The 56,529-nt window shown below is 68.1% G+C and carries 52 protein-coding genes, 3 tRNA genes, 1 pseudogene and 1 CRISPR repeat array (2 of these 57 cut by a window edge); of the genes and pseudogenes, 18 read left to right on the top strand and 38 right to left on the bottom strand.

All coding sequences use genetic code 11. From position 1 onward, the window contains the following. The 3 genes in view from D0Z08_RS17370 to D0Z08_RS17375 are tightly spaced (at most 49 nt apart) and all read right to left on the bottom strand, a layout consistent with a single transcriptional unit that may run on beyond the window. A protein-coding gene (locus D0Z08_RS17370) for an ATP-binding cassette domain-containing protein (protein WP_182481362.1) crosses the window boundary here: on the bottom strand, positions 1 to 715 show its 5' portion. Its footprint begins 14 nt before the window's first position; 715 of the gene's 729 nt are visible here — the first part of the coding sequence; the start codon lies at positions 713 to 715; the stop codon falls past the left edge of the window. Next, positions 712 to 1,200, bottom strand: a complete 489-nt coding sequence (locus D0Z08_RS32210; protein ID WP_182481363.1) for a hypothetical protein — start codon at positions 1,198 to 1,200, stop codon at positions 712 to 714. The genes D0Z08_RS17370 and D0Z08_RS32210 overlap by 4 nt, the downstream gene beginning before the upstream one ends. 49 nt (positions 1,201 to 1,249) lie before the next feature. Then, on the bottom strand, positions 1,250 to 1,534 hold the full coding sequence (locus D0Z08_RS17375; protein ID WP_182481364.1) for a helix-turn-helix domain-containing protein: 285 nt from the start codon (positions 1,532 to 1,534) through the stop codon (positions 1,250 to 1,252). Between the two features lie 79 nt (positions 1,535 to 1,613). On the opposite strand from D0Z08_RS17375, the gene D0Z08_RS17380 reads away from it, so the two are divergent. The 5 genes from D0Z08_RS17380 (at position 1,614) to D0Z08_RS17400 (ending at position 3,209) form a co-directional block, all read left to right on the top strand. After that, positions 1,614 to 1,991: a helix-turn-helix domain-containing protein gene (locus tag D0Z08_RS17380; RefSeq protein ID WP_182481365.1), complete on the top strand. Its 378-nt coding sequence runs from the start codon at positions 1,614 to 1,616 to the stop codon at positions 1,989 to 1,991. A gap of 29 nt (positions 1,992 to 2,020) precedes the next feature. Continuing rightward, positions 2,021 to 2,440 carry a hypothetical protein gene (locus D0Z08_RS17385; RefSeq protein ID WP_118926518.1) on the top strand — a complete coding sequence of 140 codons (420 nt, stop codon included), beginning with the start codon at positions 2,021 to 2,023 and terminating at the stop codon, positions 2,438 to 2,440. A gap of 52 nt (positions 2,441 to 2,492) precedes the next feature. Next, a tRNA-Ser gene (locus D0Z08_RS17390) sits at positions 2,493 to 2,577 on the top strand. 40 nt (positions 2,578 to 2,617) lie between these two features. Next, entirely contained in the window at positions 2,618 to 3,037 is a 420-nt protein-coding gene (locus tag D0Z08_RS17395; RefSeq protein WP_147381451.1) for a hypothetical protein, read from the top strand. Positions 3,038 to 3,118: 81 nt separating this feature from the next. Then, positions 3,119 to 3,209 (top strand) — tRNA-Ser (locus D0Z08_RS17400). 400 nt (positions 3,210 to 3,609) lie between these two features. On the opposite strand, the gene D0Z08_RS17405 is transcribed toward D0Z08_RS17400, so the two are convergent. After that, positions 3,610 to 4,635: a phospholipase D-like domain-containing protein gene (locus tag D0Z08_RS17405; RefSeq protein ID WP_245994080.1), complete on the bottom strand. Its 1,026-nt coding sequence runs from the start codon at positions 4,633 to 4,635 to the stop codon at positions 3,610 to 3,612. A gap of 136 nt (positions 4,636 to 4,771) precedes the next feature. On the opposite strand from D0Z08_RS17405, the gene D0Z08_RS17410 reads away from it, so the two are divergent. Then, positions 4,772 to 4,844, top strand: a tRNA-Arg gene (locus D0Z08_RS17410). 124 nt (positions 4,845 to 4,968) lie between these two features. On the opposite strand, the gene D0Z08_RS17415 is transcribed toward D0Z08_RS17410, so the two are convergent. From D0Z08_RS17415 to D0Z08_RS17445, 7 genes are all read right to left on the bottom strand, one after another. Then, complete coding sequence (locus tag D0Z08_RS17415) at positions 4,969 to 6,111, bottom strand: tyrosine-type recombinase/integrase (RefSeq protein WP_118926520.1); 1,143 nt, start codon at positions 6,109 to 6,111, stop codon at positions 4,969 to 4,971. Then, positions 6,108 to 6,305, bottom strand: coding sequence for a helix-turn-helix domain-containing protein (locus D0Z08_RS17420; protein ID WP_118926592.1), 198 nt, complete (start codon positions 6,303 to 6,305; stop codon positions 6,108 to 6,110). The genes D0Z08_RS17415 and D0Z08_RS17420 overlap by 4 nt, the downstream gene beginning before the upstream one ends. A 268-nt stretch (positions 6,306 to 6,573) precedes the next feature. Further along, positions 6,574 to 8,103: a replication initiator gene (locus tag D0Z08_RS17425; protein WP_342772360.1), complete on the bottom strand. Its 1,530-nt coding sequence runs from the start codon at positions 8,101 to 8,103 to the stop codon at positions 6,574 to 6,576. Between the two features lie 232 nt (positions 8,104 to 8,335). Then, positions 8,336 to 9,667: an FtsK/SpoIIIE domain-containing protein gene (locus D0Z08_RS17430; protein ID WP_182481366.1), complete on the bottom strand. Its 1,332-nt coding sequence runs from the start codon at positions 9,665 to 9,667 to the stop codon at positions 8,336 to 8,338. A gap of 30 nt (positions 9,668 to 9,697) precedes the next feature. Next, positions 9,698 to 9,964: a hypothetical protein gene (locus tag D0Z08_RS17435; protein ID WP_118926522.1), complete on the bottom strand. Its 267-nt coding sequence runs from the start codon at positions 9,962 to 9,964 to the stop codon at positions 9,698 to 9,700. Further along, a complete protein-coding gene (locus tag D0Z08_RS17440; RefSeq protein ID WP_118926523.1) occupies positions 9,961 to 10,281 on the bottom strand; it encodes a hypothetical protein in 321 nt (106 codons plus the stop codon). The genes D0Z08_RS17435 and D0Z08_RS17440 overlap by 4 nt, the downstream gene beginning before the upstream one ends. After that, positions 10,281 to 10,715, bottom strand: coding sequence for a plasmid replication, integration and excision activator (locus D0Z08_RS17445; RefSeq protein ID WP_118926524.1), 435 nt, complete (start codon positions 10,713 to 10,715; stop codon positions 10,281 to 10,283). Before D0Z08_RS17445 ends, D0Z08_RS17440 begins: the two co-directional genes overlap by 1 nt. 177 nt (positions 10,716 to 10,892) lie before the next feature. Between D0Z08_RS17445 and D0Z08_RS17450 the strand changes: the two genes are divergently transcribed. Together D0Z08_RS17450 and D0Z08_RS31690 are read left to right on the top strand one after the other, a co-directional pair. Continuing rightward, on the top strand, positions 10,893 to 11,615 hold the full coding sequence (locus D0Z08_RS17450; RefSeq protein WP_220454233.1) for an XRE family transcriptional regulator: 723 nt from the start codon (positions 10,893 to 10,895) through the stop codon (positions 11,613 to 11,615). A 281-nt stretch (positions 11,616 to 11,896) separates the two neighbouring features. Further along, positions 11,897 to 13,648, top strand: coding sequence for a hypothetical protein (locus D0Z08_RS31690; protein ID WP_147381452.1), 1,752 nt, complete (start codon positions 11,897 to 11,899; stop codon positions 13,646 to 13,648). A gap of 135 nt (positions 13,649 to 13,783) precedes the next feature. On the opposite strand, the gene D0Z08_RS17460 is transcribed toward D0Z08_RS31690, so the two are convergent. Then, positions 13,784 to 14,125, bottom strand: coding sequence for a hypothetical protein (locus D0Z08_RS17460; protein WP_118926527.1), 342 nt, complete (start codon positions 14,123 to 14,125; stop codon positions 13,784 to 13,786). Positions 14,126 to 14,454: 329 nt separating this feature from the next. Here D0Z08_RS17460 and D0Z08_RS17465 point away from each other — a divergent pair, with 329 nt between their 5' ends. Further along, positions 14,455 to 14,928, top strand: a complete 474-nt coding sequence (locus D0Z08_RS17465) for an NUDIX hydrolase (protein ID WP_118926528.1) — start codon at positions 14,455 to 14,457, stop codon at positions 14,926 to 14,928. On the opposite strand, the gene D0Z08_RS17470 is transcribed toward D0Z08_RS17465, so the two are convergent. From D0Z08_RS17470 to D0Z08_RS17515, 10 genes are all read right to left on the bottom strand, one after another. After that, positions 14,916 to 15,455 (bottom strand): HD domain-containing protein, encoded by a 540-nt coding sequence (locus D0Z08_RS17470; RefSeq protein WP_118926594.1) that lies wholly within the window; start codon positions 15,453 to 15,455, stop codon positions 14,916 to 14,918. The two genes, D0Z08_RS17465 and D0Z08_RS17470, sit on opposite strands and share 13 nt — an antisense overlap. Before the next feature lie 137 nt (positions 15,456 to 15,592). Beyond that, a CRISPR array of direct repeats spans positions 15,593 to 16,596; the repeat unit is 28 nt; unit sequence GGCTCATCCCCGCGCGAGCGGGGAGCAC. Positions 16,597 to 16,640: 44 nt separating this feature from the next. Then, entirely contained in the window at positions 16,641 to 16,991 is a 351-nt protein-coding gene (cas2e, locus tag D0Z08_RS17475) for a type I-E CRISPR-associated endoribonuclease Cas2e (RefSeq protein ID WP_118926529.1), read from the bottom strand. Then, entirely contained in the window at positions 16,985 to 17,929 is a 945-nt protein-coding gene (cas1e, locus tag D0Z08_RS17480; RefSeq protein ID WP_118926530.1) for a type I-E CRISPR-associated endonuclease Cas1e, read from the bottom strand. The genes cas2e and cas1e overlap by 7 nt, the downstream gene beginning before the upstream one ends. Continuing rightward, the gene (gene cas6e, locus D0Z08_RS17485) at positions 17,926 to 18,624 is read right to left on the bottom strand and encodes a type I-E CRISPR-associated protein Cas6/Cse3/CasE (RefSeq protein ID WP_118926531.1); all 699 of its coding nucleotides are present in this window, start codon (positions 18,622 to 18,624) and stop codon (positions 17,926 to 17,928) included. The genes cas1e and cas6e overlap by 4 nt, the downstream gene beginning before the upstream one ends. Further along, on the bottom strand, positions 18,624 to 19,325 hold the full coding sequence (gene cas5e / locus D0Z08_RS17490) for a type I-E CRISPR-associated protein Cas5/CasD (RefSeq protein ID WP_118926532.1): 702 nt from the start codon (positions 19,323 to 19,325) through the stop codon (positions 18,624 to 18,626). The genes cas6e and cas5e overlap by 1 nt, the downstream gene beginning before the upstream one ends. Continuing rightward, positions 19,322 to 20,473 (bottom strand): type I-E CRISPR-associated protein Cas7/Cse4/CasC, encoded by a 1,152-nt coding sequence (cas7e, locus tag D0Z08_RS17495; RefSeq protein ID WP_118926533.1) that lies wholly within the window; start codon positions 20,471 to 20,473, stop codon positions 19,322 to 19,324. The genes cas5e and cas7e overlap by 4 nt, the downstream gene beginning before the upstream one ends. Beyond that, positions 20,470 to 21,114 (bottom strand): type I-E CRISPR-associated protein Cse2/CasB, encoded by a 645-nt coding sequence (gene casB, locus D0Z08_RS17500; RefSeq protein WP_118926534.1) that lies wholly within the window; start codon positions 21,112 to 21,114, stop codon positions 20,470 to 20,472. The genes cas7e and casB overlap by 4 nt, the downstream gene beginning before the upstream one ends. Continuing rightward, positions 21,111 to 22,733, bottom strand: a complete 1,623-nt coding sequence (casA, locus tag D0Z08_RS17505; protein ID WP_118926535.1) for a type I-E CRISPR-associated protein Cse1/CasA — start codon at positions 22,731 to 22,733, stop codon at positions 21,111 to 21,113. The genes casB and casA overlap by 4 nt, the downstream gene beginning before the upstream one ends. Next, on the bottom strand, positions 22,730 to 25,522 hold the full coding sequence (gene cas3, locus D0Z08_RS17510) for a CRISPR-associated helicase Cas3' (protein WP_118926536.1): 2,793 nt from the start codon (positions 25,520 to 25,522) through the stop codon (positions 22,730 to 22,732). Before cas3 ends, casA begins: the two co-directional genes overlap by 4 nt. A 667-nt stretch (positions 25,523 to 26,189) precedes the next feature. Further along, positions 26,190 to 28,115 (bottom strand): recombinase family protein, encoded by a 1,926-nt coding sequence (locus D0Z08_RS17515; protein WP_118926537.1) that lies wholly within the window; start codon positions 28,113 to 28,115, stop codon positions 26,190 to 26,192. An 858-nt stretch (positions 28,116 to 28,973) separates the two neighbouring features. Here D0Z08_RS17515 and D0Z08_RS17520 point away from each other — a divergent pair. The 3 genes from D0Z08_RS17520 to D0Z08_RS17530 all read left to right on the top strand — a co-directional run bounded on the left by D0Z08_RS17520 (position 28,974) and on the right by D0Z08_RS17530 (position 30,409). Further along, the gene (locus D0Z08_RS17520) at positions 28,974 to 29,408 is read left to right on the top strand and encodes a hypothetical protein (protein WP_118926538.1); all 435 of its coding nucleotides are present in this window, start codon (positions 28,974 to 28,976) and stop codon (positions 29,406 to 29,408) included. 7 nt (positions 29,409 to 29,415) lie between these two features. Further along, positions 29,416 to 29,985 carry a hypothetical protein gene (locus D0Z08_RS17525; protein ID WP_147381453.1) on the top strand — a complete coding sequence of 190 codons (570 nt, stop codon included), beginning with the start codon at positions 29,416 to 29,418 and terminating at the stop codon, positions 29,983 to 29,985. Between the two features lie 73 nt (positions 29,986 to 30,058). Then, entirely contained in the window at positions 30,059 to 30,409 is a 351-nt protein-coding gene (locus D0Z08_RS17530; protein WP_118926540.1) for a hypothetical protein, read from the top strand. A 181-nt stretch (positions 30,410 to 30,590) separates the two neighbouring features. Here the strand turns inward: D0Z08_RS17530 and D0Z08_RS33065 are convergent. From D0Z08_RS33065 to D0Z08_RS17545, 3 genes and pseudogenes are all read right to left on the bottom strand, one after another. Beyond that, positions 30,591 to 30,839: pseudogene (locus tag D0Z08_RS33065) on the bottom strand (hypothetical protein); the annotation flags it as partial. A gap of 26 nt (positions 30,840 to 30,865) precedes the next feature. Next, entirely contained in the window at positions 30,866 to 31,141 is a 276-nt protein-coding gene (locus tag D0Z08_RS17540; protein WP_118926542.1) for a hypothetical protein, read from the bottom strand. Beyond that, positions 31,138 to 33,033, bottom strand: a complete 1,896-nt coding sequence (locus D0Z08_RS17545; RefSeq protein ID WP_118926543.1) for a peptidoglycan DD-metalloendopeptidase family protein — start codon at positions 33,031 to 33,033, stop codon at positions 31,138 to 31,140. Before D0Z08_RS17545 ends, D0Z08_RS17540 begins: the two co-directional genes overlap by 4 nt. A 604-nt stretch (positions 33,034 to 33,637) precedes the next feature. Here D0Z08_RS17545 and D0Z08_RS31695 point away from each other — a divergent pair. Next, a complete protein-coding gene (locus D0Z08_RS31695; RefSeq protein WP_147381454.1) occupies positions 33,638 to 33,958 on the top strand; it encodes a hypothetical protein in 321 nt (106 codons plus the stop codon). 83 nt (positions 33,959 to 34,041) lie between these two features. Here the strand turns inward: D0Z08_RS31695 and D0Z08_RS17555 are convergent, their stop codons facing one another. From D0Z08_RS17555 to D0Z08_RS17570, 4 genes are read right to left on the bottom strand one after another with little or no spacing between them, the layout of a single operon-like run. Continuing rightward, a complete protein-coding gene (locus D0Z08_RS17555) occupies positions 34,042 to 35,067 on the bottom strand; it encodes a hypothetical protein (protein ID WP_147381455.1) in 1,026 nt (341 codons plus the stop codon). Then, positions 35,064 to 37,592 carry an ATP-binding protein gene (locus D0Z08_RS17560; RefSeq protein ID WP_118926546.1) on the bottom strand — a complete coding sequence of 843 codons (2,529 nt, stop codon included), beginning with the start codon at positions 37,590 to 37,592 and terminating at the stop codon, positions 35,064 to 35,066. Before D0Z08_RS17560 ends, D0Z08_RS17555 begins: the two co-directional genes overlap by 4 nt. After that, positions 37,582 to 37,944 (bottom strand): hypothetical protein, encoded by a 363-nt coding sequence (locus D0Z08_RS17565; protein ID WP_118926547.1) that lies wholly within the window; start codon positions 37,942 to 37,944, stop codon positions 37,582 to 37,584. The genes D0Z08_RS17560 and D0Z08_RS17565 overlap by 11 nt, the downstream gene beginning before the upstream one ends. A 3-nt stretch (positions 37,945 to 37,947) precedes the next feature. Beyond that, entirely contained in the window at positions 37,948 to 38,214 is a 267-nt protein-coding gene (locus tag D0Z08_RS17570) for a hypothetical protein (RefSeq protein WP_118926548.1), read from the bottom strand. Between the two features lie 676 nt (positions 38,215 to 38,890). Between D0Z08_RS17570 and D0Z08_RS17575 the strand changes: the two genes are divergently transcribed. The 5 genes from D0Z08_RS17575 to D0Z08_RS17590 all read left to right on the top strand — a co-directional run bounded on the left by D0Z08_RS17575 (position 38,891) and on the right by D0Z08_RS17590 (position 44,873). Further along, entirely contained in the window at positions 38,891 to 39,610 is a 720-nt protein-coding gene (locus D0Z08_RS17575; protein WP_118926549.1) for an excisionase family DNA-binding protein, read from the top strand. Beyond that, complete coding sequence (locus D0Z08_RS17580; protein ID WP_118926550.1) at positions 39,603 to 40,232, top strand: hypothetical protein; 630 nt, start codon at positions 39,603 to 39,605, stop codon at positions 40,230 to 40,232. The genes D0Z08_RS17575 and D0Z08_RS17580 overlap by 8 nt, the downstream gene beginning before the upstream one ends. Continuing rightward, complete coding sequence (locus D0Z08_RS17585) at positions 40,211 to 40,660, top strand: hypothetical protein (protein WP_118926551.1); 450 nt, start codon at positions 40,211 to 40,213, stop codon at positions 40,658 to 40,660. Before D0Z08_RS17580 ends, D0Z08_RS17585 begins: the two co-directional genes overlap by 22 nt. A 578-nt stretch (positions 40,661 to 41,238) precedes the next feature. Further along, entirely contained in the window at positions 41,239 to 41,853 is a 615-nt protein-coding gene (locus D0Z08_RS33425; RefSeq protein WP_182481367.1) for a hypothetical protein, read from the top strand. After that, complete coding sequence (locus tag D0Z08_RS17590; protein WP_182481368.1) at positions 41,850 to 44,873, top strand: IPT/TIG domain-containing protein; 3,024 nt, start codon at positions 41,850 to 41,852, stop codon at positions 44,871 to 44,873. Before D0Z08_RS33425 ends, D0Z08_RS17590 begins: the two co-directional genes overlap by 4 nt. Here the strand turns inward: D0Z08_RS17590 and D0Z08_RS17595 are convergent. From D0Z08_RS17595 to betA, 9 genes are all read right to left on the bottom strand, one after another. Further along, positions 44,852 to 45,079, bottom strand: coding sequence for a hypothetical protein (locus tag D0Z08_RS17595; protein WP_220454234.1), 228 nt, complete (start codon positions 45,077 to 45,079; stop codon positions 44,852 to 44,854). The two genes, D0Z08_RS17590 and D0Z08_RS17595, sit on opposite strands and share 22 nt — an antisense overlap. A 104-nt stretch (positions 45,080 to 45,183) precedes the next feature. Beyond that, positions 45,184 to 48,603, bottom strand: a complete 3,420-nt coding sequence (locus D0Z08_RS17600) for a pyruvate carboxylase (RefSeq protein ID WP_118926553.1) — start codon at positions 48,601 to 48,603, stop codon at positions 45,184 to 45,186. A gap of 100 nt (positions 48,604 to 48,703) precedes the next feature. After that, positions 48,704 to 49,333: an MBL fold metallo-hydrolase gene (locus D0Z08_RS17605; RefSeq protein WP_118926554.1), complete on the bottom strand. Its 630-nt coding sequence runs from the start codon at positions 49,331 to 49,333 to the stop codon at positions 48,704 to 48,706. Then, positions 49,330 to 50,415 carry an S-(hydroxymethyl)mycothiol dehydrogenase gene (locus tag D0Z08_RS17610; RefSeq protein WP_118926555.1) on the bottom strand — a complete coding sequence of 362 codons (1,086 nt, stop codon included), beginning with the start codon at positions 50,413 to 50,415 and terminating at the stop codon, positions 49,330 to 49,332. The genes D0Z08_RS17605 and D0Z08_RS17610 overlap by 4 nt, the downstream gene beginning before the upstream one ends. A gap of 39 nt (positions 50,416 to 50,454) precedes the next feature. Next, positions 50,455 to 51,318 (bottom strand): formyltetrahydrofolate deformylase, encoded by an 864-nt coding sequence (gene purU / locus D0Z08_RS17615; protein WP_118926556.1) that lies wholly within the window; start codon positions 51,316 to 51,318, stop codon positions 50,455 to 50,457. 449 nt (positions 51,319 to 51,767) lie between these two features. Beyond that, complete coding sequence (locus D0Z08_RS17620; RefSeq protein ID WP_220454235.1) at positions 51,768 to 52,727, bottom strand: ABC transporter substrate-binding protein; 960 nt, start codon at positions 52,725 to 52,727, stop codon at positions 51,768 to 51,770. 68 nt (positions 52,728 to 52,795) lie between these two features. After that, positions 52,796 to 54,796, bottom strand: a complete 2,001-nt coding sequence (locus D0Z08_RS17625; protein ID WP_118926558.1) for an ABC transporter permease — start codon at positions 54,794 to 54,796, stop codon at positions 52,796 to 52,798. Further along, positions 54,793 to 55,869, bottom strand: a complete 1,077-nt coding sequence (locus tag D0Z08_RS17630) for a quaternary amine ABC transporter ATP-binding protein (protein WP_118926559.1) — start codon at positions 55,867 to 55,869, stop codon at positions 54,793 to 54,795. The genes D0Z08_RS17625 and D0Z08_RS17630 overlap by 4 nt, the downstream gene beginning before the upstream one ends. Then, on the bottom strand, positions 55,866 to 56,529 hold the 3' end of the coding sequence (gene betA, locus D0Z08_RS17635) for a choline dehydrogenase (protein WP_118926560.1). 1,037 nt of this gene lie beyond the right edge of the window; 664 of the gene's 1,701 nt are visible here — the last part of the coding sequence; its start codon lies off the right edge, out of view — the gene reads right to left on this strand; the stop codon is at positions 55,866 to 55,868. The genes D0Z08_RS17630 and betA overlap by 4 nt, the downstream gene beginning before the upstream one ends.

Consider the following 56,529-nt stretch of genomic DNA (forward strand, 5'->3'; position numbering starts at 1 on the left):
TCGTGGTGAGGAAGGCCAGCTCGGCCGACCGGTTCGGCCCCCCGTGCGCGGCCACGAACGACGACGTCGCGCCGTGGTAGCGCACGACCCCCTCGTGGAGGACGACGATGCTCGACGTCACGCTCGCGATGTCCTCCATCACGTGGCTGCTCATCAGGACCAGGCAGCGGGAGTCCAGGTTCGCGATGATCTCGCGGACGCCGGCCCGTTGCTCGGGGTCGAGCCCTGTCGTCGGCTCGTCGAGCAGCAGCACGCGCGGCTCGTTCACGAGTGCCGCGGCGAGTGCCAGGCGGCGCCGCATGCCGCCTGACAGCCGGCGGGTCTGCTGATGGGCGCGGTCGGCGAGTCCGACCGCCTCCACCGCTTCCGCCGACTGTGCCTTCGCCGTGCGCGAGGGGACGCGTCGCAGCCAGCACAGGTAGCCGAGCACCTGGGTGACGGTGAGCTCGCCCGGAAACTGGATCTCCTGAGGCATGTAGCCGATCGTCTGGACGACGCGCCGGCGACGCGGTCCGTACAGGTCGTCGCCGTCGACGGTAACGGTTCCGTCCTGCGGAGTGCGAGCGCCGGCGAGGGTGCGGAGCAGGGTGGTCTTGCCTGCCCCGTTGACGCCCACCAGGCCGACCGGACCGGCCGTCAGCTCGAGCTCGTCGATGGTGACGACCGGCCGGTCGAGACGGTAGGAGCACCGCACACCCGAGAGTGCGACCGTCACAGGCTGAAGGTGATGAACGGGTTGATGCTGCAGGCGTCCGGGCTCCACTCCTGGTCCTCGCAGACCTTGTAGTAGACGCGTCCCTTCTCGACACCGTCGATGTCCGCGTAGTAGTAGGCGTCGTACTGATCGACCCAGTCACCGCTGCGATCGCGTGCGCTCTGGTCGGTGCAGCACTTGCCCTGCCAGTGGTACTGGCCCTGGAAGTTCGGCCAGTAGACGTCGTAGTCGGACTGCGTGTAGACGTAGTCGCCGCCCGGCCGCGGATCCTTGTAGTTGGTGTGGTTCTTCAGACTGCCATCCTTGGTGTACGCCGTCCCGTAGGCCAGCGCCTGCTTGACGCCGCCGTCCCAGGCGACCAGGGGGTCACTCCGGGAGTTCCAGTCGTCGGATGCTGCCATGGCCGCTGGACCCGACGCCAAGAAGATCGCCGCGCCGAGCGTGCCGACAGCGAGCGGTAGGTGCTTCCTGATGGTGTGGTGCATGTCGTGCCTTTCCTCGAGGGCGGGCCGAGGGCGCCGATTTCTTGATGTGTCACTCGTTCGGAGTCCCTGAGTCGTCGCTGGTGCCGTCGCTTGCTGCGTCGATCGCCGCGGCGACCAGGCCGGCCGCTGGGAGGTCGAGCGCGATCGCCAGCTGGACCAGCTCGGCGACGGTCAGGTCGCCGTTGTCGTTGAGGCGGTGGTGCAGCGTCGACCGCGGAATGCCGGAGATCGAGCTCAGCTCGGTGAGCTTGATCTGTCTTTCCGTGACGACGCGACGGAGCTCTTGAGCGGCGGCCCGGCGGACCCGGCTCCCGAGATGTTCCGGTTGGGACACAATCGAAAGATAGTTCAGAATGAAACGGCGCGCAAGGGGGGCCTTTCACAGCCTGTTCAAATTGGGATACCGTCTGGGCATGGGACAGAAGGAGCACGCCTCCGCGCCGATCAACGTGGACACGCTCCGGTTGATCCGCGCCGGGTTCGCCGAGGCGGGCATGACGCAGGTCGAGCTGGCGCGAGAGAGCGGCATCCCGCGCAGCACCCTCGCCAACATCTTGTCGCCGACGGCCGAACCCCGGCTCATCCATGTCGAGCAGCTGGTCAAGATCGCGGTGGCCGTGGGCGCTGACGCCCGCACGTGGATGGCGGAGCTCGAGACCCGCGAGCGCGCACGCCGCGGAGACAGAGGGGACGAGCTCGCCGGTCGTCGGAGCCGGGAGCGTCCCGCACCGCCGGTCCAGAAGCGAGCCGCTCGAGGCAGGTCGGGCAAGCCGAGGGACGACAAGGGCTAAGTGCCGGTCGTCCCGCCTATCGTCTGCGCGTGATCCATCCCTGGCGCCGCCTCCGTGCCCTCGGGGACTGGGAGCTGCGCTGGCACCACCCGGACGACAGCCAGGATCGCGGTTTCACGCTGTTCGACGAGAAGGTCATCAGCCTCCGCACGAACCTGACCTGGGAGGAGCGGCGGTGCACGGTCCTCCACGAGTGCCTCCATGCCGAGCGCGGGCCGACGCTCGTCGGCGTACTGGCGGCCCGGGAGGAGCTGCGCGTACGGCGCGAGACCGCCCGGCTGCTCCTGCCGTCGATCGACGAGGTCGGCGAGGCGCTGGCGTGGGCTCTCTCTCCCGAGGAGGCCGCAGCCGAGCTGCTCGTCGATGAGGACGTGCTGCGCGACCGGCTCCGTTGGCTCGACCCGGCCGAACAGCGCATCCTGCGGTCGCGGGCGACTCTCGCGGCGTGACCGTGGGGCTCTAGAATCGTCCGCCGGGGGCTCGGTAGCTGCGAGTCCCCGAGGAGGGGTGCCGGAGTGGCCGATCGGAGTCGCCTTGAAAGCGACCGTAGGGAGACCTACCGCGGGTTCGAATCCCGCCCCCTCTGCGTGGTCAGTGCCGAAGCCTCCGATCCTGTCGACTACCGGATGTCACCGTTGGTGGTGGCCAGGTTCGTCGGCGCCTACCTGATCCTGTTCGCCGTGCTGGTCCTCGTCGGGACCCTGGTGGTCGCAGCGGCGGGCCTGGGGCCGGACCTGCTCGTCGTGCTGCTCGCGGTCGGGCTGCTCGGGCTGCTCGGGCTCGCGTGGTGGCTGCGGACGCAGGTGAGCGTCGTACGGCTGACCGAGACCGGCTACCGGGTCCGGATGGTGCGCGGCGCCGGCGTGACCGAAGCCCGGTGGAGCGAGGTCGAGGACGCCGTGGCGACCCAGCCGCAGGCGGTCGCGTGCGTCGTGTTCCGTCTCAAGGACGGTCGCTCCACCATCATCCCCGTCGACCTGCTGGCCGCTGACAAGGACGACTTCGCGCGCGACGTCCGCGACCACCTGAGCCGCGCGGCTCGCTGACGGTCCGATTCGCTGGTCGATTCGGCCGGTCCCGCTGCTGCCTTGTAACCTGTCTCCGCTGACCGGCGCGCCGGCCAGCAGGGAGGCGTCGCCTAGTCCGGTCTATGGCGCCCGCCTGCTAAGCGGGTTTGGGGCTACAACCCCATCGAGGGTTCAAATCCCTCCGCCTCCGCGTCGAACCCCCGGTGAGCTCGCTCGCCGGGGGTTCTCGCATCTGAGCCCCGTTGGCGGAGGCCCTCGCGAGCGAAGCCGGTTGGACAAGAAGATGTTGGGGGATTGCGGTAGGGCACTTGCAGTGTTTGGGTATGAGGCGAACGACTTATCGTCTGGGGGCTCGTGCGACCCCGAGACACCAATCGGAGGGCAGAGGCATGAGGGAGTTCGGACGCAGAGCCGCGCTGGTAGTGGTAGCGACAGTGGCGATGGTGGGTCTCAGCGCAGTCGTCGCGCCGTCCGCGCAGGCGCTGGACAGCGCATGGGGATGCGGAGGCGCGTGCCGGGTGGCTCCGGGCCACGGCCGCTGATCTGAGCATTCTGTACGTCGACCGCCGGGCACTGCCCGGCGGTCGTCGTCATGTTGTGCCCTGCTCGGCCTGGGACTCCGCGGCCTCGTTGCCCGTGATCCCTCTGCTCCCCATCCGATAGCCGAGCTGGAACCGGGTGTCGGCGTCGTACTCGGTCTTGAGGTCGGCGACGTAGCCGGCGTAGGTCCGTGGGCTGACGCCGAGCCGCTTGGCGCTCACGGCGTCGGAGTGCCCGGCGATGAGCATCCGGATCGTCATCGCGCGCTGTTCGTCCGCGATCTCTCGGACGGTGGTCTGCTCGGCGTTGACGAACGGCCGGCCGCGAGCCCAGGCGCGCTCGAACACGTCGAGCAGGTAGGCGACGACGGCAGGCTCGCGTACGACGACCGCCGTGGCCAGCGTGTCGGCCGCCGGGATCACGGCGACCCGGCGGTCGACCACGATCATCCGGTTGAAGAACTCGTCGAGCGTCCGCACCTGCGCCCCGCGGGCGGTGACCGCGGCGACGTACTTCTGGGTGACCGCACTCCGCCGCGCGCTGTGCTGGTAGAGCGTGCGCATCGACAGGCCCCGCTCGAGCGCCTCGGTGTCGCGCAGCGCGGCGGTCGCGATCGTCGGCGCGTCGCGGCCCGTCTGCGGTTGGGCGGTGAGCAGGTCCTCCTCCGCGTCTCCGATCAGCGCCGTCAGGTAGGGGTTGATCGCCTCGTTGTGGAGATACGTGAACGGGCCCGAGCTCTGGGCGACCGGTGACCGGCGCCAGCTGTGGTTGAGCGACTGGAACGCCTTGGCCCAGCGCGCCGACTCCTCGAGCAGCCGGGCGCCCTCGTTGCTCAACGGGGTGACCACGCGGGACTGGACGTTCGCCGGCTCCAGGGCCCGCCAGATGCCGTCGCGCTGGTCGAGCTGGACCAGGTTGAGCTCCGCGAGCAGGTCGAGCGCCGCCTTGGCGTCGCTCCCTTCGGCCACCCGGGCGTCGTCGGCTGCGACCCCGCCCTCCTGCACGACCAGCTCGTAGAGCTCCGTCGCCGCGCGCTCGAACAGCTCGCGGTCCTCGGGCTCGTAGCCGGACAACACGACCCTCCTGCTCTCGCGCGCTCCCGGACTGCCCCCCGGGGCATCGTGTGCTGCACATATTTGCAGACCCGGGGCGATTCGGCATCCGCACAGCGGCTCGGCTATTCTCGTCCGGTCGCGTCGCTTGAGGCGGCATGCGCCCGTAGCTCAACGGATAGAGCATCTGACTACGGATCAGAAGGTTTGGGGTTCGAATCCCTACGGGCGCGCAGATCCGAACCGCAGGCAACACACCCGTTGACCTGCGGGTTCGCATTTTTCGGCATGTCGCCTCGGTAGTCCTCGAAGGGTCCTCAGGCCCAGCGGTAGCAACGCCGGTAGCAACGCGCCTGCTCACGACCCCTCCTCGAAGAGTTCGCCCAGCTGGTCGAGCGCCGACTTCTTGTCATCGAGTGAGACGTGGCCGTAGACGTTCATCGTCATCTCAAGGCTCGCGTGCCCGACGATCTCCATCACCGTGCGAGGCGGAACACGCAGCTCCAGAAGAACCGACACACACCCGTGTCGGAAGTCGTGCATCCGGACATCGCGAACCCCGGCGGTCTTGAGGGCGCGTTTCACGAACTTCGTCGTGTTGTCGGGATCCAGTGGCGTCCCGATCGACGTCGTGAAGACATGACCCGATCCGTGCCACCCAGCTCCGATGGCGACGCACTCGTCCTCCTGCCGCGCCAGATGCTCCCGCAGGATCGACACGACGAAAGCTGGCAGCGGGACGGTCCGCCTCGATCTGGCCGTCTTGGTCTCCATCGTGACCAGCTGCCCCGACACCCGGTGAAGACCACGGCGAACTCGCAGCACGCCCTGATCGAGATCGACGTCCTCCCAACGAAGGCCGAGCGCCTCACTTCGACGCAGACCGAGCAGGGCAATCACGACCAGGAGCGCGTAGAGGCGATCGTCTCGATTCGCCTTCAGGAACGCCCGGGTCTCGTCGACCGAAAGCGGGTGATGTTCCTTCTTCGGCACAGTGGGGGCGCGCACGAGCTTCGCCACGTTCTTCTCGATCAGTTCCTCGCGGACCGCGTCCTCCAGGGCCGCACGAAGCGTTGCGTGCACGTAGCGGATCGTCCGAGCGCCGATGCCTCGCTGCTTCAGTCGCTCGAGATACCTCCGAACTTCGCGTGCCGTCAGCTTCCCCAGCCGAACCTTGCCCAAGTCAGGTTCCAAGAAGTGCTCGATCCGGTGCCGGTAGGCAGTCAAGGTGCTCGGCCTGACCCGGGCCGCGGCCACCTCATCCAGCCACTCGCGAAGGTAGGCACCGACGGTGAGCTGGCTCGGAGCGATCGGCACACCGGACTCGCTCTTCCGTCGCAGGTCTGCCAGCCATTCTTCGACCTCCCGGCGCGTCCTTGCGTGGAACACGTGCCGCCGACGGTCTCCGTCCGCCTCGTCCACGTAGAGACCGCCGGCCCAGGTCCCGTTCGATCGCTTCCAGATCGACCCCGATCCGTTCGGTGCCTTCCCGGCCGTCACGACACGTCCTCGAGCTCAAGGTCAGCGACGTAGTCGCTCAGGGCGCGGGCCGAGATCCGGCGGCACGCCCCGACCTTGACCGACCGCAGCAATCGCTGACGCATCAAGTCGTAGACCTTCTGCCTCCCAACGCCGAGCAGCCGAGCAACCTCCTCAGGCGTGAACAACAGGGGCGGCAGCTCATCGGAGCTCATCAGCCAGACGTTCGGCCGGAGCCCGACCGCTTCGTCAGGCCGTTCATCAAGATTGTGCAGGTATTCCATGGGAACTCCCGAGGCTCATGGCTGGTGGCCCGCGGCCTCCCGCCGTCTGATGGTCGGTCTCCGGCCTGCCCGTCAAGGGCACTACGTGTCACTTCGTGATTCGCTTCGCTCACCCCTGACAGCCAGGCCGGAGACCTGGTATTGGCTGGCTATCGGGAGGCCGCGGGTGTGTGGTTGCCGAACGGCCGTCCACAGGGGGTCAAGATGCGGGACCAGCGCGCGCCACCTCCTTGGCTCGTTCGTACTGCTCACGCCAATCACGCCGCTGCCGCAGTGAGGCGGCGATGGTCGCGCCATAGCTGCGTTCCTCGACCGGGACGTCTTCCCACACGAACCGGGGCTGACCATCGGAATGGAGTACGTCGGCGGCGAGCCGTCGGGCCTCGGGGGCGTCGATCCCGGCTTCCTCAAGGACCGCGCGGACCACAGCGGCCCGGTCCGCCCTGTGCTCGGTCAGCGTCTTGCCGGTCCAGTGCCGCGAGACTAGGACCCGCCGGCCGCCCAGTCCGAGGCATTCACGGTCGTGGGCCTTGGATGGGCACATCCCCGGGACCATCCCCGACCCCGGGTCCTTTGGGGTGACCCCGAACCGCAGCCAGTTGGAGCAGGACTCCGAACAGGGCAACCACCGGACCTCCGCATGCAGACGGTCGATGTGCGCCTCGTATGCAGGGTTCGGGTGGTCGGGGTCCGTGTAGGTCTCGGCGACCGCCTTGGTGAGGTACTTGCACAGGTAGGCCACCGCGCGGTGAGTCTCCTCGGTGCCGCCGAGGATGCCCTTGATGTCGACCTGGTCCCCGAATCGCAGGACGTGCATCGGCTCGGCGAACTCGTCCCCATCGATGTCGTCGAGCGCCTGGTCCCACGACGGCAACAGCGCGCCGGTGGTGGGGTCGTAATAGCCCTGGGCCACCGGATCCCACGCCGGGAGCTCGTCGCCGCGGTCCGCGTCGTACCGGACGGTGTCGACATCGGGCCACCACAGGGCGCAGTAGGTCCCCGCGGTGACGCCCCGCAACGTGGCGCGCGGGATGGAGCCGCGCAGTGCGGTGTGCAGGTGCGGTGCGAGGCGTCGCTGGGCCTCGACGGAGGCGAAGTACTGCACCTTGTAGCCCGCGCACCGGCGCAGGTTCTGCCACCACCGGTCCACCAGCCGAGGGAAGTGCAGCGCGTCCAGCGCCGCGTGCCGGTAGTCGTAGTAGGACGGGTCAGCCGGCACCCCGGTGCCCGGTGCGATGCGGCCGTAGGACGGCAGAGTCAGAGTGACGAACATCGAGGGCCGGAACGTCGCTCCCGTCCGAGGATCGGTGAACGTCCGCCCGATCGAGACATGCTCGACTGGCACCTTCGGCAGATCCGGGAACCCCGGGAGCCGGCGGGTCGAACGCACCCGACGATCCGCCCCGTCGTCACCGTCGTCATCCCTGGACTCGTCCGGGTCGTCCTCAGTGTCTTCGTCGTTCGAGGGCGGGAGTGGGTCGTCGACGAGGTGCCAGCCTTCTCGGCACTGGTGCATCCTCACTCTCCGAGCCCGATCCGCGCATGCGGGGCAGACAGTGGCCCGGGTGGAGCCGCATGGGATCGGGACCGAGGCGACCTGCCCGGTTGCCCGGTCGGTGACTTTCCGCAGCAACGGACGCCGGCAGACGCCTGTCGTGTCCGCGGCCGCCTGGACCAACGTGGTCGTGATCGGAGCCGAAGCGGTCAAGGAAACCGACTGCCTAGTCATGCGGCACCACCTGCCGCCGAAGCGTCAGTTGCAGGCGTGCGGTCCCGACCTGCCCAGAATCCACTCACGATCCCGGCCCGCTGGACGTACGCCTCGCACTCCGCCCGTACTCGGCAGGCATCGCAGACGATGCACATCGCCTTACCGGCCGCCGGTGACAGATCTCGAGGATCCGCGATCCACGGCAGGGTCCGAAAGTGTGCGCAGAGCGCCCTCATCCTCCAGGTCTCACTCATGACGCCACCTCGCTCGAGCGCGTCCGCCGAGGGCGGTCCTGCGGGTCGGGGTCCGGCACAACAATCGGGACCGCCGCGGATGTAGCGAATCGATCAGCGACCTCCCGGATGGCGCGATCGGAAGCGAAGCCGGCTCTGACGCGGATGGGATGACCGCCTTCCTCGGGTAGCACGTAGCCGGTACCGGGCATGTCCCGAGGGATCCGATGGCAGTGCGCCCCGCTGAGCACAGCTGTCTCGCCGAGCACCATCGACGTCTCGGACAGGTCCTTGAGGCGCAGTCCGACCATCTGAGTGAACAGTCCGCGGGCGGGGATGACCTCCTTGCGGGGGTCCTGCAGGCAGGCGAAGACCATGAAGCCCGGTGCTCGACCCTGGGAGCACAGCAGGTTGATCGCTGTCTCGGCCCGCCGCTGCAGATCGCGCTCAGGGCAGTACGCAGTCAGCGCGGCCAGCTCGTCAATCATCACCACGTGCAGCGGCTCATCGACGCTCGGAACGTGCGACCGCACCTGGCCGGCGTACCGCTGGGCTCGCTCGCGCATCCAGCCGACCAACAACTCGAGCACGGCGACCGCCTCCGCAGCGTTGGTGGCTGTCGTCGTGAAAAGGGTTCTGCCCATCAGGACCTCCATTCCGCCTTTGAGGTCGATGCCGTGCAGCTGGACCCGGCCGGAGTGGACCGCGGGGGCGAGTCCAAAGGCCAACGACCAGAAGACCGATCCCTTGCCCGAGCCCGACGACCCGGCGACGAGGGTGTGGGGGCCGATCGCCAGCCGCCACTCCAGACCGTCCTCGCGCCGGCCCATGGGAACCGCGTCCAGCTGCTCCAGCGCAGCGGCCGGCCGGGCGTCGAAGGACAGCCGCAGCGGATCGCCGACGGTGAAGGTCAACAGGACGTCGCGTGTGCCGCATGCCTCGACTCGGACCCGGGATGCTCCGACACCGCTGCGAACTGCCTCGGCTGCGCCCTCGAAGTCACTGATCGTCTGGCCAAGCGCCGGGCGGACTTGCAACTCGACGTGAGGGAAGGCGACGCGGCTCCGTCGTACTGCCGGCACCTCAATCTCCGCGAGACCGCAACGCGCACAGACCGTCTCCCAGTCGCGCACGATGGCCCTCCGCCAGATCCATCCGCGAAGGCAACCGCTCGCACGGCCGAAGGATGCCGGGTGCCACCAGGACCAAATGAGCGCGCCGGTGGCCATAAGAGTGACGGCCGCCGTCGGGGCGAGGCTCCACGGCCAGGCCAGCCACGCCGCACCCAGCAGGACGCACGCGTAGCCGGCGCAGCGGCCGATGAATTCCAGTGCCCCAGGGAGAGTCACGGCTCGGTCCACGGTGTCGACCGTCATGGTTCAGGCCGCATCGGGGTTGTCGAGACGGATGCGAGTGATCACGCTGCTCAACAGCCCAATCGCTTCGTACGTCGCGGCACGGGCGACCCGCAGGATCTCTTCCACGTCGCACGACGGTGAGCCGCTGAGGGTGTAAAGGACCCCCGTCACCTCGTCACTGGCGTCGTCGAGCCGCTGGACCATCCGCGTGAGCTCACTGATCGCGTCCACCGCGTCGCGCGCATCGAGAAAATGAATCCACTCGCCAGCGGTTCCGGCGCCGATCACGATGACCTCCCCTGTGCGTGCGCGACGAACAGTCGAAGGCCCGGAACCTCGGCGATCCAGCAGTTGTCCGTCGGCCGCCCGAAGAACTGAACCGGGTACTCACCTTGGGTGAGGTCTCGTCTGATCGAGAGCAGCCCGAGCTCACTTGGGACCACCACACGTATCTCGGGCACTTCCTCGGGCCGCGAAGGTGGCGAGACAACTACACGCTCAATATCGGTGGCGTTGCCGAGTACGTCACAGGCGCGGCGAAGGATGTCCGCGAGGTCACCGAGCACCCAGCCGCCCCATGCCCAGTCCGGGGGCGCGTCCACCATCAGGCGCTCGCCTTCTCGATGGCCGCCTTCTCGGTCGCCGGCTTCGTCGACCGGGACGGCGCTCGGACATCGGCAGCACGCAGCGACCACGCGATCTTGGAGAAGTCTCCGTTCTCCTCGATGTACGCCGTGGCGGTCATCTTGTCGAACTCGACCGGGGTGAACGGCAGGCCGGACAGGGCTTCGGGCAGCACCGGCTGCACCGTGGCCGTGATCTTGACCGACATAGTGCGTGTGGACTTCTTGGCCTCTGGGTCACCGTCCACCACGTCGACGGACCAGAGCAGCAGCCCCGTGTCCGGGTCGACCGCTTGGATGATCCGCTCACGGGTGGACTTGTCGTAGTCCCGGACCGGCTGGACCTCGCCCACGGCGTACGCGCCGTACGGGAAGGCCACGCCGAACTCGACCGGAAGCTTGCGGGGCATCGCCATGACGTCTTCTCCTTGGTCTTGGTGAGCGATTGCCTCCAACCTCATCGCTATCCACAGGACGGCAGCACCCCCTGGAGCGGATGGTTCGGGACGTCTAGCGTGGTAGCCAAACGTCCCAAAACGTCCTCGGGGAAGCGATGGGAAACGAGCCTACGCAGCCAGATGCACCAAGCCGGCGTGACCGTCGGGGAGCTCGCGACGGGGGTCGAGGTCGATCCCAAGACAGTCGAGAGATGGCTCCAAAATGGCCGAGTCCCGCATAAGCGACACCGGCAACGAGTCGCCAGCCTGCTCGAGAGCGACGAGATCTTCCTGTGGCCGCAGCTGCTCGATGACGAACAGGTGCATGCGACCAGCAAGGCCGAGTTGATGGGGTTCTACCCGAACCGAGGCGCCGTGCCGGCCGACCTCTGGCGCCGACTGGTCGACGGAGCCACCGAGCGGGTCGAGATCCTCGTGTACGCCGGCTTGTTCTTGGTCGACAGCCATCCCGATCTGCCGGCCAAACTGGTGGAGCGGGCTGCTGATGGCCTCAAGGTGCGTCTTCTCTATGGCGATCCCGACTCGGCCACGGTGGCCTGGCGAGGCGACGAGGAGGGCATAGGCGCCAACCTCGCAGCGCGCATCCGGCTGAGCCTCACCTACATGCAGCCAGTCCTAGGTATCCCAGGCGTCGAGGTCAGGCAACACGACAGCGTGCTCTACAACTCGATCTACCGCTTCGACGATCAGATGCTCGTTAACACTCACGTCGTCGGATCACCGGCACCTCAGAATCCCGTCCTCCACATTCGGAAGCTGGCTGATGGCCAACTCTTCGAGCATTACCTGAAGTCGTTCGACCGAGTCTGGGACGCCGCACAGGCTTTGGACGCCGACTCGCTCGCACAACCTTTCTAGTCCCGAGCACGGAGTGCCGAACCGAACGCGCGCGAGCCGCCGGGGAAGAGGAGGATGTCGGCGGGTCAAGCGGATCACCCGTGGTTCAAGGTCCTCTTCAACCCGACCCACGCCTCCTGGATGAACCTGGCCTCGAGGTTTGGTTCGACATCGTCGAACGCCAGGCCATCCGCCGCGACGTGTTCAAAGGACCCAACTCAGCTCTGATCTGGGCCGTGAGGCGCCGGTAAAGAATGCCGTGAATGGCCGCGGGCCGGGAGACAACGCTGCATCCTGTCCACATGGGGGAACTCGCCGGACGCCTGGTAGGCACCACTACCTGGTTCTCCGTCGTCGCGGTCATGTTGACATTGCCAACGGTGGCCGCGGCTCACTCGCCCATGTCGAGCGGATCGGCTTCGGAAGCGCCAGTTGCCGCGGATCCCGATCTGAAGCTGTACCGCGGCTGGGTCGCCACCGAGTACACCTACCCCGACGATTGGTTCGGCGGGAACCCGGGCAAGCATTACAGCCGCGAATGGCATGCCGATGTGTCTACAACCTCGTTGTCCGCGACGTCGTGGGGCGAGGTCTACTACTACTTCGTCAATTCTCCGCCGTCTCAGTGTCAGAAGAGCGAGCACGCGGGCGTTGGCGGAGGCCAAGCCGACTTCGCCGTGTTCCCTTCGGAGGCAAACTCCCTCTACGGCCTCCACGATCTGCCCGAAGGCACGTCGATGACCGCGTTCCAACCACACTCGGATCTCAGAGTCGGGATGCCGGGAGTGTCCTATCTCTGCGACGATCACGGCCCCTACTACGACAGCCTCGAAGAAACCGTCACGAACACCCCGGCGACGGTGCCGTGGCCGAACAACGGGACGTACCCGACAACCGCAGGGCGCGACTACCGGTGGACCACCGACCCCTACGGGCACCTGGTCCACTCAGTCGTCTGCATGACGACGAGCAGCATCGACACGGACTCAGACGGCCTCCCCGATTCAGTCGATCTCGACCCACTTGCTGCTGGAGAGCCGGAGGACCTCGGTAGTCCGGACGGCGTCGATGGCCAGTACGAAGAGCCAAGGCTGGAAGGCGGGCCTGGCCACCACGAAGGCATCCCAACCTGTCCAACCCTGGATGAACGCTGCATAGACGCACCGCCGGGGACCAGCACCGACTCCGACGGCGACCGGCTCCCAGACGTCTATGAGATCGAAGTGTCTGGGACCGATCCGGACTCCGCCGACACAGATGGGGATTGCGTGCCCGATGCCATCGAAGTCGCAAGCGGAAGCGCCCCATGGGACCCCTCGGAGGTGCCGGACACCCTGCCGGCCGGCGGTCCACCGCGCAGGGTCGCCGGTCGCGGAGATGCCGGGATCACGTGCGGGATCACCGAGTTCAGATGGGTCACGCCCGCACTTCGAAGTCTCCGCATCCCAGCAGGGCGACGTGGCTGCATCCTGCTGCTGTCGAACAAAACAGCCAACGCCATAATTGACTTCGCGCTCGCCCACGAAAAGGAGACGCTGACCAGCGCGCTGGTCAAATTCACCGGTGACCACCTTGGTGAGGTCTACGGCGAGGAGACGGTCGACTGGCAGGAGGAATACCAGGTCGACAAGACGTTGAGCCGTGCGAAACGGCAGGCGAAGAAGGCCCTCTTCCGAGCGCTCAACCTCACCCGCCTCAACGGGTTCTACAGGGCTAGCGAGATCGCCGCACTCAGCGGCGTCGCTCTCGGCGCGGTGTGGGCGCTCAACCAGATCCGCAACCGCGACGCCTGCATTCAGGTCCGGGTGGGGCACGGTAAGGACGGCAAACCCCGGCTCTCGTGGAGCTTGGTCTACAGCAAGGACCAGCTGACCGCAGCGGGGATCAAGGACGGCCTGCACAAAGCGGGTGTGTGGAAGAAGAAGGCGCGCACTCTCAAGGTCGACATCGCGGTCCGGAAGCACATCAATCTTGCATGCAACCGCGGAGATGTCGTCGCCTCCGGCGGCGACGCGGACCGCGTGTTCACCCGCGCTATCTCGTTCGTCTTCTGATGTGGGCAAGGGGCATGCGAGGCATCCGTCCTACCGATTGGGCACAGGCGCCTCTGGCTTTGCCGGTTCCGCGCCCCTGGCCCGCGCTGGGCGAGCAGCTCGGGAAACGTGGGGGAACTCCTCGACGATCGCCCGTTAGATGAAATTGCACCGCGTTAAGGTGCCGAGCTTTTCGGCGAACCTCACCGCGACAGCCTGTCTCTCCGACACTGCCACGGTCAGCAGGACTGAACCATCGAAACACCCGGAAGCAAGAACCATCGTGCTCGGCCGCTCGATCACCACTGCGAGCGGCGAGTCCTTGCCTCCCTCGAGGTGCAGAGGATCGGCAGCCCGCTGTTCAGGGCCAAAGAGCAGGTCGAGTGCCTCCTCCGCACGCACCTCGCCGACGACGAGGCTGTCGCCGGCCTGAGTGGCCGGTTGTGGACCTGTGGGCCAGTTACCGAGCAGATGGCGATCGTGGTCACGAGTCCGCATCACCTCCGTGTCCCAGCGGCCTGCGTGCCGCCGCTGACCAGGTTATTGAGACCGGCACGAACGGAGGACTCGAGGAACAGCTCGGCCAACGACGTGAGGCTCAGGGTCGACCAGCTCGCACAGGCGCTAGGCCCGCACCACGAGCTTGCGGATGTTGACCGCGGTGAAGAAGGCCACTGCACGCTGACCTGGTCGAAGGTGGTCGTTCCGCGGATGACCAATGCCGGTTTACTGAGAGCACCGATTGCCCAGGATGAAGTCGTTCGACCGAGTCTGGGACGCCGCAGAAGCCTTGGAGACCCACTAACGGTCATGACAGTGTTGGGCACATGGGACGCCGCATCGACTACATCGACGACCCCAGTGCCCCGAAGGCCAACAGCGTCGTACCGTCCGTCGTCGCGATCGTTCAGGACGACCAGGGCCGAGTCCTCCTCATCCACAAGACCGACAACGACCTCTGGGCGCTGCCCGGTGGCGGTCACGAGATCGGCGAGTCGATCGCAGAGACAGTCGTCCGAGAAGTGAAGGAAGAGACCGGGTACGACGTCGAGGTCACCGGCATCACTGGGACCTACACGAACCCCAACCACGTGATGGCCTACGAGGACGGCGAGGTCCGTCAGCAGTTCTCGATCGCGTTCTCAGCGCAGCTCAGGGGTGGAGACGCTCGCACCAGCAGTGAAAGCAAACGCGTGGAGTGGCTGGCACCCGAAGCCACAGCCGCTCTGCCCATGCACCCGTCCATGCGCATGCGCCTGGAGCACGGCCTCGAGGACCGGTCCGCGCCCTACATCGGGTAGTCGTACCGCTTCGCAGCTCGTGCCGCGGCCTCCCTGAGGTAGTCGGCGGATCGTACGACTGCTCGGTGCACCGGATGCTGAGGCTCGTAGCGTCGCAGCATGTCCGCCAGTCGCTCGGCAACAGTCATAGGTTGACCGTCGGGCCCACTGATCAGATCGGCCAGGATGAGAGCATCGAGGTGGTCCTGTGGTGGCGAATCGAACTGGATGAGCCGATCGAGCAGGCCACGCTCGTCCGCCTCGTGCTCGGCGCCGGTGTGGAAGGCAACGAGACTGACCAGTTCCTGCGGTGCGCCCAACAGATCGAGAAAGGCGGCGCCGTCGATGGCGTGCATGCCGGTTGCCACCAACTTGTCGCTGTACCCGATGTCATGCAGCCATGCAGCCGAGACAACGATGTCATCAGACGGCGCGGTCGACAGTCGCTTGGCGGCGTTCGCCACAGCCTGCACGTGACGCCATCGCGCAACCTGGTCGCCGATCAGTTCTTGCGCAAGGCTTCTGCAATCGACCGACCTCCACCCCATGGTCGCCAATGTACGCACCCACATCACTGGGTCGACCCAGACGACTAAAGTCTGTGCAGGATCCTGTCGAGCAGCGGCGGCTCTTCCCGCCCGGCGGGGAGCACTTCATCGAGGCCCGCAACACCGTTGGCACCCTGGGCTCATCCCCGCGCGAGCGGGGAGCACCTTCACGGTCAGGCCTGTCCGCCGCGCGAATCCGGCTCATCCCCGCGCGAGCGGGGAGCACGGTAACCACGTCCACTTCACCGGCCGCCAATCCGGCTCATCCCCGCGCGAGCGGGGAGCACACCAGCACCGAGGGCGAGTTGCTCGGCGACTCCGGCTCATCCCCGCGCGAGCGGGGAGCACGGCATCGCCGAGGCAGGGGCTACGCGGCTGTTCGGCTCATCCCCGTGCGAGCGGGGAGCACGCGCCGAGGGCGGCCGCCATGCGGTCGGTGGCCGGCTCATCCCCGCGCGAGCGGGGAACACGATCTCACTCCCGACGACACCGACGCCACCATCGGCTCATCCCCGCGCGAGCGGGGAGCACCTTGTTCCCGGTGTCACCCGGACCCGGTTCCAGGGCTCATCCCCGCGCGAGCGGGGAGCACCCCGGCGCGTGGATGGACGTCACCGGCTACCAGGGCTCATCCCCGCGCGAGCGGGGAGCACTACGTCGACGACGTGCGCCTCGACGTGGACCGCGGCTCATCCCCGCGCGAGCGGGGAGCACTCTCGGAGCACGTTCGGACTCTCGACCGTGCACGGCTCATCCCCGCGCGAGCGGGGAGCACACAGCCACGGCGATCGTCGCGGTGAGCATCTTCGGCTCATCCCCGCGCGAGCGGGGAGCACGCTGCCCGCGACTCGATCATCCGGGGCTTCAACGGCTCATCCCCGCGCGAGCGGGGAGCACGTCGACGGCGTGGCGGTGGCTGCGGACTCGATCGGCTCATCCCCGCGCGAGCGGGGAGCACCCGGATGTGGACCCGTAGCCCCAGGCGCGCTCGGGCTCATCCCCGCGCGAGCGGGGAGCACAACTTCACCGGCGCGAAGAACGACACCGTCAACGGCTCATCCCCGCGCGAGCGGGGAGCACCAGCTCAACCCCGTCGGACTCGCCGCTCGCACGGGCTCATCCCCGCGCGAGCGGGGAGCACACTCTCTGAGCAGCGACTTTACGCCCCGGGTGCGAGGGTCAGAATCACTTTCGGTAGCGCCTGGCGCGCTTCATGCGTCCGACCGTGCTCCAGCCTGGAGGCAAGGCTGGCACGGTGGACGGCTCAGCTGGACGCCTCATCAACCAGATGCCGTCGAATTCCTCCGGCTGCCAATCGTGCCGGTGGCAGCGATACTCCAGCCCCTGCTCGTTGCCGGACGAATGAACCATGATGGCGTTTCCCTCCTTGCACAGTTCAAGCACGCGGAGCCACATCAGCTCACGCACGCGAGCGGTCACCTGCCCCACGAAGACGCCTGGGCTGATCTCCATCAACCACCGGGTCAGATGCCCGCGTAGGCCGGCCGGACAAGCCGTGAGCACTAGGACTACCACGGGATGTCCTCCTCATATAACGTGCCGCCAGCCACAGTACGGTTCCCGCCGTCCCACAAAGACACGACGTTCCAGTCCTGGTCCTCGACCTCCTCGGGAGGAAGCAGCAACTGTCGAACGTCCCGGGCGCAACGGGTCAGCAGATGACCGCCCCGTACGGCGTCACGAACCGCGCGCCGGGTATCTCGGGGGATGTCCTCGGAGTCGGAAGCGGCGATGTCGAAGGCGACCGGAATCGCGATCTCGGCCTTGTACAGGTCAGCGATGTCGTAGACGAATGACCGAGTATGACCTGTGTGCACGAAGCCCAGGCCGGGGGAGCAACCCAAGGCCACGATGACTGCATGGGTGATGCCGTACAGGCAGGTCGTGGCCGCAGAGAGAGCCTGGTTCACCGCGTTACCCGACCCGAAGTCCTTCATGTCGTAGTCACGCTTTGTCCAGGGCACGCCGGTGCGCTCGGCATGCGCACGATAGAGTCGTCGGACGCGGGCGCCCTCCCGTCCCCGCAGCTGCTGCATCGTGGCGCCGGCGACGTCCTCTTCCGGGAATCTCAGCCCGTACATCGCGCGCGCCACGTGCAGGCGTGACGATTGGTTGGTTACCGCCGCCGCCTGCGCCTGCAGTAACCGTGATGACTGCGCGAGGGGTCGGCCGTGGGCGTAGTAACGGACGCCGTGCTCGCCGACCCAGACCGCCGTAGACCCGCTCTCGGCCAGCAGCACCATCGCCTGCTGGCTGACGTTCGTGCCCGGTCCGAGCAGCAATGCACCCAGCGTCGCGGCCGGGATGTGCACGGTTCCACGGTCGTCGGTAGCCGTCACCGCGTTGCCTTCGCGGTGCACAATGCAGCGCTCGAGGTAGACGAAACTGATCCGGTCCTGGGCCCTAACCAGCTCCGAGATATCGACCGGGGGCGGACCGGGGATCTCCTTCATTGCGGAGGAGCAAGCGTCATGAGGCCGCAGCCGTAGCCCTTCGCGCGACCCACGCCGTGTGTCAGAGCCATGCGCAGGCGGCCGGGATCGGTAACCCGAAGCGTCCCGTCGAAGGTGGCGACATTCAGGGTGACCGACCGGCCTGCGCCGTCGGTACGCCGCGCGAACGTGATGCGGCTGCGCGAGTGGATGGCCAGCTGTGGCACCGGCTTCGCGTCAGACGAGTGTGAGGCAGAGGAGTCGACGAGCTCGAACCCCCAGGCGCCAGTGCGGGAGACCAGCCAGTCCTGCTGGTGGGCCACTGTGACGTGCCCGAGGCGCTTCCCGCGTCCGCCGTCCGGTGTCCGCACGCTGCGCACGGGGTTCGCCGTGAGCCGAAAGATCCACTCCTGGCCGGCCGCGAGCTGCGCGAGGAGCGGTGAGCTATCAACCGTCTGCCAGGACTTCTGAGCCGTCGGCCAGCCGGCCTGCTCAACGACGTGGGTGAGATCGGGACGCCCAACACTGCTGACGTACAGGGTGATCGAGGAGTCCTCGCCGCGGTCGACTCGCCACAGCACACGACCCTCCGGGCCGTCCACCGGTGTTCCCGGTGGGAAGGCGCACATCACTGCGGCGTGCATGCGCTGCGGTGAGGCCAGCAGGAAGCGTGTCCCGCGTCGGGACGGGTTCAGGTGCATCCGGGTCAGGAACATCAGGCTCCTCCGTATGCCGCGAGGAAGTCCGGCTCGGCTCGACCCATGTCGTTCGGCATCTCGACAGGCGCGAGCCTGACGACATCGCGCCACCCGTACTGCCGCATCGTCGGGTCGAAGCTGAGCGGCACGTCGCGGGTGGTCTCGGCGTACGGCGTGCCGGGCTCGGCGTCGAGGACCAGGTCGAGCAGCACCATCTGTCCCTGTTCCCGGCGGTACCAGGGGCGGGCCTCCCATGGCGCGGACCTCAGGATGTCTTCCAGTTCACCGTCGTGGACACCCAGGGCGATCTCGCCGGCTGGGGGGCATGAGCGGCGGCCAAGGTAGAGCGGGAACCGCGGCTCGCGTAGCGCCTCGTCCAAACCGCGCAGGAGTGCTTCGTCGCCGGCCACGCCCGCGACGAAGACCGCATCGGTCAGGTAGTAGCGGTAGGACAGCGGCATCGACTCCTCCTTCCCGTCCTTGCGCCGGATCGCGGTGTGGAAGTCACGCTCAATCCGGCCCCGCTGGTCTACTCGGACCCCGAACGAGAGTGCCGCCAGGTCCTCGATCGGGTCGGCGCGTCGGCGCCCTTGTGCCGCGGCCAACAGCCCAAGGACGCCACTCTTGGTCGGCTCGGTGCGGGTGTGCCGCTGGGTGAAGCGGCTGGCGTCCCCCCAGGACTGGAGTGGGCCGGCGAGCCGCAGAAGCAGGACGGTCATGCCGTTCCTCGGAGTGCTTCAAGGACGCGGTCGCCGACCCGATCGATGAGCTGCTCGAATCCGATGTGCTCACCGGTGTCGCCCAGCGCGGCCGCCACCTCACTTTTGACCGCCATCACGTAGGTGGAGGTGGGTGGAGTGCCGTACGCCGCGTCGACCTCGCGAGCTTCCTTGGCCAGTGCTTCCGCGGAGAGCACGGAAAGTGCCGCTTTCCCGTCGGGACGGATCGGTGCCTCGAAGGCGCCGACCAGGTTGACCGGACGACGGTGGCGGACCTGTACCACCACCGCATCCGGCAGCGTGCCGTTGGCGAAGGTGTTCTGCTTCCCCGACGGCATGCTCACCGAGAACGAGCGGACGAACGCCTCGGCCGCGCGCTTGGCCACATCGGTGTCGCCGAGGTTCTTCTGGAGTTGGTCGAGGTTGATCGTCGCGTAGCGGTAGAGCGTGCTGGAGTTGAACTCGATGACACCGATCATTCCGGCGCCCGGATCGGTCTCGGCGTTGGCGTCGTCCACGGCGGTGAAGTAGTCGTACTCCGTCTCCACGGGGTGGGTGCTGATCGCGTGCGCGACCTGCACCGAGGCGTCGACGCTGATCGACTTGTCGTCTGCGACCATCCGGCCGAAGAGGGCGACCTCGATGCCATTGTCTTGCTTCAAGACCTCCTTGGCAGCCCTCTTGTCGAGTTCGCCGGCGCGGCCGTCGACCGCGAGTTCGGCGAGCCGGTCGAGCTGTTGATTGCTGATGAAGATCAGGTAGTCGCTGAGCCCGAACGGGTCGACGGGCGCTGCATCCTCGCCCTTCGCGGGCTTCTTCGGCCGAGGTTCCTTGAAGGTGATGTTGGGGTTGGCGGCGCTCATGACGTCCTTGGCCAACTGGAGTGCTTCGTCCGTGCTCAATGAGGCGTCAAGAGCGCTGATGCGTCCGGTCAGGTCTTCCATGATCCGGCGGGTCCGGAGACCGCGGTCGCTTTCCGGGAGGTAGGCCGCGAAGTCGCGCCGGGTGGCGTGCTTCCAGGCCTGGGAGCTCACTCGCGCGCGGCGGACGCCGCCGAAGATCGCGGTCTTGGGGCTGCCGGTGTCGTCACGGTTGAGATTGCTCGACGGCACGGTCTGCAGCACGTGGATATCGATGAAGGTGGTCATGGGGTTTCTCCTGTCGGGTCGGTGGTCGCCGCTTCGGCGTTCAGTTGGTGTGAGCGGCCGGCGTCGTTGGTGGGACGGTGGTAGTCACGGGTCCAGCGCATCCGGACGGCGTGGATACCCTCGGGGTATTGCATGTTGTAGAGGTCACGAGCCAGGGCGCCGTAGTCGAGGGCAATCCGCTCGCCCCGGAGCTGAGTGACCAGACCACGCAAGTACTGGAGCCCGGCGCCGATGTCGTTCGACCTAGTCAGCGCCCGAAAGCGCCGCTCGACGCCCTTGCTATCGGTGGTCGCTGCAAGACGTGCTACGGATCGACCGAGGGTGTGACCGCGGCCCTGCCGGTGCATGCCGGCATCTCTCCTCGATTGTTGGTGGGTCGCGAAGAGGGTCAGTGCTGCCACGGCCGCGAACTCGGCCTCGCTGGGCTCGTCGCCCGCCCCCAGCAACTGCTCGGGCATGCCTTCGAAGATGTCCCAGGCGTCGGGACTGAGGTGTCGCCCGGCGGTTAAGGCTCGTCGCAGCCTGGCTAGCTTGGCGCCGGCATCGGGGCGGTCGGCCAGGTATCCCGACTGGAGCGCGGCGGCGGTGCGGCCGACGTAGAGCTCGAGGGTGTCGATCCTCGTTGACGTGTCGGTGGTCATGCGGAGGCTCCCTCACGGGGTCGGGGGTAGGCGAGTGGTAACGCTTGGCGTAAGCGGTGGTGAAAACTGTTCTCGGCCATGGCTGCGTCGAGGTAGAGCGTGTGGTCGTTCCCGCGGTTCACCTCGCGACCGATCCAGGCAGCCTGTCCGGCATTGCCCACCAGGTCGCGACCTAGCCGAACGAGGGTCTGACGCACCTCGTTCTGCCAGGCGGCGCGAACCTGGTCCCGCTCGGTCTCGGAGCTCAAGGTGGAGACCCAGCGGCGGTACCGGTAGTCGAGCGCGGCGTACCCCTGGTCGAAGGCTCTGGACCGGAAGGCGGTCGGGTCTGCGCCCGCGGCCTCGGCCAGCTCCCCGGCGAGCGATGCCACTGCCCGAACGGCGGCGTCGGCATCGCGGACGGCATCGAGCGCAAGAGCCTTGGCCCCTCGACTGCTGAGCACGGCAACCGAGAGCGCCAGCGCGTCATCGGCGATGTCGTCGGTCACTGCGCTCTGCGATCCGTAGTGCATGCCGACTGCCCGAATCCGCACCGGGAGGTCTCGCGGCAGGTGGTGCTTTTGTCGGAGTTCAGCGAGCCACTCGAGCCACCGTCCAGGCTTCGATGTCATGGGGGAGTGGGCGTTGCCGGCTTCTGCGATCAGCGCATCCAGACCTCGCCAGAGTGCCCGGCCGGGCTGATGTTGGCGGGGCATGAAGATGGGATCGCTGCTGCCCTGAGCCTTCTCCTGCGCCTCGCTGCGCCGCCAGCCGGTCATGTACTCGTGGTGGAACATGTTGCGCGGATGTAGGGGATCGCCGTTGGCGATCAGTACGTCGGTTGCCCGCTGTCCGTCGTGGCCGAGTCGGATTCGCCGGCTCTGCCAGGTGAGCAGGTCCACCGGTCCGGATGGAGCGAGCCGTCCCTCCGCCGCGGCAATCTGGGGTGGGCGTTCCCACACCGGCAGGTCCGGTGTTGCGCTGTCCAGTCTGGAGCCGAGTGGCAGGTTGAGCATCAGGGTGTGGAACAGCGACGCACCCTCGACGACGATCCCGCCGAGCCACCCGCACCAGGCCACCCCGATGGGATACCCCTTCCCGCCCTTGACTCGGTCGTCGCCGAGGGCGCCGGACTTGATCCCCGAGGGGTCGAACGCCTGGCAGTGCACGATCCAGCGCGCCGCCTCCGCGAGGTCCATGGAGGTGAGGGCGCGTCCGGCGCGGGTGGTGAAGAACTGGTGCCCGGCGGGCACGTCGGCGACCAGTCGAGCAAGGTCGGTCATGGCGCCCTTAGCCGTCGACAGTCCGGCCACCTGATAGAAGGGAGTCTCGGGGTGCAGTAGGTCGAACCGGTCGTGGTGCTGGTCTAGGTACAAGGCGATCGGCTCAGGGTTGAAGGCCCCGCGCTCCCAGAGCTCGCTCCAGGCCTCGGCGTTGGCCGCGTCGGGGTGGCTGCGCCGGATGATCGCGAGGAGCAACCGCAGCACGGCGAAATCCTGTGTCGGGAGCTCCCCGGCCAGCGAGACACAGTTGTGGGCCCGCGTGATGATCTCGGTCAGGGAAAGTTCTGAGATCTCCCCGGTGCGCAGTCGTGTTCGGATCCACGGCTCAGAGTTCAGGTCGAAGGCGGGTGTGGTCATGGGCGGTCCTCTCGGACGGAGGTCAGTCCTTGGTCGAGGTCGTAGTGGAGGGCGAAGTTGCCGACGGTGGCGCGCCAGGACTCATCGAGATGCAGCACCAGCTGGCCTACGAGCCACGGGGACTGTTGCCAGCCTTCGTAGGCGTTGGCCTCCAAGGCGGCGAGCGTGGCGTCGAAGGCCTGTGGGGAGGCGGTCATGGACATCGGGAGCCGGACCGTCGTCGCGGCGAGTGCCCGCGCTAGTCCCGGATCCGGGGGGCTCAACGCGGTCGGGATGTGGCGGCCCGCATGAGGGCTCTCGTCAGCGATAAACCTGACTTCCCCTCCGATCCGCTGAGTCACGACCACCTCGATGCCGTCGTCGCTGTCGCGGACCCGGGCCGATCCTTGGGAGCGCCCGTCCTCGGCCTCCGTTGAGGAGTCCTGCAACCAGCCGACCAGGGAGCCTTCAAGTTCTCGGACGCCACGCATCCGGAAGATGTCGGCACGGATGCGGGCCTCGGCAAGCTCGGCGCGATAGGTCGCGTCGGCCCGGTCGGCGGCCTCGCGCCACGACTCGGGAACCGGCGGCACGGTCGCGTAGGCGCCCTCGATGAGCGTGCGGATCTCGCTGGGCAGGGCGATGACAGTGCGGCCGTTCGGGCTGAGGCTGAGCACTCCCGCGGATCGGTACAGCCGACTCAGCCCGTAGACCGCGCGGGAGGCCCGTCCAGGCGTGGGCACTCCGCTGGCGTCCCACTCGTCGATGCCCGTCAGTACTACTTGAGGGGTACGCAGCCGGGGTGGACGCTCTGCCTCCCCGGCGCCACGTGGGTGGCGGTGCAGCCGGCCGATCCGTTGCAGCACTAGGTCGACCGGGGCCAGGTCGGTGACCATCGCGTCGAAGTCGACGTCGAGCGACTGCTCCAACACCTGGGTGCCGACCACGATCCGCCGTGCTGGCCGATGGTCTGCATCGGGCCCCAGTTCGACGCGCAGGAGTGCTTCGCGGCTCGCACGGTGGGTCGCGATGAAACGGGAGTGGTGCAGCACCACCACATCTCCGAAGCATTCACGCAGGTGAGCGGCGGTCTTCTGCGCCCGGCCGACGGTATTGCGGATCACCGCCACGCAGCCGCCTTCCACCAGCCAGCCGCCGAGCAGCCCGGTCAGCGTGTCCAGGTTGTCGTCGATGACGCGTACGTCCACCGAGTGCGTCGTCGCTTGCGCGCCGGCTCCTCGAGCGGCAGTGCCGTCCGCGGTCACGGTCGTGACCAAGGGATAGGCGAGGTCGTCGGGCAGCGGCTCGGCCGGGAGTCCGAGTCCGCGCCGGTAGGCGTCGGCCAGCTCCTGACGCTGGGCGCTAGGGAGCGTGGCCGAGAGCAGCAGCACCGGCACGCCGTACGCCGCCAGCCACTCCAGCACGCGGACGAGGAACATCCTCATGAAGTCGTCAGCCGCGTGCACCTCATCGATCACCACCACCTTGCCGGCGAAAGCAAGGTGGCGCAGCGCTGCATGTTTGGCCTGCAGCGCCATGAACAGCAGTTGGTCGATGGTGCCGACGACCATGTTGGCCAGCACGCCCTTCTTACGCCCGGTCAGCCAGGCGAGGACCTGGGCCTCGACCTTTGCGTCGGCTGTGCGTCCGGCTTCCTCGTCGTGCACATCGACGGCCCGGCTCCGCTCGATCAAGCCACGGAAGTCGTCGTTCAACCCGGCCTTGCCGTGCGCCAGGTAGGCGCTCGTGGCGCCGTGGCCGTCGAGGTGCTCCACCCACTCCAGGACTCTGGCGAACATGCCGTCCGAGGTGGCCATCGTCGGCAGGCCGACAAACACGCCACCGCAGTCGAAGCGCTGCGCGAGAGTTTCAGCGGCGAGCAGCGCAGCCTCGGTCTTGCCGGTCCCCATTCCTGACTCGATGACCACCAGCGGCGGCGAGGAACAGCCGCGGATGGCCTCGACGACCAGGCGCTGCATGGGTCGGACCTGGGCGTCCCGCAGCCGGGGGAACCGCTGGAGGAGGTGCGCTGAGACGTCGTCGGGCGGTGCCTGCGGGTGCCACGGCGGGGGCAGCCGGAGTGCGTCCCAGGCGAGGCCGGCGCGCTGATCGCCATCGGTTGCGTCGAACGGGAACAGGTCGGTGTTGCTCGCAAGCCAGTCGGAGACGATCACGGCGCCGGTCAGGATCGCCTGCGCGGTTGTCGGTAGCGGGCATCGAGCCCACGCGGACAGGTGCCGATCGGCGCCGGTCCAGGCGGCCATTTCGTCCAGGATCTCCCACTGCACCTCGTGCCAGCGGCCGCGTCCGACCAGGTGCGGCCGGTCCTCGAGCCAGTCCAGCTTGGCGATCGTCGGCGGTACGCCATGGTGACCGCCTACGATCACCGCATACGTCGTGGCGGTCTTCCATGAAGCCTCGTACCGGTCCTCCAGCCAGCGGCCGAGGACGACGTGGCCGACCAATCCGTGCGGGGCCTTGCCGAAGTCCGTCACGTCGAGCGGCTCGACGAGCCCGCGTTCGCACATCCGATCGGCGAGCGGTGGAACCTTGGACGCAAACGGCGGGCTGCACTTGGCCACGTCGTGGCTGCCCGCCAGCCATGTCAGCAGGACCTTTCCGTCGCGTGCATCAGGGGGAAGGGCGTCCTCGATCGTGCGCTTGGTGCGTGCCGGCAGCCAGTCCCACACGAGGGATCCCACCGCTGCCGAGTCCTCGAGATGCTGTACCAACGGCATCCACGCCTCGCCGTCGTATCCGGACGATTTGCCCCAGACCGAGCGCGCCGCCTCGCTCCATGAATGGCCCACGCCGCACCTCCTCGGTGCACGCTAGGCGAATGCCCCGACACCCGCGGCGAAATCGCCGGGTCCGCACCCAGGCGGCCAGTCAGTGGGCGTGGGCTTCAGCGGTAAGCCCGGCTCTTCCCAACGCCTTGGCCCGCCAGACGCCGCATGTCAGGGCGATCGATGTACGTGGAGCCCGCGATCGGCACGGCCAACGTGATGAGGCATTGCCCCGACGCCCCGACCCGAGTCGCGATGTTCCAAGAGCGTAGTGCCACTCGCAGGATGTGATACGCCACTTGATGCGCGACAGATCTCTGGCACCTGATGTGCGACGCCTTGAATACTTCGGCCACATCATGTCCTCACGGCAGCGGACCAGTAAGCCGCTCTCCGCGCTGATGAGCGGTCAACGCTCCGCCGCCGAGACGGGCAGCCGTGTGTTCGGGCGGGGCGCGGTGCTTCGCTATGCCGACCGTCCAGTGATGGCCGACTACGACCGGTGAGCCGGCGCTCTCGGCCGCCACTCCACTCTGACATCCGTCCCGGCGACCTCGGCTCCACCGCGGCAAGGGGCCTGCGTGCGGCCAGCTCCCACCGTGCGCGACGTCCGCTCATCGGCACTATTCCTGTGATCGATCGTGCGCATGCACCGCTGCCGAAGCGTTGAGACCCTGTTGAATTGCTACTTCTAGCTCACGCGACGGCGCGCACCTGACCATGGACGATCATTGAGGTCTGCCCGCCACCGCGTCGCGAACTTGTCGACGGACTCGCGATTGAGGGAAGGCTCCCGACCGGTCACTGGCCGTTGCTTGAAGGCTCCACGGCGGAGATACCTCGTCACGGTGTATCTGTGGCAGCCGATTAACTCGGCCGCTGTCGTGATGGAGATCCATTCCGCGCTCGCACGCTGATCGGCCCGCTCGGCGGGCGAGAGTGGCGGAATGTAGGTCCTCCCGAACTGCTCGACGGACTCCCTGGATAATGAGGCGTAGGATCGGTGGGCTGAGCGCCGCTGAATGTCGCCCCTCTTCGCTGCATTCCGGATGGTCATAATCGGCACCGTGAGCAGCTCGGCCGCCGCTCGGCTGGACATCCATGGGCTGGGTTCGGGGATGTACGCGTATGCCGCGTCGAGGGACACACCGTCCGGGACGACGGCTACAGCTGTGTCGCGCCACGTGAGAGTGACGCGGTCTTCGCGGAACGCGCGTCCGCCGCGTCGGCGCAGACGGGCGATCGTAAGTTTGTCGATCTGGTCGGCCATGATCTGCTGGCGCTGCTCATCGTTGACGCACATCCGCCAGACCTCGTCGAGAGAGCGGCTGCTACGCACAAGCTTCTCTACCGGACGGACCTTGGCGCGCCGCTTGAGCGAGTTGCGAGCAGTCTTGAGGGCTGCGACCTTCGTTGCGATGGCTTCGACGTCGGCGTCCTCGCCCGTCAGTTCCAGGGCGACCGTGCGCAGGTCCGAGTCGATCTGGGCCAGCTTGATCGAAGTGGTCGCGTCGTTGGGTACGGTCCACATAAGCCGGTAGGTCGGCCGTCGGCCCCGTTCAGAGAGCAGCCGGCCTTCGATGTAGGTCAGCAGACGGTGACGGTTCACCGAGGTTAAGCAATGCCGGCACTCAAAATAGGGCACCTTCTTGCTCGTACTGCGAACCATCGAGCGGCCACATTCGGCGCACGTGATGATCCCCGAAAGAAGGATCGACGTCTTGGCGCGGAGGTTGTTCTTGATCGCCGAATGGTGCCCCTTGTGCGTCAGCGCGTACACCAGCGCGTCGTGCTCGCCGGTGCTGATGATGGCGTCGCCGCCGATCACGGGGTTGCCATCCTCGCCGCGCAGCACCTCCGGCCCGCGTCCGGTGCCGCCTCGTCCTGGGTTGCATGGGTACATGCCGGCCAGGACGGGGTTTTGTAGCAGGTTGTTGACCATCGAGAAGTGCCAGTGGTGGGGCCTGGAACGTGGATAGGCCGGCGGCGGCGCATCAGAAGCGTCCAGCCACTGCACGATCGAGTAAATCGTGTCGCCGCGAAGTGCTCGGTCGGCCATCTCGCGCGTCCACGGAGCTCGCTGCGGGTCCTGAGCCCGTACCCGGCCAGGTCCGTTCGGGTTGGGGATGATCCGGAAGCCATAGGGCTGTAGACCGCCCGGCGAGCGACCATTTGCGAGCAAGTAGGCCCTGGCGGCTGCCTGGCGTTCGGAGGTAGCCGCAGTCTCGAGCTCGCCGAACACCGCCAGCATCTGCGCGAAGGCGCGGCCCTCACTGGTAGTCAGGTCGAGGCTTTGCTCAACGCAGACGATCGCGGCACCCCGTCGTTGGAGCTCCTCATCAACCTGGAGGAAGTCCATAACGCGGCGGGCGAGCCGATCGACCTTCCAGACGATGACCGCGTCGAAGGGTTGGGGGGAGTCCGTAAGTGCTTTCCAGCCGCCACGGTCTTTGGGCTTTACGTGGGTTGCCGACACTCCTCGGTCGACGTACTCACCGACCACCTTCCAACGACGCGCTGCGGCGTACTGGCGTCCAGATTCAAGCTGCCTGGCCACCGAGACGGACTGTTCGGTGGCGACGGAGATGCGGGCGTAGAGAACGGCGCTTCGTGACATGGACCGAGCGTAGGAAGGTCTCCCGATCCTAGATAGACGACCAGACGAGGGAAGCCGCGGGCATGGCCCTCCCTCGCACTCGCAGTACGGCACGTGGGGGGTTAACCGCTGCCGCCGGTCGAGGCGCCCGCTAAGGCTAGGGCGCTGCTTGCCCTCCGGCCGGTGGCTCACTTGGCCCTGACGCTTCCATCACTCGAAGCGCGTGGACCTGGACGCCCGCGATCTTCGCGGCCTCGGACCACGACGCCCAGTCGCCGTAGTCGCGTTGCCGAGCCACCGGCTGTTCGTACGAGAAGCCGCGCTACCCAGCCGGTGCATCTTCCCGAGGCGCGCCACGCGGGCGGAACCTTGGTTCGCCAGCGCAGACGGTTGTCGATGGCTCCGCGATGGAGGGCCGCCCTCAACGCGCAGTACCGTGTGCAGTTGCCGGATTGACCTCTATGACATCAAGGGCGCCGGCTGCGCCGGCGCCGCCGCGGGGCCCCGCGCTCCGGGCATGCGGCCTAGCGGCCGGTCCCTGCGCGCACCCCACGGCAGCGCGAGGCGACTCACCGCTTCGAGCTCGCAAGAACCCGATCGACCGGAGTTGTCAGCGCTTCGACCAACTCGGGCCCGTTGTCGCCGCGACGACTGCGGCCGCTGGGCCCGGAGAAGGCCCATGGGATGGAAGTGTTTGAGCGGGCGGACGGACCTGATGTCGGGAAGGCGTCTGCGTCGGTGTGCGTGCCCGCGGGCTCGCGGCGTTGCCGGCACTCTTCAACAGATTCGGCGCGAGGCCGCACGCGAGAACTGCAGCCGCGATACGTTGTCACACCACAGCAGCCACGCCAAGACGATAAGCCGGAAGGACGGTAGGGCGTGAAATTCGACGGTCCCATTGGCCTAATGCTCAAGCGGCACAATCAGTACGCCAAGCGAGGCCGCAGCCGCCCGGCCGCGCAAGCCTGTTTCAGCATGTCTCTCAGCGGGGCGGTGACGGACGTGATGACCGGTATTCGTTGGGGTCTGGACAGTGGCAAGCCGACAGCGCTTAGTCCCAAATCGATCGAGCTCGTCGAGCGCCGGAGCGAGTGGCTTGCGGTGAGTCCGAGCGCGACCACGCCGTTGAGCGCACACGTCCAACACGTCAGCCGTGACTTCCGCAGTCAGATCCCGACCGGTGACGAGCTGCCGCGCGTGCAGAAGAAGGCGCTGAAGAAGCGCCTGAAGAGCGACCTGGAGAGCTACGTCGAGGCTCTGGTAATTGCTGAGCGGCGCCACGGAACCAATTACCTGGGTCGCCGGACCAAGTGACGCGTCCATGGTCAGGGCCAAAGATTCCGCGCCGAGCCTCCCGCCGTCCCTGAACGACCGCGAGCGCTACGTGCTCGAAGTCGAAGCGGTACGCTTCGGTCGAGCCAGGCGAGCAGCCGGGATCGGTGCTGTGTTGTTGGCAGTCGCGTTGGGCTTCTTCTTCGACGACCCTGACCAGACATGCGCCACGGACGTGGTCACGAAGACGACAACTGAACCATCGTCATCAACCACTACGGCGGCGCTTCCAGACACCACATCCGAGGTCATCACAACGCGCGACTGCGAGGTGCCGGATTGGCCGAGGGTCCCCATCGGCCTCGGTGCCGTCGGGCTCCTACTTGCTTCGCCATACGTGCTCCGGATGTTCCCGCCGGGGTCCAAACTCGCGCTTGGGAGCCTGCTGTCGCTCGAGTCCGGAACGGATGTCTTGGCCGACCATGTCAAGCAGTCCAGCGAGACCGACGCGACACCGCTCCTTGAAGCCGCAAAGCGGCGTTTGGCTACGAACATCTCGATTGCCGACGCGCCTACGGCGCCGCATGCAAGTGATGGGAACCACGATGCCGGACAATAACTACAACGCTGTCATTCGTAGCCGGGAGGCTTACAGTGGACAACCGACCCAACCACGATCAGGCGTCACGACGATGACACTTCCAACGAGATCTGACCCGACGTTCGACCAGAACCTTCTAGCGGTTGAGTTGCTGTTCGCCTACGCTCAGGGCGGTCCCGTGCCCGACGATGAGTCCTTGCCCCAACTACCGGACGAGTATCGGCGTTACATCAAGACCGCAAAGGGTCGACTTGACGTCGCCACGTGGGCGGAGTCGTTCCGCGAGACCTATGCGGACCTGTTGTTGTTCAAGTCTGCTCTACTTCGCGAGGAGCCGAACGTCAGGCTCGGCGATGTTGCGAAGGTCAACGCAGCCATGGAGACCATGTTCCACGGGCTCGCGAAGTGGCTTGCTTCTAGCCCCGAGTTGATCGCGTCGTAGTTCCCATGCCCAACGACATCCCGACTTGGCGCTCGCCGTAGTCACAAACTCGACGCCAGAGCCGTCGTCGCTCCACACGTCTCCTTGGGCCTATGCGCCGTGTCCGACTCCCGAGAGCATGTCCCGAGTTCTGTTCTGTTGAAGGAACTTCGGTGGCGGCCCGGTGTGCATAAGGTTGCGCTCACGCCTTGACTGTTGCAGTCGGCTCCGACAGTTTCGGCGGCGACGTGCTGTTCCAACTCAACGAGGCCCGCAGCGCGGGCAGGTACAGATGGCCCGCTCACGCGGCGAAGCTGCTTGGTCGCCTCGATCATGCCGGGCGCCGCACCAGCGCGCAGCGCCATCTGTCCGTCGCGCCAGCGCTTGACGTTGCAGGAGTGGACCCGGCCGCACAGGGTTCTGGCCGGGTGGGCGGCACGTCGAGTCGGACGTTTGCATGGGCAGAGATGATCAACATCACTCGACCCAGACCAGGTGGGCGGGGTATGGCTCGACCCGTGGCGGTTCCGAAGTGAACATCCAGCGGTAGTAGTCCTCCTCGCTGGCGATGTCGACGCTGTCTTTGGCGCCGTTGACGTGGATCTCGCTGATGGCGCGCATGTCGTAGATGAAGCCTTCGGGGGTGGAGAGGATGACTCGCTTTCCCCACAGCGTGGGCTCGCCTCTCGACGGTCGGGGCTGACGGGCTGGTGGGGCGCCGAAGTACGGGAGGGGTCGGGGTCGCTCGGTCATCGCGTTGGACCTCCTGAGGCGGCGGAAACGTCGATGGCGCGGGCGACGACGAAGGGGTGGTCGCTAATGCTTCCGTGGACCCCGCGTCGTACGGCCAGATGCCCGACCCAGGTGGTTCGGGTGGAGCCGAAGATCCAGTCGATCCCGGGATTCCGCGGCGGGTTGCAGCCGCCGGCATGTGATCCCCCGGCAGAGGCTGCCAGGGTTCCCTGGGCGGTCAGGGTGCAGAACGCCTCTTCTCGCTCGTTGAAGTCCCCCATCAGGAAGACGGGGAGTTCGTAGTGCTCGATGATCGCGTTGGCCGTGGCGAGCTCGCGGCGTGCGGCCTGGTCGCGGAACCGTTCGTTGCCAGGGTGCCAGCGCGTGCTCGCCGGGTTGTGGACGTTCAAGAAGCTCGCGTCCTGGCCGGTGACCAGGTTGCGGAGCCGAACGATCGGCATCTGTGTTGGCTTGCCGTTGAAGTACGGGACGGTGAGGACGTCGGCGCTGACCAGGGCCCAACGGTCTCGGCGCCAGGCGATGGAGTTGGCGGGCCCGTCGGGCGGTGAGTAGACCGCGTAGCGGTCGCCGGCCCGAGCGAGCAGTGCTCGTCGCTGAGGGTGTTGGAACTCTTGGAGTCCGACGACGTCGACGTCGTAGGCTTCGAGCAGGGCAATCGCCCCGCGGATGCGCTGGTGGCTGGGCGCGTATCCGGGCTTGTTCCCGCCGGGAGCGGTGTGGGAGTGGCCGAGCACGTTGAAGCTGGCGACCACGTAGCTGGTTGTGTGGGAGGACACGGGGGGTTCGACCTGGTCGCCCGCGTGAGTTCGGAGCCAGGCGCTGGGGTCGATGCTGTCCTCGTAAATGGATCCTCCGCGGGGGTGGACCTCGAAGTGGAGGTGGCATCCGGTGGAGTTGCCCAGGTCTCCCACCTCGCCGAGCTGGTCGCCCGCGCGCACGGGTTGTCCGTCGACAACGTTCAGCGACTGCATGTGGGCGTACCAGGTCGTCAGCCGGCCTGGACCGGTGCTGACCTGCACCAGCCAGCGCCCCGACCACGCCTCATCGGTCTTCACGATCACGGTCCCGCCGTGGGCAGCGCGAACTGGTGTGCCGCACGCGGCCGAGAAGTCGGTCCCGGTGTGTCCCCGTGACCATCGGCCACCCTGGGCCCCGAAGTTGTGGAGATCGGTAAACGCCGACGGGTTGCCGATGGGCGCCACGACGGAGCCTGGGGAGCCAGCCAGCTGGATGCAACCCGTGTCGTACGACGCTCCGGTCCACATCGCGTCTTGGACGCCGAAGCCGTCGAGAAGGTCCTCGGCGAGGACCTCGTCGTCGGCGTATGCGTCGGGGTAGGCGGATCGCTGCACGGCCTGGGCTGCATCCGTGACCGGCATGTCCTGCCAGTTCGGGACCTGGAGCAGGCGTTCGTAGAACTTCCGCGCCGAGGTGGCGGGGTCCATCAGCTCGCGCATGGAGCCCCACCAGGGCCACTGCTGTTGGAACACCCCGAGCGACCCGTGGTCGGTTCCGACGGCTTCGTGGGGGAGTTGGAGCGATCGTTCAATGCCCTGCTGGTCGGGCTTGAGGTCGTCCCCGCGGCCATCGTTCGCGTAGATCCGGAGCCCGGACTCTTGGTGGGCGGTGGCCAGGGCAATCAGCACACCCTGCCGGGGCACGCCCATCTGAGCGCCGACGGAGACGATCGTTGCCGCGGTCGCGAGCTGTTCCGGGCGCAGTCCCTCCACCGACTCCACTTCATCCGGGGCTGCCGCGGTCGTGCCGCACCCAGTGGTCGTCGGCCCGCTCCGGCCACCTATCAGAACCATCACCATAAGCACGGCAGGCACGAACAGGATGCCGACACCGATGACCAGCGCGCCGGCCGCCAGTGGTCCTTTGCGACTCATCTCGCGTCCCGAAGATCAGGCGGCGTCGTCAGTGTTGCCGGGGTTGGGGGTGGGTGGACGGTAGATCGGGTAGACCTCCTCCCCGTCGTGCCACTCAGGTTCGACGGGTGCTGGTGGCGGCGGCTCCGACCCTGGCCGCGCAACTCGGCCTGCTGGCAGCGCTCGCGGCATCTGCGCTGCGGGGGATGCGTCCAACGGTGCGGCTTCACGCCTGTGTTTCGCCTCGTACGCCGCTGACGAGCCAGCCTGGTGCGGACCCGGGTCCTGGGGTTTCGGACCTGGCCGTGGGGTCGGCTGAACCGGATCCGGTGCGTGGGTGGGACGGAGCGCCGACGGTGTCTGTGGGCTTGGGCTCTTCGCGGCGGGGCTGGGTGAGCCGGGTCGGGTTTCTGCTCGTTCCGGGGGACCTTTGGGCTGGTCGTCGTCGAGGACTTCGACGGCGGCCGCGCCGGCACCACCGCCGACAGCACTGGCGGCAGCGACCTTGGTCAACCGCCACGCCTCGGACTTGGCGCGCCGATAGGGGTCGGAGATCCCTCGGAACGGGTCGGTGTCGGGATTGACCATGGTGGTGAGCCGGCGGAACGGCTTGAGTGCCTGCCACATGATGAAGCTGAACAGCGGCATCAGGATGAGGCTCAACCATGCCGGTGCGCCGCCGCCGGGGTGGAACAAGATGCCAAGGACCGCCACCGTCACGCCCGCGCCGATGCCGAAGATGATGGCGTTCACGACTGCAGCGGCCACGGTGCGACCGATCCCGGTGACCAAGCCTCGGGTGCTGGGGAACGCGCCGAGGACAGCAAAGGCCGGGAATAGCATCACAGCGAGCCGGACGATCAGGAAGCACCCGAGCATGAGCAGTGAGGACAGCAGCAGGAACGGCAGCGCTAGCAGGGTGGCCAGAGCGGTGAGGATGGCGTAGCCGACCCTGGTCTCGGACCGGTTGCCGGTGAGGTTCTCGTATGCCTCGGGGTCCTCCTCCTTGATCTTGTCGGCGATCTCCTCTCAGTCCTCCTGCTTGCCCTCGATCAACTCCTCGGCCCGGTCGGGGTCCTCAGCGGCTTCTTCGGCCTCCCGCCAGGTCAGCGCTTGTGCCCTGAACAGGTCCGGCCCGTACTTGCGGGCCGTTTCGCTGTCGGGGTCGCCGAGCGTGCCGGCGAGCCAGGCGCGGTAGAGGATTGCCTCCTGCACGTGGGAGGAGACCGCGATCCCGGGATCGCTGTTGCTCCCCTCGCCGTCGAGTTGACCTACCACGGCCCCGAGCGTTCCGGTCACGGTCTCGTCCGCTGCGTTCCCGGCTTCAATGGGCCATCGGAAGATCGCGACCGCCACGATCACGATGAACAGCGCCCAGCCGATCGCTGCGGTGGTGCTGGCCAGCGCCGAACGGCGAGCCTTGAAGATGACCAGCAGTCCGAGCAACGCCAGTACCGCCGGAATCCATGAGGCGAACAGGCTTTCGTGGAGCGCGGTCGAGACCCGCTCCACCACCGGGTCGAAGGCGTCGAGGAAGGTCGGGTTGAACGCGACCTGGGTCACCGATCCGGTCAACGCCGCCATCGCGATCGGCACTTGCATGATCCAGTTCGCCACCGCGGTTCCGATGACCGCGTCGGGACTGCGTACAGCATCGGGCCCGCAGCCGAGGTCGTAGGTGTGGTAGCGCAGACCGGCGAAGCCGTACTGCTCATAGATCGTGGTCGTGGCTCCAGGGCCGAAGGGGTCTTCAGCCGGTGGCAGCTCGTCTGGTGCGGTGTCGAAGAAGCCAGGGATCCCCTGCCCCGGCGAGACCGGAACGGGCGCCTCGTTGCAGTCCGGCATCGGCACCGCAGGCGCGGGACCCAACGGCTGGCCCGGCAGCAATGGCAATGGGATGTCCGACGGATCGGGCAGCCCCGGGATGTCCGGCAGGTTCGGGCCCGTTGGGTCGGGGTCCTTTGCATCGGCCGGTGGCGCGATCACTAGCACCACCAACGAGGTGACAACCAGGGTGAGTGTGGGGCGGAGCAGTGTCCGTAGCAGGGTTCTCATGCGACCTGTCCTCCCGTCACGACGGTCGGCTCGCGGTCCGGTTGGCGGCCCGCGGTGGTGTTGAGTGCTTCGAGTAGGGCTGGGTTGGCGGTGAGGTCGACGCAGACCTTGTCCACGTGTCCGTCGACATCGCGCATGACGAACTCCCGCATCGCAGCCTCGCCCCGTCCCGAGGAGAGGGTGGCGAGTGCCCGCTCGTAGCCGACGTCCGTGGGCACCCGCAGCATCCGCAGACCGTCCCTGGCCGCCTCCTCGTCCTCGGTCCGGCCGACAAAGGCGGCGGACATGAAGTTCGCGACGTCCATGCCGAGCACGTCCGAGGGGTTCTGCGAGGACGCCAGCACGCAGGTGTTCCACTTGCGCGAGTCGCGGCCCAGCCGGGTGAACAGCGCGCGGCCGGCCGACCACTCACCCAGGAAGTGGGTCTCGTCCAGGGCGACCAACTTCCGGTCTTGCATCGACCGTCCGTACACCGCGCGGGTGGCGTACCAGGAAGCCAGGTGCAACAGCGGCACCGCAAGCTGCTCCGAGGTCGACCAGTGCTCGCGCGGCACCGACCGTGGCGGGAGCACCAGCCCCGGCATGGTCAGCACTGTCAGCGCCGAGTTGATCCGCGTCGCGCCCGGTTCCGCCTGGGGGAAGAACAACCGGGACAGCGGCAGTTCGGCCATGTCCCGCAGGTAGTTGGCGACCACCTGGCCATGGGGATTGCCCTGCTTCTCCAGGTTGCCCACCACATCCCAAAGTGAGGCGTCCCGGTCTCCGCGTGTCGCGCGCACCGCGTCTGAGACGACCAGGGAGGTCTGCGGCATCGCATCCACCGATGGCGGCAGGAGCATCTTGATGACGTCCATCGCCAGGAGCTTGCGATCCTGCGCGGCGAGGACCTCGCCCTCCTGGAAGGCCTCCTCGCTGGTGAAGGACGCTCGGGCGGGTGCTGCAACGACTTCGAACGGGTTCAGCGTTCCGCTGGCTGCCGCGGTCAGGTCGAGGTGCTCGCTGTGTTCGGCGAGCTCAGGCAGCTCGGTGAGCCGAGCCAGCGGCCCGGACGGATCCAGCAGCACCGCGGGAATCCCACGCCGCACTGCGTCGTAGGTCACGAGCCCGAGCAGCACGCTCTTGCCCGCACCGAGGCCGCCGACCACCGGAACGAGGCCGGATGTCTCGCGGAGTTCGGTCGCGTAGTGGGTGTCGAACATGACCGCCCTGCGTGAGGAGCCAGCGGTGAACCCGATGTACGGGCCTTGGCGATCACCCAGCTGGCTCGAGGCGGCCGGCACACCAGCGGCGACATACAGGGCCGGCAGGCGGCGCCGGTAGGCCACAGTGGAGACCGGCTCGCCGGGGATGAACTCGCGCAGCAGCCCGTACTGGCCGCGAGGATGCTCGATGCTGACGCGGCGGGACCGGAACGACGTGGTCACCCGACGTACCCGTTCCAGACATTCCTCCTCGCTCCGGCCCGCGACGGCCAGCCGGAACCAGCCGTGGATTCGGGCGGCGGTGACATCGACACCTCGGGTCATCTGATCCTCGACCTGGCGGGCCTGGCGTGCCTGTCGATCCAGTGCCAGCGGTTCGTCGAGCTCGTGCTCGGCGTAGTGCCGCTGCATGTCCCGCACCACCAGCAGCTTGCGCTGGATCTCCTTGCGCGCCTCAGCGCCCGACAGGATCTCCATCTGGGCCGACCACTCAACGGGGAATGGGAGCCGGTCAGTGTGGGACAGCCACGGCTCGTGCCCGGGATCGGGTGCCTCGATCTCCTCCAGCCTGCCGACCGAGAGGACCGCAACGTGTCGTTCGATCGGATCACCAAGATCTCGACTCGTCACCCGGACGGTGCGTCCCAGTCGCGTGGTGTCGTGCTCGACGGCATCGGAGAAGCTGGACAGATCCTCCTCATCCCACGACTGCTCGCCGGAGGCACACAGCCCGGTCGGCGCGGGAAGCCCGATACCGACAGACCGCCGCAGCAGCCACTCCATCTCCCGGGCCGTGGCGGGTCTGCCTTCCAGGCCCGGCAGCGCGACGGTCTCGGCGACCTGCTCCACCTTGGACAGCAATCGGGCGTGTTCGATGTTCCCCGGGCGACGCCAGATCGCCGCGATCAGCCGGTGCGACGGCGCCCGGCTGGCGATTCGCACGCCGAGGAAGACCTGCTTCTCGGCCATCGTCTGGTAGCGCAGGTGCTTCTGCATCCCCACCATGTGCTCGGTCCAGGGCTCCACCCCCGGCGTCTCCAGCGGGCTCGGGGTCAGCCCGTGGAGTCGTTTGGCCCACTCCGCAGCCGGATAGGGCCGTGAGGTGACCCGCAGGTGCACCCGGTGGCCGGCCAGCCAGGCGAGACCGTCCGCGGCACCGTAGAGCAGTTGCTCGCGTTGCCGGTCGGAGCGGAACGCCCAACCGTGGGTCGGGAGCACGAACCAGGCCCAGACCTCGTTGGCGGTGAAGCACAGACTGTCGTCGATGTGACGTAGCGTCAGCCGGCCAGCTGTGGCCGGTGTTTCCCGAGACTTACGAGACATTTCGCTCCCTCACTGAAACCGACGAGGCGCGCAACCGCATCGGTCGGTGGTTCTTCGGGGCACGGGGTGCGCGGAACTCGGCACGTAGCAGCTCCCACACGGAGACCAGGGGTCGGTCATGGTCAATCACGCCAGTGAGGGCGTAGGTAGCAAGGATCGTGAGCACCAGCTCCCACACCGGCGGGACACTGACCCTCATCGGCGACACCGCCTCGACCAGCAGCACGCCGACGAACAGCACGACCCAGATGCCGTACGCCGAGTACCGCGCCGCCCACGGCAGCGTGAACCCTTGCGGGCCCAGCCACACCGCGTCGACCCGATACACCTCATCGTCCGGGCGGATCAACATCGGTCACGACTCCTGGAACACGAAGTCGGCGATGTCTCCCGCGAACCCGTAGAAGAGCGCCGCGCCAGCGATGACGACACAGCCCAGCAGGATGTTCGTGACCGTCAACGCGTTCTGGCTCATCTGCCCCTTGCGGGCGCTCGCGATGATTCCGACCCCGACCACCAGCAACACGATGGGGATGATGTTCTGCACGCCCCACTCGACGATGCCGTCCGAGTTGAACTCCGGGGCCGCGGACACGAAGTTCGTCAACAGGTTGTTCATCATGATCTTCCTCCCGTGAGAGCTCGCATGGGAGGCAAGACAGCCGGAGCCGCCTCTCCCGAGCGAGCGCGGACAATTCCGTTGAACTGCTGACAAAAACCGGACCACAGCACAACGCTGGGCACCAGTACGACATGGCGATCTGTGGATAAGTCCGCCCGCCGACCCGGTGCAGTTTCGGGACCCGGCAGCGTCCGGGCTGGAAGTGGCGGCGTAGCCACCCGGATAGCAACAGACCCGGATTCGAACAGACGCGACGGGACCAGTGCGGCGCTGCCACCCACACCAGTCGGCCGGACAAGACGTGACCGGACGGGGAGGCCGAGCCTACGGATCAGAAGGTTTGGGGTTCGAATCCCTACGGGCGCGCAGATCGGATTCCGCGCATGACCTGCGAAAACAAGGTCCCGAGGGTCGCTTCCCCAGTGGGAGGCGGCCCTCTTCCGTCTCAAGAACCGGCCCAAGAACCCTCAGCGTTGCCGCTGTCGCGACGGGTCGGCTCGGGTCGCGTCCCCCGGCTGGGCGAGAGCCGACCTGCTGCACTCCGCTGCGTATGCGTCGCGAGTCATGTTCAGTGTCTGGCTCTGTTCAGTTTCCGTGAACGACGAGGTCGATTGAACGCGGCGACGGGTGGCGAAGGAGTTAACACTTCTAAAGCGATAGCGCTATAGTTGTGCTAATGGACCTTACGACCCGCGAAGCAGCCGGTCGGCTGGGCGTCAACCAGGCCCGAGTCCGGGCTCTTGCCGCAGCTGGCACCTTGGCCGCGCGCCGGGTCGGATCTCAGTGGCTCATCGACGCCGACAGTGTCGACCAGCAAGCGGCCCTGATCGGCGCGGGCGCCACCAGTCGTGCGATGGCGTCGCGCATCGCGTGGGCTGCCAGTGATCTCGCCGACGGGGGGCGGGCCGGCTGGCTCCACGCGGTCGAGCGTCACCGCGTCCGCAACCGCGTTGCCGGTGCGGCCTCAGCGCTGATCGTCCAGCGATGGTTCGGTGCGCGTGCCGTGTCGACGCGCAGGTACGCGGTCGGCGCGGACGACCTCGAGGGGATCCTCGGCGAGAGCGACGTCGTTGCGACCGGCAACAGCGCTGCGGCGGCGTACCGCCTGGGTCTCACCAATGTCGGCGCTGGCGACGCCTACGTGACCGTCGCCGCCGTCGATCGACTCGTACGCGACCACTTCCTGATCCAGAGCACGAGCGGGAACCTGACCCTGCGCCTGGTGGACCACGTCCTCCATCTCGCTACCGCCCGGACGATCGACGGACTGTGTGTCGCCCCGCGCCTCATCGTCGGCGTCGACCTCGCGGAGGACGCCGATGCTCGCACCCGTGCCGCCGGACTCAGCCTCGTCGATCGTGTCCTCGACGAACAGCGGACGGCCCGGCATGGCTGACCGAAGGGCGCCGGTCGAGATCCTGGCGGCGATCGCAGCCATCACCGGACAGACCTTGGAGGACGCTCGTGAGGCATACGAGGAGGCGAAGCCACATCGCCGCGACGACCGCCCGACCTCGTCCGAGGACATCGCTTCCCTGCTTGTTCAGCTCAAGACCCGCCTGGGGCTTGCGCCTGCTGTGGACATCAGGGAGGCGGCCGAACTGCGAGCCGGTCTCGACACGATCCTGGGCGAGGATGCCGTCTTCGGCAGCGGCGAGTTCGCGGCTCTGAGTGCCGTGCTCAGGCGCACCCCTGAGCACGTCCCCACCGTGGACCGGGAGCCGGTTGCGTTCCCGCCGCTTCCGGACCACCAGGCCCAGATGTGGAAGACGCTCATCGGACTCGAGGAGCTCGGACACCCGTGGGCTCTCGTGGGAGGGCAGATGACAATGCTCCACTGCCTGGAGAACGGCGTCACGGCGATCCGTCCCACTGACGATGGCGACATCGTTGTCGGCGTGTGGACCAGCGCGACGCGCTCCGAGAAACCAGCCGCTACTTGCGCGCCCGAGAGTTCAGGGAGGAGAAGACCAGCGACGGCTACGGCTCTCGCTTCGTGCGCGGCCAAGACACGGTGATCGACGTACTCCTCCCCGAAGGACTCGAGCGGCAGAACGACTATCCGACCACGATCTCCGGCCGTCCCGGGTTCTCCACCGAAGGCGGCCGGCAGGCGCTCGGTCGCGCCGGGCGGGTCCCGGTGCAGGTCGAGGACGTCATCGGGTACGTCCGCAGACCAACAATTCTGGGACCGATCGTCGCGAAGGCGCATGCGGACGTGGTCGACAGCAAGGACGTCGACCGTCACGTCCAGGACGTCGTCACCCTCGCTGAGATCGCGCTGCGCAACCCGCGTGCGGTGCTCGAGCAGGTCCGGCCATCCGACCGCAGGCCGGTCCGCAGATTCCTCCGGGACAGGAGCGCTGAGGACCGCTACTTGCGCACCGCCAGCGACCCCATGGCTGTGCACTCCCTCCTCGCTCGACTCGCTGGTCTCGACTCCTGACACCGCTTCCTCGCGCAGCACCCTTGACGAAGAGCTGGTCCCGATTCGTTCGTGCGTCTGCTCGAGGGGAACGGTCGATCCGTAGTGCCACGGGCGGCTGTGGTGGCGAGCATCGGGTCTCGCGACTCCACGCATTGAGATGGGTCGGTGCGGCGGGTTGCCGGGCTCGGCCCCGGCTCGGTTTCCCGGACCCCCGATGGGGTCAGGTCTTCGTCAGGGAAGCCTTGTTTGTCAAGGCATCCTTGACTTAGGATGGAATCCCGCTGGCCCTACCTGGGAGGCGCAGTGTCGAAGAAGAGTCGAAGCAGGTTCGACGAGTCAGTTGCCGAGCGCCAGGCGGTAGAAGGCTGAGCCGCGTCTGTTTTGGGTAGTGGTCCGGGCGAACTGCATTACCGTTTCTGATAATTGGACAGGACCCGGAGTAGCACGAGATCTCCCTTTCGTTCCGGGCCAGTCCGCCGGCTCATGCCCATCTTCCCCAACGGATGGTTCTGTCTTGCTATCTCTACTCTCGCGGCGTTCTCGCCGTCTGCTTTCAGTCGTCGTGGTCGTCGCGAGCGTCCTGGCCCCGATTTGGGGTGAGCGCCGTCGATGCTGCGGCTGCGGTTGACGACAGCTCGGTCGGGACGATCGATGAGTTGCGTGCCGCGAGCAACAGTTGCACCGGCACGGTCGCGGACCCGACCACGATCACCCTCGCGGCCGACATTGCCGACCCAGCCGCTCAGGTGGACATCAACTGTCACGCGGTTCTCGCCCTTGCCGGGCACGACCTGGCCGTCCGCAACCTGGTGATCAGCAGCAACCAGGCGCTGACGATCGTGGACACCGGTACCGGTGGCACCCTCACCGCCGACGCCGGGGAGACATCCGACGTTGCCGGCATCCAGAACACCGGCGCCACCCTCACCGTCGCCAGCGGCACCATCGCCGCCACCGGCGGCCTGTACGCGGCCGGTATTGGCGGCGGCCCATCCGGAGACGGCGGGATCACCACGATCAACGGCGGTACGGTCATCGCCACCACTGTCAGTGCCGGGGACTCCGGTGGCAGCTCGGCGGTCGGTCCAGGGGATGGCGGGGCGTCGTTCGGGTCGTTGTCGGTGAACGGCGGGGTGCTGCGGCTGCCCTCGGGCTTCCTGCGGGTTCCCGACTCGGCCGGAGTGGAGATCACCGTCGGCCCGGGCGGGTGATCGACGGCTCCGGCGGCCCGGGGGCGACGTACGCCACCGTCACCGGAGCCGGTCAGATCGACAACCGTGGGCGGATCCTGCTGCCGACCGAGAAGGTCACCGCCGGCGGCGTCACGGTCACCGGCCGGCACTATGCGATCAGCTTCGACACCCAGGGCGGATCCGGTGTCCCGGACCCGGTCACCGTGTTCGCCGACACCTTCGACAACGGTGCTCGCAGCTTCCCGACGAACCCGACCAAGCCCGGCGCGACCTTCGCCGGCTGGAACTCTGCAGCCGACGGCAGCGGCGCCCGGGTGACGGCCACCAGGACGCTGCGCGGTTCCAGTCTCGGAGGCACACCCGTGCCGATCACCGCCTACGCCCAGTGGTTGCCGGTCCCCGCGATCACCGCGATCGCACCGTCCTCCGGTCCGATCGAGGGGGGCACGAGCGTGGTGATCACCGGCACCGGGTTCACCGGCGCCACCAAGGTCACCTTCGGCAAGTCGGGTCAAGCCGCCAGCTTCACCGTGGACTCCGCCACCCAGATCACGGCCATCTCACCCGCGTCGGCGACGACTGGGGCGCGCGCGATCACGGTGACCACCGCGGCCGGCCGGAGCGCCTACGTCGACGCCGGCCGGTTCACCTACACCGCCCCGGCGCCCGCGATCACCGCGATCGCACCGTCCTCCGGTCCGATCGAGGGGGGCACGAGCGTGGTGATCACCGGCACCGGGTTCACCGGCGCCACCAAGGTCGGCTTCGGCCAGGCGGGTCAAGCCGCCAGCTTCACCGTGGACTCCGCCACCCAGATCACCGCCATCTCACCCGCGTCGGCGACGACTGGGGCGCGCGCGATCACGGTGACCACCGCGGCCGGCCGGAGCGCCTACGTCGACGCCGGCCGGTTCACCTACACCGCCCCGGCGCCTGCGATCACCGCGATCGCACCGTCCTCCGGTCCGATCGAGGGGGGCACGAGCGTGGTGATCACCGGCACCGGGTTCACCGGCGCCACCAGGGTCGTCTTCGGCCAGGCGGGTCCGGCCACCAGCTTCACCGTGGACTCCGCCACCCAGATCACCGCCATCTCACCCGCGTCGGCGACCACCGGGGCGCGCGCGATCACGGTGACCACCGCGGGCGGCCGGAGCGCCTACGTCGACGCCGGCCGGTTCACCTACACCGCCCCGGCGCCCGCGATCACCGGGATCGCACCCTCCTCCGGTCCGATCGAAGGGGGCACGAGCGTGGTGATCACCGGCACCGGGTTCACCGGCGCCACCAAGGTCGTCTTCGGCACGGCCGGACCCGCCACCAGCTTCACTGTGGACTCCGCCACCCAGATCACCGCCATCTCACCCCCGTCGGCGACCACCGGGGTCCGCGCGATCACGGTGACCACCGTGGGCGGCCCCAGCGCCTATGTCGACGCCGGCCGGTTCACCTACACCGCCCCGGCGCCCGCGATCACCGCGATCGCACCGTCCTCGGGTCCCCTGAGCGGGGGCACCACAGTGGTGATCACCGGCACCGCGTTCACCGGCGCCACCAAGGTCGTCTTCGGCCAGGCGGGTCCGGCCACCAGCTTCACCGTGGACTCCGCCACCCGGATCACCGCCATCTCGCCCCCGTCGGCGACCGCCGGGGCTCGCGCGATCACGGTGACCACCGTGGGCGGCCCCAGTGCCTACGTCGACGCCGGCCGGTTCACCTACGTTGCGGCACCCGCGATCACCGCGATCGCACCGTCCTCGGGTCCCCTGAACGGGGGGACGAGCGTGGTGATCACCGGCACCGGGTTCACCGGCGCCACCAAGGTCACCTTCGGCGATGCGGGTCCCGCGACCAGCTTCACCGTGGACTCCGCCACCCAGATCACCGCGACCTCACCGGCCGCGTCCGACATCGGCGCCCGCCACGTCTCCGTCAGCACCGTGGGCGGCGCTAATGCCGAGGTGGAGGCCGACCTGTTCACCTACACCGCTGTGATCACCAGGGTCGTCCCGTCCGCGGGTCCGATGAGCGGGGGCACGAGCGTGGTGATCACCGGGACCGGGTTCACCGGCGCCACCGCGGTCACCTTCGGCGATGCGGGTCCCGCGACCAGCTTCACCGTGGATTCCGCGACCCAGATCACCGCGACCTCACCGGCCGCGTCCGACACCGGCGCCCGAAACATCCGGGTGACCACGGCGGACGGCGAGATCCCTGCCGTGAACGCGGTCGCCGACCGGTTCACCTACACTGACCCGCCCGACGCCTGTGGAGATCTGCTCGTCAAGGACGACGGCAGCACCTGGACGTGCTCGTTCGTCGACGACTTCGACGGGCAGTCGCTCGACACGACCAAGTGGGGCGTCCAACAGTCGTCGATCACCGGCTTCCGGACGGGTGAGACCTGCTACGTGAACTCACCCGAGAACATCGCCGTTCGCAACGGCGAGCTCCTGCTCACCGCCCGCCGCGAGGCGCAGAATCTCGCCTGCGACAGCACGCTCGGCAGCTTCTCGACGCCGTACACCGGCGGCATGGTCGGGACCCGGGGCAAGTTCTCCCAGACCTACGGTCGGTTCGAGGTGCGTGCGAAGTATCCGGCGGTCACCGTCGCCGGCCTCCACGGCGGCTTCTGGACCATGCCTCGGACCAACACCTACGGCGTCTGGCCAGCGTCGGGCGAGCTGGACATTGCGGAGTGGTGGTCGAACGCGCCGACCCAGGTGCTGCCGACCCTCCACTACACCGGGGACTCCCTCGCCGACTCCGGATGGAACTGCCGGGTCAGCACACCGAGCAGCTACCACACCTACACCATGGAGTGGTACCCCGACGTGGTCAGGTTCTTCATCGACGGCGAGATGTGCTTCGAGCGCTCGTGGACGCCGACCGGCCTCATCGCCCCGCAGCCGTTCGACAAGCCGTTCAGCATGATCCTCAACATGGGAGTCGGCTCGCTGTCCGGAGGCAACAAGGTGTCGGCAGACACGCCGCTGCCTGCGACGTACACCGTCGACTACGCCAAGGTTTGGCGCTGAGCCAGGGTCGCCAGGACCTTCTCTGCGGCCTGCTGGCCCGAGTTGGCCGCGTCAGCGAGAGAGGGCATGTCGAGCAGGTAGTCGCCGGCGAGGTAGACGGGGCCGAGGTTCTGACGAAGCGTCGGCAGCGAAGCGCGCCCGCCTGACCCCGCGCAGCACGAAGTCAGCGCGTCGCGCGTCAGCTCGCCCGGATCCGCCTGGGCCACGGCTTCTCGGGGTCTATCTCCAAGAACGGCACGTTCGCGAGGATGCGGGTTCCGACGGCCGCCAGCCCCAAGCGGTCTCGGAAGGGAGCCGTGCGGTGATCGCGTCACAGCACGAGGAGCAGGTCTCCACCTTCGACCGACTGCGGCCGGGTGACCACGGTGCGTGACACGGTGCCGCCGATCGGCGCGGTGATCGATGCCTCCATCTTCATCGCCTCGATCGTCGCGACGACCTGACCCGCCTCGACGGTGTCGCCCGGCGCGACGACGACGGTGGCCACGCCCTGGAACGGCGCTGCCACGTGCGACGGGTTGCCGGGGTCGGCCCGCTCCTGGCTCGGGGCGTCGACGTGGACCGACCGGTCACGAACCGTGATCGGGCGGAGCTGCCCGTTGATGGTGCACATCGCCGTGCGGTAGCCGCGCTCGTCGGGCTCGCCGATCGCCTCGAGGCCCAGCAGCAAGGTCTTCCCGGGCTCGAGCTCGATCTCGTGCTCGTCACCCGCGCGGAGTCCGTAGAGCCAGTCCACGGTCGGCAGGACCGACGTGTCGCCGTACCGCTCCCGGGACTCGAGGAAGTCACGGGTCGGTCCGGGGAAGAGGAGCTCGTTGAGCGTCGTACGGCGGTCGTCGGCAAGGCCGCTGCGCTGGGCGTCGGTGAGCGCGAGCTCGGGAGGCGGGCCGGAGCGTCCCTGCAGGGCGCGGGTCCGGAACGGTTCCGGCCAGCCACCGGGCGGGTCGCCGAGCTCGCCGCGGAGGAACCCGATGACCGAGTCGGGGATGTCGAACCGCTCCGGCTCGGCGGCGAACTCCTCGGGATCCGCGCCGACCGCCACGAGGTGGAGCGCGAGGTCGCCGACCACCTTCGACGAGGGGGTGACCTTGACGACGTTGCCGAGGATCCGGTTGGCCGCGGCGTACATGCCCTCGATCTGCTCGAACTTCTCACCGAGTCCGAGGGTGATCGCCTGCTGCCGCAGGTTGGAGAGCTGCCCGCCGGGGATCTCGTGGGTGTAGACCCGGCCGGTGGGCGCGGGTAGGCCGGACTCGAACGGCGCGTAGAGCCGGCGGGTCGCCTCCCAGTAGGGCTCGAGGGCACAGACAGCGTCGAGCGAGAGGCCGGTCTCCCGGTCGCTGCGCGCGGTCGCGGAGACCAGGGCCGAGAGCGGTGGCTGGGAGGTCGTGCCGGCCAGCGCGGCCGAGGCGGCGTCGACGGCATCGACCCCGGCGTCGATCGCGGCCACCAGGGTCGCGAGCTGCCCGCCCGAGGTGTCGTGGGTGTGCAGGTGGACCGGCAGGTCGAACTCCGACCGCAGGGCGGTGACGAGGGTCCGCGCCGCCGGCGCGCGCAGCAGCCCGGCCATGTCCTTGATCGCGAGGACGTGGGCGCCGGCGTCGACGATCTGCTCGGCCAGCTTCAGGTAGTAGTCGAGCGTGTAGAGGCTCTCGCCCGGGTCGGAGAGGTCGCCGGTGTAGCAGAGCGCGACCTCGGCGACCGAGCTGCCGGTCGCTCGCACAGCGTCGATGGCGGGCCGCATCTGCTCGACGTCGTTGAGCGCGTCGAAGATCCGGAACACGTCGATCCCGGTCTGCGCGGCCTCCTCCACGAACGCGTCGGTGACGTCGGTCGGGTACGGCGTGTAGCCGACGGTGTTCCGCCCCCGGAGCAGCATCTGCAGGCAGATGTTGGGCACGGCTTCACGGATCCCGGCGAGGCGCTCCCAGGGGTCCTCGCCGAGGAAGCGGAGCGCGACGTCGTACGTCGCCCCGCCCCAGCACTCCAGCGACCACAGCTGCGGGGTGAGCCGGGCGACATGCCCGGCGACGGCGAGCAGGTCGTGCGTCCGGACCCGGGTGGCGAGCAGGCTCTGGTGGGCGTCGCGGAACGTGGTGTCGGTGACTGCGACGTCGGCCCGCTCCCGCAGCCGGCGTGCGAACTCCGCGGGGCCGTGCCGCAGCAGCTCCTGCCGCGAGCCGTCCGGCGCGGTCTCCGCCACGGACACGGGCGGCAGCTTGGTCGCAGGGTCCAGCGTCGTCGGCGCCGGCCCGTGGGGCTGGTTGACGGTCACGTCCGCCAGGTAGCCGAGCAGCTTGGTGCCCCGGTCGCCGCCGGCGCGGGCACCCAACAGGTGGGGGTGGTCCTCGATGAAGCTCGTGGTCACCCGGCCGCTCTCGAAGTCGGGATCGGTGAGGACCGCCTGCAGGAACGCGAGGTTCGTGGACACGCCCCGGATCCGGAACTCCGCGAGCGCGCGGCGCGCCTTCTCGACCGCGAGCTCGTGCGTGCGGCCGCGGCAGGTCAGCTTGGCCAGCATCGAGTCGAAGTGGGCGGAAACCTCAGCGCCCGTGTACGTCGTACCGCCGTCGAGGCGCACGCCCGGGCCGCCCGGTGAGCGGTACGACGTGATCTTGCCGGTGTCGGGCCGGAACCCGTTGGCCGGGTCCTCGGTCGTGATCCGGCACTGCAGCGCCGCCCCGCGCAGCGTGATCGACTCCTGGGTCAGCCCGAGGTCGGCGAGCGACTCGCCCGCCGCGATCCGCATCTGCGACTGCACCAGGTCGACCTCGGTGACCTCCTCGGTGACCGTGTGCTCGACCTGGATGCGGGGGTTCATCTCGATGAAGACGTACGGATGGGGGGCTTCGCCCCCCTTCGACCCCCCGAAAGACGCCGCGGCCTTGGTGTCCAACAAGAACTCCACCGTCCCCGCGTTGCGGTAGCCGATCTCGCGCGCGAACCGGACGGCGTCCGCGCAGATCCGGTCCCGCAGGCCGGGGTCGAGGTTCGGGGCGGGGGCGATCTCGACGACCTTCTGGTGGCGTCGCTGCACCGAGCAGTCCCGCTCGAAGAGGTGGATCACCTCGCCGTCACCATCGGCGAGGATCTGCACCTCGATGTGCCGGGGGTCGACGACCGCCTGCTCGATGAACACGGTGGGGTCGCCGAAGGCGCCCTCGGCCTCCCGCATGCAGGTCGTCACCGCCTCGCGCAGCGACGCGCGCCCGTCGACGCGACGCATGCCGCGGCCGCCGCCACCGGCGACCGCCTTCACGAAGAGCGGGAAGGGAAGCTCGGCCGCCGACGACACGAGCTCGTCGACGTCGGTCGACGGCGCCACGCTGGCCAGCGTCGGGACACCGGCGGCTCGTGCCGCGGCGATCGCCCGGGCCTTGTTGCCGGCCAGCGTCAGCACCTCCGCGCCCGGGCCGATGAAGGTGATGCCGTGGTCCGCGCACGCCTCGGCGAGCGCCGGGTTCTCGGACAGGAAGCCGTAGCCCGGGTAGACCGCGTCGGCACCGGAGCGCAGGGCGACCTCCACGATCGCCTCCGGATCCAGGTAGGCCCGCACCGGGTGGCCGCGCTCGCCGATCTCGTAGGCCTCGTCCGCCCGGAGCCGGTGCTCCGACCACCGGTCCTCGTGCGGGAACACGGCAACGGTGCGGGCGCCCATCTCGTACGCCGCCCGGAACGCGCGGACCGCGATCTCGCCGCGGTTGGCCACCAGGATCTTCGAAAACGCCACGGTGCGGTTCTCCTACGCAGGTCGGTCGGTCGGAAGTGCTGGCCAGGTCAGCCCGGCACCGTCTCGGGGATCCGGATGGGCCGGCACTCCCACGACGGGATCAGTGTCCGCGTGCGATCCACGCGTCGAGGTCGGGTGCCTCGGCGCCCACCGTCGTGTCGTCACCGTGGCCGGTGTGCACCACGGTGGCCGGGGGCAGGGACAGCACCTTCTCGCGGATCGAGTCGATGATCGTGGGGAAGTCGCTGAACGAGCGGCCGGTGGCGCCGGGCCCACCCTGGAACAGCGTGTCGCCGGTGAACACCGCCCCGAGCTCCTCGGAGTAGAAGCAGCAGGCGCCCGGCGCGTGGCCCGGCGTGTGCAGCACACGCAGCCGGATGCCCCCCACCTCGAAGACGTCGCCGTCGGCCAGCTCCTGGTCCGGGGCGAACGCGTGCACGCGGTCCCACAGCACCCGGTCTCCCGGGTGGAGGTACGACGGCGCGCCGGTCGCCGCGCTCAGGTCACCGGCGGCACCGATGTGGTCGTCGTGCGCATGGGTGAGCAGCACCGCCAGCACCCGGCGGCCGGCGACGGCCTCCAGGATCGGCTTGGCGTCGTGCGCCGCGTCGATGACGATGCACTCCTCGGCGTCACCGACGACCCAGACGTTGTTCTCGACGTCCCAGGTGCCGCCGTCGAGGCTGAACGTCCCTGCGGTGACGACCCGGTCGCAACGCGCGCCGGTCACAGCTCGACCACCGAGCGCAGCACCTCGCCCTTGTGCATCTTCTCGAAGGCCTCCTCGACCTCCTTGAGACCGATGGTCTCGGTGACGAAGTCCGACAGCGGGAACCGGCCCTGCTGGGCGAGGTCGACCAGCATCGGGAAGTCGCGCGAGGGGAGGCAGTCGCCGTACCAGGAGGACTTGAGGGCGCCGCCGCGGCCGAACACCTCGAGGAGGGGAAGGGTGATCTCCAGGTCGGGGGTGGGTACGCCGACGAGGACCACGGTGCCGGCGAGGTCACGGGCGTAGAACGCCTGCTCGTAGGTCTCGGGCCGTCCCACCGCGTCGACGACGACATCGGCGCCGAAGCCGCCGGTGAGGCGGCGGATCGCCTCGACGGCGTCCTCCGCGCGGGAGTTCACGGTGTGGGTGGCGCCGAACCCCTTCGCCCACTCGAGCTTCCGGTCGTCGACGTCGACGGCGATGATCGTGCTCGCACCGGCCAGTGCCGCGCCGGCGATGGCGGCGTCGCCGACCCCGCCGCAGCCGATCACCGCGATCGAGTCGCCGCGGCTGATGGCACCGGTGTTGACGGCAGCGCCGAAGCCTGCCATCACGCCGCAGCCGAGCAGGCCGGCCGCGCTGGCGGGCGCCTGCGGGTCGACCTTGGTGCACTGGCCGGCGGCGACCAGCGTCTTCTCGATGAAGGCCCCGATGCCGAGGGCGGGGGAGAGCGGCGTGCCGTCGGTGAGCGTCATCGGCTGCGCGGCGTTGTGGGTCGCGAAGCAGTACTGCGGCTTGCCCTTCGCGCACGCCCGGCACTGGCCGCAGACCGCGCGCCAGTTGAGGACGACGAAGTCACCCGGCTCGACCTCGGTGACACCCGGGCCGACGGCCTCGACGACGCCCGCCGCCTCGTGACCGAGCAGGAAAGGGAACTCGTCGTTGATGCCGCCCTCCCGGTAGTGCAGGTCGGTGTTGCACACGCCGCAGGCTTGCACCTGGACGACCGCCTCGCCGGGTCCGGGGTCAGGGACCACGATGTCGACGACCTCGACGGGGGCTCCCTTGCTGCGGGCGATGACTCCCTTGACGGTGACGGGCACGACTCTCCTTGTGCGGATGGAAGTGGGTGGGCGGGCGGATCAGCGGAAGACGACGGTGTGGTGGCGGTCGAGGAGCACGCGGTGCTCGCTGTGCCACCGGATCGCGCGGGCGAGGACCTGCGCCTCGACGTCGCGGCCGGCCGAGGTCATCGCGGCGGGGTCGAGCGAGTGGTCGACGCGGACGACGTCCTGCTCGATGATCGGCCCCTCGTCGAGGTCCGCGGTGACGTAGTGCGCCGTGGCGCCGACCAGCTTGACCCCGCGGGCGTGCGCCTGGTGGTAGGGCTTGGCGCCCTTGAAGCTCGGCAGGAACGAGTGGTGGATGTTGATCGCGCGGCCCTCGAGCTTGCCGCACAGCTCGTCGGAGAGCACCTGCATGTAGCGGGCGAGGACCACCAGGTCGACGTCGAGCTCGTCCACCAGCTCGAGCAGCCGGGCCTCGGCCTCCGGCTTGGTGTCCGGCGTGACCGGGACGTGGTGGAACGCGATGCCGTTGGCCTCGGCGACGCCCTCGAAGTCGCGGTGGTTGGACACGATCGCGGGGATCTCGATGTTGAGCGCGCCGGTCGACGTACGGAACAGCAGGTCGTTCAGGCAGTGCCCGAACTTGGAGACCATCAGCAGGGTCCGGGTCGGCGTCCGCACGTCGTGCAGCTGCCACGCCATCGCGAACTGGCTCGCGACCGGGGCGAACTCCTGGCGGAGCTGCTCGACGCCCGCACCGTCGAGCCGGAACTGGACGCGCATGAAGAAGCGGTCCGTGAGCCGGTCGTCGAACTGCTGGCTGGCGCTGATGTTGCCGCCGTGCTCCATGACGAAGCGGCTGACGGCGAACACGATGCCGGGCGCCTCCGGACAGGTCAGCGTGAGTACGTACTCGTCACTGGTCGGCTGGTGGTTCATCCCGTTCTCCTTTTGCGTAATACACAACACGCTGAGCGATACGCAACAGCCTGCCGCACCAACCCGGGGCCGGTCAAGGGGTGATCGGGAACCTGGTGGGCAAAAATCGGCTCTTGTGATGCATCCGTAGGTCGGGCTCGGGTTGGGGTGGGCGGCCGCGCGGTAGCCGACCGTTCACCGGCTCCCGCGTGCTCCCACGGACCTCTGTGTCCTTGCGGGGTGCTGTGACCAGTCAGAGCGGCGAGGTAGTGGACCTATCGCCGAGGTAGTGCCCTTTGCCTCTGACTACCTGGGCGGTGTGGCCACTGTCCGGGTGGTCGACCACCCGGGTGGTAGCAACAGAACCGCGGTGGTCGCCTGCCCAGGGCAAAAATCCGTAGCGCCCGGCCGGGAGTCGATCCCGGCCGGGCGCGTGCCGGCTCTTTCGTCGAAACAGGCGTCCGCTCAGGTCACTGGGGCAGCCAGGCCTCGACCTTGTCGGGGTTCTCCTCGACCCACTGGGCCGCGGCGTCCTCAGGGGACATGCCGTCCTCCGAGATGTACTTCGCGACCTGGTTCTGGTCCTCGTTGGTCCACTCGAAGTTCTGGACCAGCTCGACCCCGGGCCCGCCCTCATCGACCCAGGAGGTGGACAGGATCTTCTTCAGCACGGTCTCGGGGTAATCGCAGTCAACGTCCGCCGGGTCGTCCTGGCAGCCCTCCTCGAACGGCGGCAGTGCCACCTTGGCGAGCGGGAGCTCGGCGAAGAGCCACTGCGGCTCGTAGAAGTAGCCGATCAGGAACTCCTTGTTCTCCTCGGCCTGCTGGAACGCCGTGATGCTGGCGGCCTCGCTGCCGGAGAAAACGACCTCGAAGTCGAGGCCGAGGTTGCTGATGATGGCCTCGTCGAACTGGACGTAGGACGGGTCGGCGCCGAGGAACTGGCCCTTGTCGCCGGTCTCGGACGTCGCGAACTCCTCGGCAAAGTCGTTGAGGTTCTCCCACTCGAGGATCTCCGGGTGCTCCTCGGCCAGCCACGGCGGGACGTACCAGCCGATGATTCCGACGTTGCCGTTGGGGCCGCCGTCCATCGCACTGCCGTCGCCCTGCTCGGCGAAGAACTTCTTCTCCAGGTCCGGGTGGCCCCAGTCCTCGATGACGACGTCGACGTCGCCGGTGCCGAAGCCCTGCCAGGCCACGTCCTCCTTGAGGTCCTTGTACTTGACCTTGCAGCCGAGGGTCTCCTCGGCGACGTGCCCGACGACGTAGGCGCTCGCCTCGTAGCCGACCCACGGGTTGATGGCCATGTTGAGGTCACCGCAGTCGCCGAATTCGGCCGCCCTGTCCTCGTTTGCCGCGGTCTCCTCCGCGATGCTGCCGCCGCCGCACGCGGTGAGCGCGACCGCCACGGAAGCCGCAACCGAGGTCAAGGCGACGCCCCGCCTTCTTGAGTTGAGCACTGTGTTTCTCCTTGGTTGTTGTTGGTGCGTGTGCACCGCTACCGAGACGTCTTCTGTGCGGCCGCCCGCGCGATGCGGTCGACCATGATCCCGAGCAGGACGATGCTGATGCCGGCCGCGGCGCCGAAGCCCCACTCCTCCGAGCGGGCGAAGCCCAGCACGACGTCGTAGCCCAGGCCGCCGGCGCCGACGAGGCCACCGATGACGGCCATGGCCAGCACGTAGAGCAGGCCCTGGTTGGCCGCCAGCACCAGCGACGCGCGCGCCATCGGCAGCTGGACCTTGATGATCTCCTGCCAGGTCGTGGACCCGGTCGACCGCGTCGCCTCGAGCGTCGTCGGCGAGACCGCCTTGACGCCGTCGGCGACGAGCTTGATCGCTACCGGAGCGGCATAGACCACGCCGGCGACGATCGCCGTGAACCTGGTGATGCCGAAGAGCGCGAGGACCGGGATCAGGTACACGAACGGCGGGATCGTCTGACCGGCGTCGAGCAGGGGGCGCATCACCAGATCCAACTTGGGGCTGCGGGCCATCCACACTCCGAAGACCAGCGCCAGCACCATGACCAGGACCGTGCCGACCAGGGTCATGTTGAGGGTGATCATCGCGTCGTGCCACAGCCCGAAGTACAAGAGTCCCGCCACACAGAGCAGCGTGGGCACGAGGGCGCGGAGCCCTCCGAGCACGAACGCGAGCAGCAGCAAGGCTCCTGCCGCGAGCCACCAGGGCGACTCCGCCAGCAGCGACTCCAGCGGGTTGAGCAGGACAGCGCTCGTCAGGTCCTTGAAACCCTGCGTCAGGTCGCGGAAGTTGTCGGTGAACCAACCGAAGAAGTCGTTGACGGCGTCGGCGAGCCGCGGGCCCCACGTGGAGTCCCCGAACTCCGCGGCCCAGGGATAGGTCCGGGACATGTAGAGGCACACGAGCACCGGCACCGCCGCGGCGGCGAGCACGATCCGCCGCCGCTTCAGGTCGACACCGCCGCGCGCCGCCCGCTCGCCGTACTCGCTCGCGGCCGTGGTGGTGCGGTCGAGCATGACCGCGATCACCACGATCAGGACGCCGGGCACGAAGGCACCGCCGACGTTGACGGTCTTGAGGTAGTCCAGCACCGGCTGACCCAGCCCCGGCCCGTCCACGAAGGCGGCGATCGTCGCCATCGAGAGCGCGGCGAGGGTGGTCTGGTTGAGCCCGACGACGATCGTCCTGCGGGCCATCGGCAGCTGGACCTTGGCGAGCCGCTGCCAGCGGGTCTGGCCCGCTGAGTCGGTGGCCTCGATCGTGGTCGCCGAGACCGTGCGGATGCCGTGGCCGGCCACCCGGATGATCGGCGGCAGGGCGTAGAGAAGCGTGGCCACCACGGCCCCCGACGCCCCGATGCCGAAGAACAGCGCGATCGGCGCGAGGAAGACGAAGGTCGGGATCGTCTGGAAGACGTCCAGGAACGTGGTCATCACCGCGTTGACGGCCCGGTTGCCCGTGCCCATCAGCACGGCCAGCGGCATGCCGACCAGCACGGAGACGGCGACCGCCACGAAGGTCACGATCAGCAGGTCGACCGCGTCGGACCAGTAGCCGAAGACCCCGAAGGAGACGAACGACGCGGCGATCAGGAGCGCGATCCGCCAGCCCGCGACGGCGAGCCCGATCCAGACCGCGACGGCGGTCACGCCCAGCCAGCCGATCTCGGGCACGGGACGCGGGAAGTTCTCGACCGACACCATCCGCTGCAGCCAGTCGACGAGAGAGGTGAAACCCGAGCCGATCTCGTAGGTGAGCTGGATGAGCGGGTTGTCGCCGCGGCTCGCGATCACCTTGTCGCGGAACTCGGCGAGGGCGTCCTGGACGCCGGTCCGCTCGCGACCTGCGAGCGCCAGCGTGTCGTTGCCCTTCGTCAGTGCCCATATGCCGATCCAGAGGACGACCACGCCCAGGGCCCAGGCCCAGCGCGAGGACGGCACCCACCGCTTGACCTCAGCCGGCGGCGACTTGTCCGGCTGCGCGGCTTCGGGGCGCGGCGGCGCGAGCGTGCTCATGCGTGGTCTTCCTCCGCGACGACGACCCGCAGGATCGCGTCGTCGTCGACGATGCCGATCACGCGCTCGTCGCGGTCGACCACGCGTACGGGGTGCTCGGATGCCAGCACCGCCTTGGCGGCCTGGCGCACGATCGTGTCGCAGGACATGACCGGGCCGTCCATCGAGTCGTCCGGCCGCGGGTCGCGCATCACCCACTTGAGCGTGAGCACGTGGGAGCGCGGGACCTCCGAGACGAAGTCGCGCACGTAGTCGTCGGCCGGGGCGCCCACCACCTCGTCCGGCGCCCCGATCTGGACGATCTCGCCGTCGCGCATGATCAGGATCCGGTCGCCCAGCTTGAGGGCCTCCTGCAGGTCGTGGGTGATGAAGACCATCGTCTTGCCGAGCTCGCGGTGGAGTCGGATCACCTCGTTCTGCATGTCGCGCCGGATCAGCGGGTCCAACGCGGAGAACGGCTCGTCGAAGAGCAGGATGTCGGGATCGCCCGCCAGCGCGCGGGCCAGCCCGACCCGCTGCTGCATGCCGCCGGAGAGCTGGTCCGGGTAGGAGTGCTCGAACCCGTCCAGGCCGACGAGGGACACGATCTCGGCGGCCTTCGCCCGTCGCTCCTTCTTGCCGATCCCGCGGATCTCCAGCCCGTAGGCGACGTTGTCGATGACCTGCCGGTGCGGCAGCAGCCCGAAGTGCTGGAAGACCATCGACACCCGCTTGCGGCGCAGGTCCCGCAGCTCGGCGTCGGAGGCGTTCGTGACGTCGACCCCGTCCATCTGCACGGTGCCGGCCGTCGGCTCGATCAGCCGGGTCAGGCAGCGGACGAGGGTGGACTTGCCGGAGCCGGAGAGCCCCATCACCACGAAGACCTCGCCGGGTGCGACGTCGAAGGACACGTCCTTCACGCCGGCGACGCACCCCGTCTGCCGCTTGAGCTCGGCGCGCGGCAGGTCGGCCTCCGGCGTACCGATGATCTTGTCCGCTCGCGGGCCGAAGATCTTCCAGAGGTTGCGCACCGACAGTGCGTACTCCGCGCTGTCGGCCGTGGATTCCTCCTGGCGCTCGGACATGATCGTCATGGCTGCTCCTCGTTGTTGCGGCTGTCGCCGGGCGGGTAGAGAGGCGTGCCGTCGCGGTAGCGGTAGAACGGCACGTCAGCCGGGGGGAGGGGAGTGTTGCCGGCGATCAGGTCGGCAGCCTTCTCGGCCACCATCATCACCGGCGCGTAGATGTTGCCGTTGGTGACGAACGGGAAGACCGAGGCGTCGACGACGCGCAGTCCCTCGGTCCCGTGCACCTTCATCGTGCCGGGGTCGACCACCGACATCTCGTCGATGCCCATCTTCGCGGTGCACGAGGGGTGGAGGGCGGTCTCGGCGTCCTCGGCGACCCACTTCAGGATCTCCTCGTCGGTCTCGACCGACGGTCCCGGCGAGATCTCCCCGTCGTTGTACGGCGCGAACGCCGGCTGGGTGAGGATGTCGCGGGCGACCCGGATCGCCTCCACCCACTCCTTGCGGTCGGTGGGCGTCGACAGGTAGTTGAAGAGCAGCGAGGGGTGCTCGCGCGGGTCCCTGGACTTGATCCGCACGTGCCCGCGGGTGTCGGCGTACATCGGGCCGATGTGCACCTGGTAGCCGTGCCCCTCGATGGGCGAGGAGCCGTCGTACCGGATGGCGATCGGCAGGAAGTGGAACATCAGGTTCGGGTAGTCCACGTCCTCGTTGCTGCGCGCGAAC

The sequence above is a fragment of the Nocardioides immobilis genome (assembly GCF_003515065.1).
Classification (GTDB): Bacteria; Actinomycetota; Actinomycetes; order Propionibacteriales; family Nocardioidaceae; genus Nocardioides; species Nocardioides immobilis.

Excerpts from the sequence above, each read along its gene's own strand:
- cas7e (WP_118926533.1), bottom strand. The coding sequence starts at position 20,473 with ATGACCACCTTCATCGATATCCACGTGCTGCAGACCGTGCCGTCGAGC.
- D0Z08_RS32210 (WP_182481363.1), bottom strand. The coding sequence starts at position 1,200 with ATGCACCACACCATCAGGAAGCACCTACCGCTCGCTGTCGGCACGCTC.
- cas1e (WP_118926530.1), bottom strand. The coding sequence starts at position 17,929 with ATGAAGGAGATCCCCGGTCCGCCCCCGGTCGATATCTCGGAGCTGGTT.
- D0Z08_RS17630 (WP_118926559.1), bottom strand. The coding sequence starts at position 55,869 with ATGACGATCATGTCCGAGCGCCAGGAGGAATCCACGGCCGACAGCGCG.
- purU (WP_118926556.1), bottom strand. The coding sequence starts at position 51,318 with ATGAACCACCAGCCGACCAGTGACGAGTACGTACTCACGCTGACCTGT.
- cas6e (WP_118926531.1), bottom strand. The coding sequence starts at position 18,624 with ATGTTCCTGACCCGGATGCACCTGAACCCGTCCCGACGCGGGACACGC.
- D0Z08_RS17560 (WP_118926546.1), bottom strand. The coding sequence starts at position 37,592 with ATGTCTCGTAAGTCTCGGGAAACACCGGCCACAGCTGGCCGGCTGACG.
- D0Z08_RS17465 (WP_118926528.1), top strand. The coding sequence starts at position 14,455 with ATGGGACGCCGCATCGACTACATCGACGACCCCAGTGCCCCGAAGGCC.
- D0Z08_RS17440 (WP_118926523.1), bottom strand. The coding sequence starts at position 10,281 with ATGGTGGACGCGCCCCCGGACTGGGCATGGGGCGGCTGGGTGCTCGGT.
- D0Z08_RS17580 (WP_118926550.1), top strand. The coding sequence starts at position 39,603 with ATGGCTGACCGAAGGGCGCCGGTCGAGATCCTGGCGGCGATCGCAGCC.
- D0Z08_RS17525 (WP_147381453.1), top strand. The coding sequence starts at position 29,416 with ATGGTCAGGGCCAAAGATTCCGCGCCGAGCCTCCCGCCGTCCCTGAAC.
- casB (WP_118926534.1), bottom strand. The coding sequence starts at position 21,114 with ATGACCACCGACACGTCAACGAGGATCGACACCCTCGAGCTCTACGTC.
- D0Z08_RS17460 (WP_118926527.1), bottom strand. The coding sequence starts at position 14,125 with ATGCGGACTCGTGACCACGATCGCCATCTGCTCGGTAACTGGCCCACA.
- D0Z08_RS17575 (WP_118926549.1), top strand. The coding sequence starts at position 38,891 with ATGGACCTTACGACCCGCGAAGCAGCCGGTCGGCTGGGCGTCAACCAG.
- D0Z08_RS17565 (WP_118926547.1), bottom strand. The coding sequence starts at position 37,944 with ATGTTGATCCGCCCGGACGATGAGGTGTATCGGGTCGACGCGGTGTGG.
- casA (WP_118926535.1), bottom strand. The coding sequence starts at position 22,733 with ATGACCACACCCGCCTTCGACCTGAACTCTGAGCCGTGGATCCGAACA.
- D0Z08_RS17515 (WP_118926537.1), bottom strand. The coding sequence starts at position 28,115 with ATGTCACGAAGCGCCGTTCTCTACGCCCGCATCTCCGTCGCCACCGAA.
- D0Z08_RS17470 (WP_118926594.1), bottom strand. The coding sequence starts at position 15,455 with ATGGGGTGGAGGTCGGTCGATTGCAGAAGCCTTGCGCAAGAACTGATC.
- D0Z08_RS17530 (WP_118926540.1), top strand. The coding sequence starts at position 30,059 with ATGACACTTCCAACGAGATCTGACCCGACGTTCGACCAGAACCTTCTA.
- D0Z08_RS17380 (WP_182481365.1), top strand. The coding sequence starts at position 1,614 with ATGGGACAGAAGGAGCACGCCTCCGCGCCGATCAACGTGGACACGCTC.
- D0Z08_RS17625 (WP_118926558.1), bottom strand. The coding sequence starts at position 54,796 with ATGAGCACGCTCGCGCCGCCGCGCCCCGAAGCCGCGCAGCCGGACAAG.
- D0Z08_RS17570 (WP_118926548.1), bottom strand. The coding sequence starts at position 38,214 with ATGATGAACAACCTGTTGACGAACTTCGTGTCCGCGGCCCCGGAGTTC.
- D0Z08_RS17420 (WP_118926592.1), bottom strand. The coding sequence starts at position 6,305 with ATGAGCTCCGATGAGCTGCCGCCCCTGTTGTTCACGCCTGAGGAGGTT.
- D0Z08_RS17540 (WP_118926542.1), bottom strand. The coding sequence starts at position 31,141 with ATGACCGAGCGACCCCGACCCCTCCCGTACTTCGGCGCCCCACCAGCC.
- D0Z08_RS17545 (WP_118926543.1), bottom strand. The coding sequence starts at position 33,033 with ATGAGTCGCAAAGGACCACTGGCGGCCGGCGCGCTGGTCATCGGTGTC.
- cas5e (WP_118926532.1), bottom strand. The coding sequence starts at position 19,325 with ATGACCGTCCTGCTTCTGCGGCTCGCCGGCCCACTCCAGTCCTGGGGG.
- D0Z08_RS17445 (WP_118926524.1), bottom strand. The coding sequence starts at position 10,715 with ATGGCGATGCCCCGCAAGCTTCCGGTCGAGTTCGGCGTGGCCTTCCCG.
- D0Z08_RS17425 (WP_342772360.1), bottom strand. The coding sequence starts at position 8,103 with ATGACTAGGCAGTCGGTTTCCTTGACCGCTTCGGCTCCGATCACGACC.
- D0Z08_RS31690 (WP_147381452.1), top strand. The coding sequence starts at position 11,897 with ATGGGGGAACTCGCCGGACGCCTGGTAGGCACCACTACCTGGTTCTCC.
- D0Z08_RS17555 (WP_147381455.1), bottom strand. The coding sequence starts at position 35,067 with ATGAGAACCCTGCTACGGACACTGCTCCGCCCCACACTCACCCTGGTT.
- D0Z08_RS17395 (WP_147381451.1), top strand. The coding sequence starts at position 2,618 with ATGTCACCGTTGGTGGTGGCCAGGTTCGTCGGCGCCTACCTGATCCTG.
- D0Z08_RS31695 (WP_147381454.1), top strand. The coding sequence starts at position 33,638 with ATGATGAAGCTGAACAGCGGCATCAGGATGAGGCTCAACCATGCCGGT.